The following is a 55153-nucleotide window of genomic DNA, read 5'->3' as shown; positions in this document are numbered from 1 at the left end:
GCAGAAATACGATCCGAACGCCAGCCGCGAAACCCTCGATCACTCGATCCCGTACATCTTCGCGGTCGCGCTGCAGGACCGGGCCTGGCACCACGAGAAGTCTTACGCCCGGGAACGCGCGACCCGCCCGGACACGGTGGAGCTGTGGCAGAAAGTATCCACTGTGGAGGATCAGGAGTGGACTCGGCGGTACCACGAGCCGGAACCGGCGTTCGGCGGCCGTGTCGAAGTCACTCTTGCCGACGGGACCACGGTCACCGACGAGATCGCCGTCGCCGACGCCCATCCAGCCGGGGCCAGGCCGTTCGCCCGCGAGCAGTACGTGGCGAAGTTCCGCACGCTCGCCGACGGCGTGATCGCCCCGGCCGACCAGGACCGGTTCCTCGACACCGTCAGCCGACTGTCCGAACTGGACGCCGACGAGGTTCGCGAGCTGACCCTGCCGTCGGCGATCGACGCGACCCCGAAGACGAAGGGGATCTTCTGATGCTGCACGCCGCTCCCACTGCCGCGCAGAAGCGGGCCGCGTTCCGAGCCGGGCTGAATTCCGGCAAGCTGCAGCGGTTCCCGGGCGCGTTCAACCCGCTCAGCGCCAAGCTCATCGAGCGCGAAGGGTTCGAGGGCGTCTACGTCTCCGGTGCCGTGCTGTCGGCGGACCTCGGCCTGCCTGATATCGGCCTGACCACGATCACCGAGGTCGCCGGCCGGGCGCAGCAGATCGCCCGGGTCACCGCGCTGCCCGCGCTCGTCGACGCCGACACCGGGTTCGGCGAGCCGATGAACGCCGCCCGCACCGTCCAGCTCCTGGAAGACGCCGGCGTCGCCGGGATGCACCTGGAGGACCAGGTGAACCCGAAGCGCTGCGGCCACCTCGACGGCAAGGACGTCGTCGACCGGGACGTCGCGGTCCGCCGCGTCTCGGCCGCGGCCTCCGCGCGTCGCGACCCGGACTTCGTGATCGCCGCGCGCACCGACGCCGCGGGAGTGCACGGCTTGGACGACGCGATCGAACGAGCCAAGGCCTTCGCCGACGCGGGTGCCGACCTCATCTTCCCCGAAGCGATGACCGGTCCGGAAGACTTCGAGAAGATGCGGGCCGCCGTCGACGTCCCGATTCTCGCCAACATGACCGAGTTCGGGAAAAGCAAGCTGCTCGACGCGCCGACCCTGGAATCGCTCGGGGTGAACCTGGTCATCTACCCGGTCACGCTGCTGCGGATCGCCATGCACGCCGCCGAGACGGCTCTGCGCGAGATCGCCGGCGAAGGCACGCAAGAGGGGCTGCTCGACCGCATGCAGCACCGCCGTGATCTCTACGACCTGCTCGATTACCCCGCCTACAACACGTTCGACCAGAACATTTTCACCTTCTCCGTGTGACGCTCGCCCGACTGCCAGGAGGACGCCGATGTCCGCACCAACCATCCACAAAGGACTCTCCGGGGTCGTCGTCGACACCACCGGCGTGTCGATGGTCAACCCTGACACCAACTCCCTGACCTACCGCGGCTATCCGGTCCAGGACCTCGCCGCGCACTGCGGCTTCGAAGAGGTCGCCTATCTGCTCTGGCACGGCGAACTGCCCACGCCGGCGCAACTGGCCGAGCAGAACCAGGCCGAGCGGGCACAACGCGGCCTGCCGGTCGAGCTGGTCATGACGTTGCTCAGCCTGCCGGAGACGGCGCACCCGATGGACACTCTGCGCACCGCGGTCAGCATTGTCGGCGCGAACGACCCCGCGGAAGACGACAACTCGCCGGAAGCCAATCAGGCCAAGGCATTGCGCCTGTTCGCGGTGCTGCCGTCGGTCGTCGCGCTCACACAACGCCGCCGCCACGGACTGCTTCCGCTGCCGCCCCGCGACGATCTCGGCTACGCGGAGAACTTCCTGTACCTGACCCTCGGCGCGGTACCGGAGCCGGTGATCGTCCGCGCCTTCGAGACATCTCTGATCCTCTACGCAGAGCACAGCTTCAACGCCTCCACCTTCACCTCGCGCGTCGTCACCTCGACGCTGTCGGACCTCTACAGCGCGGTGACGGCCGCTATCGGGGCGCTGAAAGGCCCGCTGCACGGCGGCGCGAACGAGGCGGTGATGGCGACCTTCGAGGAAATCGGCGTCGCGGACAAAGCCGAGGCATGGTTGACGAAAGCCCTCGCCGACAAGCGCAAGATCATGGGATTCGGGCACCGGGTGTACAAGAAAGGCGATTCCCGGGTGCCGACGATGCGCCAGGCGTTGCAGGAGGTGGCCGAGCTGCGCGACGGCCACGAACTGCTCGACCTCTACGAAGCTCTCGCGCAGGCGATGCACGCGGCGAAAGGACTCCACCCGAACCTCGACTACCCGGCGGGCCCGGCGTATCACCTGATGGGGTTCGACACCCCGGTGTTCACGCCGATCTTCGTGGCCGCGCGGATCACCGGCTGGACCGCGCACATCACCGAACAGCTCGCGGCCAACAGCCTGATCCGCCCGTCGAGCACCTACAGCGGCAAGCCGCAGCGGGCGATCACCCGCTGCTGACCCAGCGGAACCGGGGCTGAGGAAGACTCGAATCAGCCGGTGCGATACGGGGCCGCGTAGCCGGACCCTCCGATTGCCGGCACCGAAGGTTCTCCCCGGCTGACTTGTTCGTCAGATGGTCAAGCGGGCGTGCAGGGCGGTCAGTTCGGTATCGGACAGACCGTTGTCGAGAAGGTAGTCCGGCATCGTCAACGACGTGATCGTCGAGGTCAGCGATGCTTCGATGGTGGTGTTGCGGGCCGCGAGAAGTTCGGTCACTCCGGCCAGTTGGTCAGGGATGCCGAGTGCGTCGTACCGCTGCTTCATCCGGTCGTAGGTCAGCAGATAGTCGGCGATGATCTCTTCCGGTGCTGCTCTGGCCAACGTGAGCAACACCAGGGCCAGCAGCCCGGTCCGGTCCTTGCCGCCGGAGCAGTGGAACACGACGCACCCCGGCGCGGCGTTGGCGATCGTCCGCACGGCGGTGACCACCAACTCGGGGTGTTCGGCCAGCATCGCCGGAAAGTACAGCGGCGAGGCCAAGTTGTCGATCTTCTTCCACTGTTCGTAGAACGGTGTGCCGACCGGTTCCAGCGGGGCATGAACAGTCGTGATTCCCGCCGGTCTCGGTGCGTCGTCCGGTTCGTGCTCGTCGGGATCGCGCAGATCGACCACAGTGCGGACCCCGTATGCCCAAGCCGCCGCCCACCCGGCCTCGCTCAAGCGCGTCGGCGCCTCCATCCGGACCACCGCACGCGGCCTGGCCCGCCCCAGCCCGCTGAGATCCCGAACATTGACGCACCCGTCCCAGGAAAGCTCTCTGCCGCCGATCACAGTCACAAGACGCGTGACGCCCGCTCTCGGTTGGCTCCCGGCAAGCCTGCCGTGCTGCCATTTCCCCTGCGCTCAACGGGCGGCGCAGGCGAGTGCGTCGGGCCGAATCGCCCTATCCGGGGCCAACTAGCAAGCACAGGCAAAGAAACCGGCGGAGCACAAAGACCTGATGACAACTACCGCGCACAAGTGACAGACAGCGCGCACAGTCACAGCGGGGCATGTCAGGCAGACGAGCGGCGTCGTGATCGTGTGCCGTCGCGACGAAGGAATGGTGCTTGCCTGACGCTCAGAGGGAATCCCCGACTCGGATTTTCCTGGCGGCGTCGTGTGCTCGTTCGGTGGCGGTGCTGGCTCCGTACCGCCGGGCCATCTGCGCGGTAGACCAGCCGTTCAGCAGCATCAGGTCTCCTTCGCTACCGCCGGACTTGAGGAATGTGTGGGGCTGGAAGCGTCGGCCGAGGTGCGCGTGAGGATTGCGGCCGAACACACCGCAGGTGTCAGCTTCGTTGCCGCGTCGGCGGAGCATGATCTTGACGCCGTTCGGCGACAGTGGCATGTTGCGGCGGGTCGCTGAGCCACGGTCGATTGGTGGCGTCGGCGTAGGGATGTCGCGCACGGACGCGGAGATAACGACCGAGGGCTTTTGCCGGTGGCGCCGCTGAAGGGGAGCGCACGCCATTTGCCGCCTTTGCCGAGGACGTTGGCTACGCGGCGGGAGAGGTTGAGATCGCGTTCCCTGTCAATGTTGGCGATTTCGGAGAGACGGCAGCCGGTTGAACCACGCGCTCAGCGCCCGGTAATTGTTGTTCGCGTTGCCGGGGCTGGTCGTGGCGAGACGATACGCGATCCACCGCTTGACGTGATTCGGTTCGTACTCTTCGGGTTCGCTCGGTTCCGGCGGAACAGTTGCGAGCCAGGCGCCGGGGTCGTCGGCTTCCGGCGGCGCGATCGGGTCGGCGAGCCAGACGTGGAAGAAGCGCACGGCGTCGCAGTAGCAGCGGATCGTGCGGGGGCTCTTGTTCTCCGCCTCGAGTGACATAGCCCACTCGTTGATCAACGCCTGCCAGGCCGGCGGAGCGAGGGTCAGGGCTCGGGTGCGCAGGTGAAAATCCTCAAATAGGAGTGTCACTGAGCGCTGTGCTAGCTCCCGGGCCGCGTCCGGAGGCACGAAAAAGGGGCTGAACCCGCAGGTCCAGCCCCTCCAAAGCCGAGTCGGGATGACAGGATTTGAACCTGCGACCCTCCGCTCCCAAAGCGGATGCGCTACCAAGCTGCGCCACATCCCGGCACCCCCGGAGCTTCCGGAACCCGTGTACCCGGGGGGTGTACGACCCACCCTAGCGGGCACGCTAAGCTGGCTTCGCTCCCGGGTCACCGAGGGCGCTGCGGGTGTAGCTCAATGGTAGAGCCCTAGTCTTCCAAACTAGCTACGCGGGTTCGATTCCCGTCACCCGCTCCAACGGTTCCACCTCCGAAGAGGACGACGCTGCGTCCGCCTCCAGGCGGGCGGCGATCACGTCCAGCAGCAAGTCAGTGTCCACCGGCTTCGTGATGTAGTCGTCCGCTCCCGAAGCCAGGGTTCGTTCCCGGTCTTCCTCCGTCGCTTTCGCTGTGACGGCGATCACGGGCAGGTCTTCGTGGGCCGCTTCGGCTCGGATCGCTGCGATGGTCGCGTTGCCGTCCAGTTCCGGCATCATCACGTCCATCAGCACCAGTGCGGTGTCCTCATGGCGTTCCAGGGCCCGGATTCCGGCCACACCCGTGTCGGCGTAGATGACTTCCAGGCCTGCTTGCTCCAGGACCGCCGCGAGGGCGAAGACGTTGCGCAGGTCGTCGTCGACGATCAGGACCTTTTCGCTGTTGAAGCGTTTCGGGGCGCTGTTCGGTTCGGCGACGGTGATGGTGCTCGGCAGGACCGGAAGTTTCGGCGTGGGGCGCACCGGGGTCGTGGGGGCGATCAGGTTCGCGGCGCCCACCGGCAGGTACAGCGTGAAGGTGCTGCCTCGGCCGGGGACGCTGCTGACGCGCAGTTCGCCGCTCAGCAGCTCCGTCAGCTGCTGGCTGATCGACAGGCCCAGGCCGGTGCCGCCGTACTTGCGGCTCGTCGTGCCATCGGCTTGGCGGAAGGCGTCGAAGATAACTTCCAGCTTCTCCTCCGGAATGCCGATTCCGGTGTCCTCGACGCCGAACGCGATGATCCCGGCCGCCGAGCGCAGGGACTCTTGCTCGACCTCGTCGGGGTCGGCCATCCGGATGTGCAGGCGCACGCCGCCCTCGTCGGTGAACTTCGCGGCGTTCGACAGCAGGTTCCGGAGCACTTGCTGGAGGCGGTGTTCGTCGGTGTGCACGCTGCCGGGCACCGGCGGGTCGATCAGGACCGCGAACTCCAGGCCCTTGTCCGCGGTCAGCGGGCGGCACAGGGATTCGACGTAGTTCACCAGCTCCGGCAGCGTCACGTCGGACATCTGCAGGTCCAGCTTTCCGGCCTCGACCTTCGCCAGGTCCAGGATGTCGTTGATCAGCTGCTGCAGGTCGCTGCCCGCCGCCCAGATCGTCTTCGCGAACTGGATCTGCTTCTCGGTGAGGTTGCCCTCGGGATTCTCCGACAGCAGCTTCGCCAGGATCAGCGCACTGTTGAGCGGAGTTCGCAGCTCGTGCGACATGTTCGCCATGAACTCGTTCTTGTACTGCGACGCGACCGTCAGCTGCCCGGCCCGCTCCTCGAGTTCCTGCCGGGCCTGTTCGATCTCGATGTTCTTGACCTCGATGTCGCGGTTCTGCTGGGCCAGCAGCGCCGCCTTCTCGGCCAGCTCGGTGTTCGACCGGCGCAGTTCGCCCTGCTGGGCCTGCAGCTGCTCGGACCGCGCGCGCAATTCCTGGGCCAGCCGCTGCGATTCGGTCAGCAGCGCCTCGGTGCGCGAGTTCGACAGGATCGTGTTCACGTTGACGCCGATCGTGTGCCGCAGCTGCTCCAGCAGGTCCAGGTGCACCGCGGAGAACTCGTTGACCGACGCCAGTTCCAGCACGCCCAGCACCTCGCCCTGGAACAGCACCGGCAGCACGATCACGTTCACCGGCGGGGCCGAGCCGAGCCCGGACGACACCAGCGCGTACTCCGGGGGAGCGCCGTTGACCAGTATCGTCCGCCGGTCCACCGCGGCCTGGCCGATCAGCGATTCGCCGAGCCGGAACCGCAGCCCGGTGCGCGCCTGGGCGAGGCCGTAGGCGGCGATGCAGTCGAGCAGCTTGTCCGGGTCGCCGGTGTCCTCGTCGTCGTGCGCGATGAAGAACGCGCCCTGCTGCGCGCTCACCAGCGGGGCCAGTTCGGACAGGATGAGCGTCGCCACCGACGCGAGGTCGCGGTGGCCCTGCATCCGCCCGGACAGCCGCGCCAGGTTCGTCTTCAGCCAGTCCTGTTCGCGGTTCGCGGAGGTGGTCTCCTTGAGGTTCGCGATCATCTGGTTGATGTTGTCCTTGAGGTCCGCCAGCTCGCCGGACGCGTCCACGGTGATGTGCCGGGTCAGGTCGCCCGCGGTCACCGCCGTCGCGACCTGGCCGATCGCGCGGACCTGCGTGGTCAGGTTGCCCGCCAGCTGGTTCACGCTCTCGGTCAGCCGCTTCCAGGTGCCGGACACGCCCTCGACCTCGGCCTGACCGCCCAGCTTGCCCTCGGTGCCGACCTCGCGGGCGACCCGGGTGACCTCCGCGGCGAACGCGGACAGCTGGTCGACCATCGTGTTCATCGTGGTCTTCAGCTCGAGGATCTCGCCCCGGGCGTCGACGTCGATCTTGCGGGACAGGTCGCCGCGCGCGACCGCCGTCGTGACCTGCGAGATGTTCCGGACCTGGCTGGTCAGGTTGTGCGCCATGAAGTTGACGTTCTCGGTCAGGTCCTTCCAGGTCCCGGCCACGCCGGGCACCCGCGCCTGACCGCCGAGGATGCCTTCCGTGCCGACCTCGCGGGCGACCCGGGTGACCTCGTCGGCGAACGCGCGCAGCGTCTCGACCATGTCGTTCAGCGTCCCGGCCAGCGCCGCGACCTCGCCCGCCGCGTCGATGGAGATCTTCTTCGACAGGTCGCCGTTCGCCACCGCGCTCGCCATCGTGGCGATGCTCCGGACCTGCACGGTCAGGTTGTCGGCCATGACGTTCACGTTGTCGGTGAGGTCTTTCCAGATCCCCGCGACGCCGGGAACGCGCGCCTGGCCGCCCAGGCGGCCTTCGGTGCCGACCTCGCGGGCGACCCGGGTGACCTCGTCCGCGAAGGCGGAAAGCTGGTCGACCATCGTGTTCAGGATGTTCTTCAGCTCAAGAATCTCGCCGCGCGCGTCGACGGTGATCTTCTGCGTCAGGTCGCCGCGCGCCACGGCGGAGGTGACCTGGGAGATGTTCCGCACCTGGTCGGTGAGGTTGTTGGCCATGAAGTTGACGTTGTCGGTGAGGTCCTTCCAGGTCCCCGCCACGCCCGGCACGGTCGCCTGACCGCCCAGTTTTCCTTCCGTGCCAACCTCTCGCGACACTCGGGTGACCTCGTCGGCGAACGACGAGAGCTGGTCGACCATCGTGTTCAGCGTCGTCTTCAGCTCGAGGATCTCGCCGCGCGCGTCGACCGCGATCTTCTTCGTCAGGTCGCCTCGCGCCACCGCCGTCGCGACCTGCGCGATGTTGCGGACCTGCGCGGTGAGGTTGTTGGCCATGAAGTTCACCGAGCCGGTCAGGTCGCGCCAGATGCCGGCGACCCCGGGCACGGTGGCCTGGCCGCCCAACTGCCCTTCCGTACCCACTTCGCGGGCGACTCGGGTGACTTCGTCGGCGAAGGACGAGAGCTGGTCGACCATCGTGTTCATCGTGGTCTTGAGCTCGAGGATCTCGCCCCGCGCGTCCACGGTGATCTTCTGCGTCAGGTCGCCCTTCGCGACCGCGGTGGTCACGTGCGAGATGTTGCGGACCTGGTCGGTCAGGTTGTCGGCCATCTGGTTGACCGAGTCGGTCAGCCCGCGCCACGTGCCAGCGGCGCCGGGGACCTCCGCCTGACCGCCGAGGCGGCCGTCGCTGCCGACCTCGCGGGCGACTCGGGTGACTTCGTCGGCGAAGGACGAGAGCTGGTCGACCATCGTGTTCAGCGTCGTCTTGAGCTGCAGGATCTCGCCGCGGGCGTCGACGTCGATCTTCTTCGTCAGATCGCCCGCCGCGACCGCCGTGGCGACCTGCGAGATGTTGCGGACCTGGTCGGTCAGGTTGTCCGCCATCAGGTTCACCGAGTCGGTGAGGTCGCGCCAGGTGCCCGCGACGCCCGGCACGCGCGCCTGGCCGCCGAGACGTCCTTCGGAACCGACCTCTCGCGACACCCGGGTGACCTCGTCGGCGAAGGACGAGAGCTGGTCGACCATCGTGTTGATCGTGTTCTTGAGCTCGAGGATCTCGCCCCGGGCGTCGACGTTGATCTTCTGCGTCAGGTCGCCGCGGGCCACGGCGGTGGTGACCGACGCGATGTTCCGGACCTGCTCGGTGAGGTTGTCGGCGAGGAAGTTGACCGAGTCGGTGAGGTCGCGCCACGTGCCGGCCACGCCGGGGACCTCGGCCTGACCGCCGAGCCGGCCCTCGCCGGCGATCTCGCGGGACAGCCGGATCACCTCGGCGGCGAACCGCGACAGCTGCGCGTTGAGCCCGTTCACGGTCTTCGCCAGTTCGGCGTACTGCCCGCGCAGCGGCCGCCCGTCCAGCTGCAGCGCCATCGGCTGCGACAGGTCGCCCTCGGCGACCGCGCCGAGCACCCGGTCCAGCTCCACGACCGGACGGCTGACGTCCTCGATCAGCCCGTTGACCGTGTCGACCGCGGTGGCCCAGCCGCCGGGGCCGATCTCGGTGCGCACGCGCTCGGTGAGCTTGCCCTCCTGGCCCACCGCGCCGCGCACGCGCATGAGTTCCGTCACCAGCCGCTGGTTGCGTTCGGCGATGTCGTTGAACGCCGACGCCAGCCGGGCGGTGATCCCGTCGCCGTGCGCCACGAACCGCCGCCGGAAGTTGCCGTCCCCGAGGTCGTGGACAGCGCCGAGCAGCCGCTCCAGCGCCGCGACCTCGCTCGCCGGGACGAGTTCCGGTTCCTGGGCCCCGGAGTTCCGGGGGCTCCCGGAAGTCGTTGTCATCTTTGCCGACCTTCCCACCACGCGTGTGCCAGCCATGGTCGTCGACCCAGCGTGCCATGGTTCGCCCTACACTTCGACCCAGTCCGCCCGCGCACACTGTGCCAACCTGGAAGGACCAGGACCGTCAGGTCGACCCGGAGGCAGGAGGTTCGTGCATGGTGTCACGGCCCGCTCCGGCGTCGGCCCTGCCACCCGGCGCCGAGCTGCCCGGGCACGCCGGATTCTGGCGCTCGGTGCTCGACGACGTGCGGGAGCCGGTGTTCCTGCAGGACCCCGAAGGCGCGCTGCGCTGGGCGAACGCGGCCGCCGAGCGGCTCGGCCCGGCGGAGCTCGTCGGCGTGACCGAGACCACCGGCACGGTCGGCCACCGGCCGGCCAAGATCCGGGTGCTTCCCGGCGGCTGGCGCGCCTGGACCGTGGTCGACGACGGCCGCCGCCGTCCTGAAGAGTTCCTCGCCGAGGCCGGTCCGAAACTGGCGCTCGCGCGCGGACGGCACGGCACGGCCCGGGTGATCGCGGAGCTGGCGGCGTCCGCTTTGGGCGATTGCGCCTTCGTGCTGCTGCCGACGACGCGTGGCCGCTGGGAGTGGTGGAGCTGCACCGAGCACGGCGCGGCGGGCCACGGCCGGATCCGGCGGGTGCCGCCGCAGCTCGCGCCGGTGGTGTCCGACGCGGTCACCGACGTCGCCCGGCCCGAGATTCGCGCGGTGCCCGCGACCGAGGTCGCGGCGTTGCCCGCGGCGGTCGCCGAGCCGTTCGAAGGCCATCTCGAGGTTTCCGTGGTCTCGTTCGGCTCCGGCATGGCCGGAGCGGTGCTGCTCGGCAGGCGCGGCGAGCCCGCGTTCGGAGTGTCGCAGGGCCAGGCGGTCGAGGCGTTCGCGGACGCGGCCGGCACGGCGCTGGCCAACGCGCAGCGCTACGCCAGCCAAGAGGAGGCCACCCGCGGGCTTGAATCGACGTTGCTGCCGACGCCGCCCGCGCAGGTCGACGGCGCGAATTTCGAGCTGTGGTACGAGCCCGCGGGCGGAGTCCTCGGGGTCGGCGGCGATTTCTACGACGTTCTCTCCCGCGACGACGGCAGCGCGTTCGTGGTGGTCGGCGACATCTGCGGCAAGGGAGCCGAGGCGGCCGCGCTGACCGGCCGGGTGCGGCATTCGCTGGCCGCGCTGCACCTCGTCGAACGCGACGGCCGCACGATGCTGCGGCTGCTCAACGAACTCCTGATCTCCGGCGGCAGCAACCGGTTCGCGACGCTCGTGCTCGGTTCGGTCGCGGCGGCGGAATCCGGGCTCGACGTCACGCTCGCCTCCGGCGGCCATCCCGCCCCGCTCGTGTTGCGGCGCGGGGGAGGGGTCGAGGAGATCAGCGTGCCCGGCACTTTGGTCGGCGTGTCGCCGCAGGCCCGCTTCGCCGAGGCGACGACGCACCTGGCCGAGGGCGACGTCTGCCTGCTCTACACCGACGGCGTCACCGAAGCCCGCAACCGCACGGAATCCACCGAACTGTTCGGCGACGAACGGCTCTACACGGTGCTGGAGGATTGCGTCGGGCAACCGGCGCGGGAAGTCGTGCGCCGGTTGCGCGAGGCGGTGCGGGAATGGCTCGGGAATTCCGGCCACGACGACATCGCGGTGCTGGCGATCGAGGCCGCCCCGCGCGCGGAGTAAGCCAGATTTCCCTTGCCCGGCAAGGGAAACTTACTTCCCGTGCTGGACTTCCGGCTTCGGTTCGGCTTTCGCCGCCCGATCCGGCTCCGAAACGGTCTCGACGTCCTGCTTCGGCTCGGTCGCGCGAGCGGTTTCCGGGTGCTCGAAGTGTTCTCGGCACTGCCGTCCGAACCGGCGTGCGTGCGCGGTCATCGCCTCCACCTCCCCGCTCGCCACCAGGATCGCGCGCCGGGGACGACTTCGCCACCGAATTGCGCCGGGTCAGCCGACCGGGTGGTCCGGCGGCGGGGGGAACACCCCGCGTCTGTCTAATGTGGAGGCATTCCGCCCGGCGGTCCCTGGCCGGGGGCCTTGGGTTTTTTCGTCTGTCCCGGCGGGGTTTTCGGCGGGTTCCGGTCCGGCGGGTTCGCCTGCCCCGGAGGCATCGGCACGGTGCGGGTCGTCGTGCTGGGCGGAATAGTCGTGGTCTGCGCGGGCGCGTCCGCTTTGGCCGAATGGGCCGTCGGCGCGGACGGGGCCGTCGGCGCGGACGACGAGTGCCGGGGAGCCGAGTCCGGTGAATCGGACGGAGCGGAAGAGGGCGGAGAAACCGGAACCGGAGCCGGTTCGGGGCCGGGCGCGGACCCGGTGCCCGGACGGAGCGGGGTCGCCAGCAGCAACGTGCTCGCCGCGACCAGCACCACCGGCAGGCCCACCGCGAGCGCCGCGCGCCGCCGGGACACCCGGTGGCGGCGGCAGAAGACCGCCAGCCGCGTTTTGATCGGAAGCCGCAACGTTTCCGTGCCGCACAACGCACGCGCCACGGCGGTCGCGGAGGGTCTTTCTTCCGGATCGCGCATGGTCATCGCGCGCAGAGTCCTCGCGAGCGGTTCCGGCGTTCCCGACGGCACCCGCGGCGACCGATGCAGCCGCACCACCGCGGTTTCCGCCGCCGTGCCCGGGTATTCGCGGACACCGGTGAGGCATTCCAGGAGAACGAGCCCCAGCGCGTAGACGTCCGAAGCCGGGCCGGGGTGCTCGCCCAGCACCTGCTCCGGCGAGAGATAGGCCGCCGTCCCGACGACCGCGCCGGTGTCGGTCACGCGGGTCGCGTCCACGATGCGCGCGACGCCGAAGTCGGCGATCCGCGGCCCGTCGTCGGACATGAGGATGTTGGCGGGCTTGAGATCCCGGTGGGTCACCGCGTGCGCGTGCACGTGGGCGAGCGCCTCGGCCAGCTGCGCGCCCAGCTTCACGACCTGGTCGGCGGGCAGCGGTCCGGAGCGCAGCCATTCGGACAGGTTGGGCCCGTGCACGCAGTCCATGACGAGGTACGCGTGCCCCTCGTCGACCCCGGCGTCGACGAATCCGACCAGCCCCGGGTGTCGCACCGCGCGCAAGGCGGCGATTTCCTGGTCGCGGCGGTTGCGGCCCAGCTCGACCGCTCCGGCGTGGAACAGCTTCACCGCGACCGCGGTGCCGGTTTCGCGGTCTTCTGCCTGGTGGACGCAGGCCGTCGCGCCCTCGCCGATCCGCTCGCCGAGCTCGTACCGGCCGGCCAGGACCAGCGGCGCGGGCCCGTATCGGCCCAGCGCGAACCGTCTCGCGGTCGTGCCCGCGTCCGAATCGCCAGCGCCGGTCATTCGCCGATCACCTTTCCCCCGGGTAGCGGGGACAACTTACTCGCCGGAAGGCGAGGGCAAAAGCCGTGGCGCGGTTCAGGGGATGATCGACGAGGTCACGCCGCCGTCCACGCGCAGCGCGCCGCCGGTGGTCGCCGAGGACAGATCGGACGCGACGTAGGTGATCAGGTTCGCGATTTCCTCCGGCCGGATCAGCCTGCCGAGCAGCGACGTCGGCCGGTCCTCGGCCATGAACCGGCGCTCGGCCTCGGCGAACTCGACGTCCGGGTGCAGGCTCGCGACGAACTCGCGCACGCCGGGGGTGAGTGTCGGCCCCGGAAGGACGGCATTCACCGTCACGCCGGTTCCCGCCAGTTCCTGCGCCATGCCGCGCGACAGGGACAGCTGCGCGGTCTTCGTGAGTCCGTAGTGGACCATCTCGGTCGGGATCTGCACCGAAGAATCGCTGCTCACGAAGATCACCCGGCCCCAGCCGCGCTCGGCCATCCGCGGCGCGTAATGCCTGCTCAGCCGTACCCCGGACAGGACGTTGACCTCGTAGAACCGCTGCCATTCGGAGTCCGGGATCTCGAACACCGGCTGCGCGGCGAAGATCCCGGCGTTGTTGACCAGGACGTCGACGTCCGGCAGCTGGTCCACCAGCTCCGCGATGCCCTCGGCGGTGCCGACGTCCGCCGCGATCCCGCGCCCGCCGATCCGCGCGGCGGTCTCCGCGACCCGGCCCGGGTCCCGTCCGTTGACCACGACCTCGGCCCCGGCGGCGGCCAGCGCGGCGGCGGCCGCCGCGCCGATCCCGGAGGTCGACCCGGTGACGAGCGCGGTGCGGCCGGTGAGGTCGAGGTTCATCGGGGAGACCCTCCTGACAGTGCGCGAGTACAGTGGCAGCTGGGTACTACCGGCGCGCGCAATACTTGCAGTTACATTGAGATGGGCACGCGCCGATGATGCTCGGGGCCGCGGCCGCCCGCAACCGGGGCCGTCTGGAGGAGGTGCACCATGTCGGTGTCGGACGACGCCGTCGAGGCGCGCGCGCAAGGCTGGCGGACGCTGGCGGCGCTGCACGCGCGGATCGAAGACCGGCTGAACCGGGCGCTGGAGAGCGAGCACGAGCTGTCGGTGAGCGAGTACACGGTGCTCGACGTGCTCGGCCGCCAGGACGGTTTCCACCTGCGGATGAGCCAGCTCGCCAACGCGGTGGTGCTGAGCCAGTCCGCGACGACCCGCCTCGTCACGCGGCTGGAGGAGCGCGGCCTGCTGTCGCGGTACCTGTGCCAGGACGACCGGCGCGGGATCTACACCGAGGTCACGCCGTCCGGCCAGAAGCTGCTGGCCGCCGCCCGCCCGACGCACGACGCGGCCCTTTCCGCCGCGCTCGGCGAGGCGGAGGAACTGCCTGAGCTGGCCCCGCTGGTCACCGCGCTGGGCTCGCTCACTTTCGCTGCCAAGTGACCGTCCGTGAAGGGCTCCTTGAGGGAATCAGATTCCCTCAAGGAGCCCTTCACGGATGATCAGGGCCGCAGGCGGTGCAGGTCGCGGGGGAAGAGCGTCGCCCCGCGTACGTTGGGCACGCCCAGCACTCGCGCGACCCACCGTTCCAGGCCGATCGCGAACCCGCCGTGCGGCGGCATTCCGTACGCGAAGGCGTCGAGGTAGTCGGAGTACTGCTCGGCCGAGTCGCCGAGTACGGCCAGGTAGTCCGCGTACCGGTGGAGCCGCTGGCCGCCGGTGACCAGTTCCAGGCCGCGGAACAGCAGGTCGAAACTGTTCGACCTGGCCGGGTTCACTGGGTCCGGGTGGGTGTAGAACGGCCGTTTCGCCATCGGGTAGCCGGTTACGAACAAGAATTCCGAGCCGTGTTCTCTCTCAGCCCATTCGCACAGCCACCGTTCGTGCGCGGGCGCGAGGTCTGGTTCTCCGCGCGGGTCCTCGCCGGTGTGTCGGGCGAGAAGTTCTTGTGCCGCAACGAAATCGATGGACGGAATCTCTTCCGGTACCGTCGGCGCGTCCGGGCCGGCCGCGGCGGCCATCTCCGCTACGACGTCGCGCAGCACTGTCATCGCGTCGCGATGGTCGGTGATGAAGCCGAGTTCCGCGTCGAGACTCGTGTACTGGGCCAGATGCCTTGCGGTGTCGTGGGGTTCGGCCCGGAAGACCGGCCCCACCTCGTACACGCGCTCGAACACGCCGACCATGGCCTGTTTGAAGAACTGTGGCGACTGCGCGAGATAAGCCGGGCGTCCGAAGTAGTCCAGCTGGAACACGTTCGCGCCGGATTCCGTCGCGGTAGCCACGATTTTCGGCGTGTGGATCTCGGTGAACCCTTGACCGGCCAATGCCCGTCGAAACGCCGCGACACTAGCTGCGGCGACCTCAAACCGCCTGCGCAGCAACGGATGCCGCAACGCGACCGCTGCGTTGTCCAGCACTACAGGCAAACCGGCGGTCACCTCTGGCCGATAAAGGGCAAACGGCGGCTGCTTCTCCGGTGCGGACAAGACCTCCACCGTGGGCTCGCGCAGCTCAACCCCTTGCGGTGCTTGAGGATTAGCGACCACCTTGCCCGTGAGCCGCACGACGGTCTCCTCGGCGACCTCGGGCGGCTCGGCGAAAACCGCCTGCGCGGTACCGGACCGGTCGCGGATGACGAGAAATGCCACGGATTTCAGCACGCGCCGGCGGTGCACCCAACCGGCGATCGTTGCGGTGGAGCCCACGCGGTCACGCAGGCAGGCCACCGGGGTGCGGGTACTCATTCCTTCTCCTGAGCGCACTCGGCGACCCCTTGGGGGTGCGGGCGAGAAGGGACACTCGCGGTGCCACCGCACCTTCGCCGCCAGACGGCGGCCTCGTTCTGACCGGATGACGGCGGCCGGGCCGGCGGGGCATTTCCTCCCCGCACTCAGGAGTGTCTTCGCGCTGGGCCGCGACGCTGCCTTCTCACCGGCGGCAGCTCTCTGTCCCTCGCCGTGCCCTGCGCTACTCGTCTCCGTCAACGTGTTGCCCGCAACGGTAAAACACCGCCGCCACCCGCGTCGCCTGATTTATCGCACCCCGAGCAGGTGCTCCAGTGCGAGCTGGTTGAGCCGGGTGAAGTGGTAGCCGCGTCGACCGGCCGCCTCGACGTCGAATTCGTCGGCAGCCAGGTCGTCGAGGGTCTCGCCGGGCGAGAGCGTCGGCGTGGCCAGCTCCGGCACCCGCGACGCCGCAAGAGCTTCGGCGACTTCCGGATCGGCTCGGAACGCGCGGGCTTTCTCGCGCAGGATCAGATACGTGCGCATGTTCGCCGCCGCGGAAACCCAGACGTCGTCGGGATCCTCGGTGCGCAGCGGTTTGTAGTCGAAGTGTCGCGGGCCCTCGTAGCCGCCGTGTTCCAGGAGGTCGACGAGGAAGAACGCGCTGGTGAGGTCGCCGTGGCCGAAGATCAGGTCCTGGTCGTACTTCGGGCCGTGCTGGCCGTTGAGGTCGATGTGGAACAGCTTGCCCTGCCACAGCGCCTGCGCGATTCCGTGCACGAAGTTCAGCCCGGCCATCTGCTCGTGGCCGACCTCCGGATTCAGCCCGAACAGCTCGGGCCGGTCCAGTTGCGAGATGAAGCCGAGCGCGTGGCCGATGGTCGGCAGGAGGATGTCGCCGCGCGGCTCGTTCGGCTTCGGCTCCAGTGCGAAGCGAAGGTCGTAGCCCTGCGAGACGGCGTAGTCGGCGAGGACGTCGAGGCCTTCCTTGTACCGGGCGAGCGCGGCGCGGACGTCTTTCGCCGCGTCGGATTCCGCGCCCTCGCGGCCGCCCCACAGGACGTACGTTCGCGCGCCGAGTTCCGCGGCGAGGTCGAGATTGCGCCGGACCTTGGTGAGCGCGTACCGCCGGATGTCGCGGTCGTTGCTGGTCAGGCCGCCGTCCTTGAAGACCGGGTGGCTGAACAGGTTCGTCGTCGCCATCGGCACGCGCAGGCCGGTGTCCGCCAGCGCCTTCTTGAACCTGCCGATCGCGACGTCGCGGTCCGGCTCGGTGGCGAGCAGGTCGTCGTCGTGGAAAGTGACGCCGTACGCGCCCAGATCGGCCAGCCGGTGCACGCTCTCGACCGGGTCGAGCGGCGGCCGGGTGGCGACGCCGAACGGGTCGGCCGCGGGCCAGCCGACGGTCCACAACCCGAACGAAAACTTGTCCTCCGGCGCGGGGGCGTAGTCGGCCATGCCCGTCCCTTCATTTAGTTCACGATGTAGACTAAATACTGCGCCGCGGCCGCCCCGGCCGTCAAGAGCGGAGGTTCGGATGGAGCCGGTTCGGCATGACGCGATGCGTGCGCGGAACCTCGAGCTGGTGCTCGGCGAGATCGGCCGCGGCGGCCCGCTGACCCGCGCCGCGCTGGCGGAGCTGACTGGGCTGACAAAGTCGACAGTGTCCACTTTGGTCGGCTCGCTGCTGGACGCGGGTTTTCTGGCCGAGACCGCCGCGGTGCGGGCGGGAGAACGCGGCCGACCCGGCGTCGAGGTGTCGCTGAGCGGCGGGCGGATCGCGGCGCTGGGGCTTGAGGCCAATGTGGACTATCTCGCCGCGTGCGTCCTGGACTTGACTGGCACGGTCCGCAGATCAGTTCGGGTCGAGCGCGATAATCGCGGTGTGCCAGCGGAAACTGTGCTGGAGGCGGTGCGGGAACTGGCTTCCTCGGAGCTGGCGGAGGCGCGCGAACTGGGCTTGACCGTCACCGGGGCAGTGCTCGCGGTGTCCGGCCCGGTGCGGGACGGCGTGGTGCTGAGCGCGCCGAACCTCGGGTGGCGGAACGTTCCGGTCGAGCTGGACCTGCCGGTCCCGGTTTCGGTGGACAACGAGGCCAGCCTCGGTGCGCTGGGCGAGCTGTGGTTCGGTGCCGGGGCGGCGGATTTCCTTTATGTATCCGGCGAAATCGGCATCGGCGCGGGGCTGGTGGTGGACTCGCGGTTGTTTCGCGGCACCGGCGGAGAGCTGGGGCACGTACTGGTTTCCCCGTCCGGCCCGCCGTGCCGCTGCGGCGCGGTCGGCTGCCTGGAGACCTACGCCGGACAGGAAGCGATGCTCACCGCGGCCGGAGTATCCACAGTGGACGCTCTCTCCGCCGCGCTGAGCACAGGCGACGATGCGCCGCTGTCAGCGGTCAAAGCGGCGGGGGAGGCTTTGGGGCTGGCGCTGGCGTCAGCGGTCAATCTGGTCGATGTGGACCGCGTGGTGCTCGGCGGAGTGTTCGGGCCGCTGTTTCCTTGGCTGGCCCCCGCCGCGGAGGCGGTACTGCGGGCACGTTTGACCGGCCTGCGCGGATCGGTGCCGGTGCTGAACCCGTCCGCCCTCGGCGATTCCGCCGCGACGCTGGGTGCGGCAGGCCGGACGATCCATCAGGTCTTGGCCGATCCGGGGCCGTTCCTCGTCCGTTAGCCCAGGTTCTCGGCAAGCAGAGTCACGACGTCGCGCCAGGCCCGCTCGGCGTGCCGCGCGTGATAGCCGACGCCGGGGACGAGCCGCTGCTTCGGGCCGACCGGCGGGTGGTGGAAGGCGTGCAGGGCACCGCCGTAGACCGTCAGCTGCCAATCGACGCCCGCGGCCTGCATCTCGGCGGCGAACGCGTCCCGTTGCGCGGGCGCCATGATCGGGTCCTCCGAGCCGACGCCCGCCCACACCGGGCAGCGAATGTTCGCGGCCTCGCCCGGCCGTCCGGTGACCAGCCCGTTGACCGTGCCGATCGCGCGCAGGTCGACGCCCGCGCGGCCGAGTTCCAGCACGATCGCGCCGCCGGTGCCGTAGCCGATCCCGGCGATCCGGCCGGGGTCGGTGCGAGGTTCGGCGAGCAGCACATCGAGCGCCGCGTGGCCGATGTCGCGCATCCGGCCGGGGTCGTCGAGCAGCGGCAGGCAGCGGGCCAGCATCTCGTCGGGATCGGTGAACCAGCGGCCGCCGTGGATGTCGAAGGCCAGCGCCACGTAGCCCAGTTCGGCCAGCGCGTCGGCCCGGGCGCGCTGAAAGTCGTTGAGGCCAGTGCCTTCGGGGCCGATCAGGACCGCGGGCCGACGGCCGGCGCCCGCGGGGAGCGCGAGGCGGCCGACCATGGTGAGGCCGTCGGCCTGGTACTCGACGGTGCGCGTCGTGACGGTCTCCATGAGAACCCACCGTAATGAGCGCCGGATCCCGGCGGGGTGCTGTTCACCGTCGGCGGACACGTCCATTCAGGTGACCCCCTCGCGGTGCTCTCCGAAACATGTTAGGAAAGCTTCCTAACTAAAGGAGGATCCGGATGCGCAAGACGATGGTGCTCACCGCGGCCGTGCTCGCGGTGGCCGGAGCGGTGCCCGCGGTCGCGATGGCCGGGGACGGTCCCGCCGCGGACTCCAGCGGCTGGCATCCGAAGGCGCGCAACATCGTCTACATCCAGGGCGACGGCATGGGCGCGGCGCAGCGGGAGTTCGTCCGGCTCGCGACGACCGGCCGGGCGGGCGACCTGGCGATGAACCGGCTCCCGGTCACCGGCCTGGTGCACACCGACCCCGCCGACCCGGAAGAACTCGTCACCGACTCGGCCGCCGCGGCGACCGCGCTGGCCACCGGGCACAAGACCCGCAACGGCGCGGTCGGCCAGGACGCGCAGGGCCGTCGGCTGCTGACCGTCCTCGAGCAGGCGAAACGCGCCGGCAAGTCGACCGGCCTGGTCACGACCGCGCAGGTCACCGGTGCGTCGCCGGCCGCGTTCGCGTCGCACGTGCCTTCCCGCGACCTGCAGAGCGACATCGCCAAGCAGTACCTCACCGAAAGCCGCCCGGAAGTCCTCCTCGGCGGCGGCGAGGACTGGTGGCTGCCGAAGGGCGACCCCGGCGCGTGGCCGGACAAGCCGGGCGAGGAAAGCCGCGGCACGCACGGCAATCTCATCGAACAGGCGAAGCGCTCCGGCTACACCTACGTCCGGAATGCCAGCGAACTCGCCGCGACCCGCGCGCCGCGGCTGCTCGGACTGTTCGCGAACGAGGACATGGTCGACTACGGCCCGGACGGCAAGGGCGCGTACCAGCCGAAGGTCGCGCTGCCGGTGATGGCGCGGAAGGCGCTGGACACGCTTTCCGCCAACCCGCGCGGCTTCTTCCTGTTCCTGGAAGAAGAAGGCATCGACGGAATGTCCCACGAGAACAACGCACACGGCGTTCTCGACGCGGGCCGAGCACTCGACGCGGCCGTCTCCGAGGTGCTTCGCTTCACCCGCTCGCACCCGGACACCCTGGTGATCATCGGCGGCGACCACGAGACCGGCGGACTGGCCATTGAGGACACTGACGGTGCCCCTGAAGGCAACGAAGACGGTCCGTTCCCCGTTCCTGGCACCAAACTTTCGCTGACCGTCGACTGGACGACCGGCGACCACAGCGGTGTGCCGACCCCCGTCACCGCGACCGGCCCCGGCTCGGACCGGCTCGATGGAACGCTGGACAACACCGACGTCTACCGCGCGATGGTTTCCGCCGCACACCTTTCATGAGGCCAAATTCGTGACCCCGTCGTAGTCGCCGACCGCCGCTTCTCCGGTGACGTCGTACTCCAGCAGCACCAACCCGCTGGGCGTGGCTTCGTGATGGGTGAGCCGTAACCCGGTCGCCGACCCCGGATGCGGAAACTGCGGACGTCCCGCACCAAGCACCGTCGGCGTCACGACCAACCGGACTTTGTCCACGACTCCGGCGGACAGCAAAGTGTTGCCGAGCCGGGCGCTGCCGTGAATCTGCAGCTCCCGGCCCGGCTGCTCCTTGAGTTTTTCTACGGCGGCCACCGGATCACCGCGCAGCACAGTGGTCGGTGCCCAGTCGCCCGTTTCGATCGAGTTCGACACGACGTACTTCGGCAGCGAATTCATCCGCTCGGCGAACGGATCGCCCGGATCGTCGACGGCAGGCCAGTCCCGGGCGAACGAGGTGTAGGTACGGCGGCCGAACAACAGACCGTCGGCGCGGTCCAGCCACTCGGAGGCGCGCTGGACAAAGCGCTGGTCGAGATGCGGGACGAACCAGCCGCCGCGGCCGAACCCGTCGCTGGTGTCCTCTGTGGACGATCCAGGCCCCTGGCTGACGCCGTCGAGGGTGACGAACGCAGTGATCGTTACCCGCATCAGGAACCGCTTTCCGCGATCTGGGCGAGCTGAGCGGTGACCGTGCCCCATCCGTCCGCGAAGCCGAGATCAGCGTGCCGTTCCCTCGACGCTGGATCCCCGTGCCGAACGATGATGCGATAATCCGTGCCATCGGGATGATCGCGAAGGACGACCTCCGCCGTCATCGAGACCGGCTGCGGTTTCGCTGGCCGCCAGCCGCTGTCGAGCGCGTTCGTGAAAACGATCCGCTCGTAGTCCTCGACGACAAGGAAACACGCGTCGAGATGCGGCAGGAAGGTGTCGCCGTCCTCGCTCATCTGCGTGACGAACGCACCCCCAGCGCGCACGTCCAGTTCGTCGACGCGACACCGCAGCGGCGCGGGAATCCACCATTGTGCGAGGCTGGCCGGGTCGGTCCAGGCGTCCCAGACGCGCTTGCGGGGCGCGCGGATGACGCGGTCGAGGGAGAGATCGAGGTCGGGATTCACGGCTGGTCCTCCTGGCTGGTGACGAACTGCTCGAGCCGGTCGGTGCGCCCGGCCCAGACGCGCCGCTGCTCGGCGAGCCAGTCCTCGACGAGCGCGAACCGCTCGCGATTGAGCTCGCACGTCCGCACCCGCCCGGACTTCACGGTGCGGATCAACCCGTGCGACTCGAGCATCCGCACGTGCTTCATGAAGGAGGGCAACGTCATCGGCGCCTCGCCCGCGAGGTCGCCCACGCTTGCCGGACCCCGCCCGAGCCGCCGCACGACCGCCCGCCGGGTCGGATCGGCGAGGGCGGAGAAGACCCCGTCGAGGGTGGTCGAATACTGAGCCATAGGGCTAAGTATTGCGGGTGGAGATAGTTAGCGCAAGGGCTAAGTGTTGGGCGGGATAATGCGGGGGATCGCGCTCGGGTTCGGCGAGCATGGCCTTCGCTTGTTCTGCGCGGGCTGGCCGGGTCACGGATGAGGGCCGGACATCTGCCCGGAGGAAGCGCTGAGAGAGCTGGATATCTGGACTGGCGGCGGGCGGGTGCGAAGATCGGTTGGGACTGCCTGCAGTCGAAGGCCCCGGTGATCTGCCGCCTCAGCCCGTCGAACGCTGGCAGCCCGGCAGTCCGCGCAAACAAACTGCGGTTCAGCGGTGAAAGAAGTGGCAACCGAGGGAGTCGAACCCTGCGCGGCTTGTGAAGGCGGCGCTCCTGACCGGCCCTGACCCTTCGGCGGGCGACGGCTGCCTGGCTTGTGGATACCCATTCCAACGTCGGCCCCCGCACCGGAATTCCCGCTTCACCCGAACGGGGGCGGCCTGGCAGGCTGGGCGCATGGACGATCTTCTCCTCCGCCGGGTCCGGGTCGGGTTGCAGGGGCCGCTCGCTGACGTCCGCGTGCGCGACGGCGTCGTGTCGGCCGTCGAGGAACCGGGCGCTGGGGCGGGGTTCGCCGCGCGCGTGCTCGACGGGCATGGCGGCACGCTCCTGCCCGGGCTGGTCGACGCGCACGCGCATCTGGTCCAGTGGGCGGGTTTCCGCAGGCGCATCCCGCTGGACACTGCGCAGTCCGCAGTGGGTGCGGTCGAGTTGCTGATGGAGAAGCTGCTCGACGCTCCGGCGCGGGAACTCGTCGTCGGGGTCGGGTTCCGGGACGGGCTTTGGCCGGACAAGCCGCACAAGGATCTGCTGCAGCGGGCGCTCCCCGGCCGTGCGGTCGCGTTGTTCAGCGCGGATCTGCATACGCTCTGGCTCAGTCCGGCGGCGTTGAAGCTGATCGGGCGAGAGCATCCGACCGGCGTCCTGCTGGAGAACGACTGCATGAGCGCCACGGCCGCGCTGCCGTCCGCGCCCGTCGAGGTTCAGGACGGCTGGGTCGCGGACGCGCTGACGGCGGCGGCCAAGCGGGGCGTGACGTCGGTGGTCGACTACGAATACGCGGACACGGTCGCGGATTGGACTCGTCGGGCAGCCACCGCGAAACCAGCGACAAGGGTTTCCTGTGTCATCGCGCGGTATCTGCTGGACGAGACCATCCAAAGAGGACACCGAACCGGCGACATTCTCGAAGCAGGCGAGGGATTGCTCACGGTCGGCCCGTTCAAACTGTTCGTCGACGGCTCGCTCAACACCCGCACGGCTTACTGCCACGACGCGTACCCGGGATCCGGCGAGAAGGGGTTGCTGGAGCTGCCGCCGGAGGAGCTGGTGCCGTTGCTGCGCCGCGCGCACGAGCACGGCCTGACTCCGGCGGTGCACGCGATCGGCGACCACGCCAACACCATCGCGCTGGACGCGTTCGCTGAGGTCGGCTGTCCGGGCCGGATCGAGCACGCGCAGTTGCTGCGGCCCGAGGACGTGCCGAGGTTCGCCGCGCTCGGGCTGGTCGCGAGTGTGCAGCCCGCGCACCAGCCCGACGACCGCGACGTCGCCGACCGGCATTGGCACGGCCGCACCGATCGCGCGTACGCCTATCGCGCCCTGCTGGAGTCCGGTGCCCGGCTGGAACTCGGCTCCGACGCGCCGGTCGCGCCGCTCGATCCGTGGGACGGGATCGCCGCCGCGGTCGGGCGGACCGACGACGAGCGGGAACCGTGGCATCCGGAGCAGGCCATTCCGCTGGCGGACGCGCTGGCGGCGTCCTCGGGCGGCCGCCGTGGCGTCCAGGTCGGCGATGTGGCTGACCTGGTGCTGACGGCGGCTGACCCGAGTGGACTGTCCACAAAGGAGCTGAGGGGCATGCCGGTGTCGGCGACGATCGTGGCGGGAAGGCCGACGTACCTGGCGTAGCTCACTTCCCGTGCGGGTCCGCGGCGTTGAGCGTCGCCACCACTCGGTGGTAGTCGCCGCGGGCCTCGCCGTACCGGAGGAACTTGACGTTCTCGACCTGGATCTCGGTGGCGTCCGGCTGCGTTTCGAGCAACTCCAGGACCTCGGCGACGAACGCGTCCAGCGGCATCGCGAACTCGCTTTCCTCCTGGCCGGGCAGGAGCGCGGTGCGCACGGACGGCGGCTCCAGTTCGATGACCTGCACCGACGTGTCGGCCAGCTGCAGCCGCAACGATTCGCTGAGCATGTGGATCGCGGCCTTGGACGCGTTGTAGCTCGGCGTGGCTTTCAGCGGCGCGAAGGCGAGGCCGGACGAAACGGTGAGAATGGTGGCGTCCGGCCGCGTCCGCAGGTGCTCGACGAACGCGGCGATGAGCCGGATCGGGCCGAGGACGTTGGTGGTCACGGTCGCTTCCGCGCTGTCCAAAAAGGACTCTGGACGGCGCCAGTCCTCGACGCGCATGATGCCCGCCATCGGTACGAGCACGTTGAGGTCCGGATGCTTCGCGAGCACTTCCTTGGCCGCGGCTTCGATGCTCGCCGGGTCGGTGGTGTCGATCTGCACGGTGTCGAGACCGGGGTTGTCGGCGGCGATCCGCGCGAGCAGTTCGGCACGCCGGCCGCCGACGATGACTGTGTTCCCCTTCGCCCGCAGTTCGCGAGCGAGGGCGAGGCCGATGCCGCTGGTCGAGCCGGGGATGAAGACGGTGTTTCCGGTGATGTTCATGCCACCGAGTTTCGGCGGCCCGGAGCGACGGCGGCAGAGACCGCATATCGGGGGATCGGCGATCCCTGGCTGGCGCGCCCGGCCGAGCCGATACTGGACACATGGATCGAGCTGAGCTGGCTGTCTTCCTCCGCAGCCGTCGCGAGGGGCTGCGGCCCGCGGACGTCGGGCTGCCCGCGGGGGCGCGGCGGCGGGCGGCCGGACTGCGGCGGGAGGAGGTCGCGGCGCTGGCGGCGATGTCCACCGACTATTACACGCGGCTGGAGCAGCAACGCGGACCGCAGCCGAGCGAGCAGATGCTGGCCGCGCTGGCCAGGGCCCTGCGGCTGACCGACGACGAGCGCGACTATCTGTTCCACCTCGCGGGCCGCAACGCGCCGTCACCGATCGTGGCGGCGACGCACGTCGCGCCAGCGCTGATGCGGGTGCTCGACCGGCTGTCGGACACTCCCGCGCTCATCCTGTCGAACCTCGGCGAGGTGCTGGTGCAAAACCGGTTCGCGGACGCCCTGTACGGCGACCGATCGCAGTACACCGGGCTGGCGCGCAGCGAGATCTACCGGTGGTTCACCAACCCGGACGAGCGGCTGGTCTATCCCGAGCACGACCGGGACCGGCAGAGCCGCGCGCTGGTGGCGAACCTGCGGGTGGTGCACGGGTCGATGGGCCCGCGATCGCGCGCGGGCGAGCTGGTGCGGGCGTTGACCCGGGAGAGCCGCGAGTTCGCGCGGTTGTGGGACGAACACCAAGTGGCCAAACGGTTTGAGGACCACAAGGTGCTCGTGCATCCGCAGCTGGGGGAGATCGAGGTGGACTGCCAGGTGCTGTTCACCGAGGACCAGTCGCAGGCGCTGCTGGTGCTGACCGCGCCGCCGCGCAGCGAGGCGTTCGAGAAGATCCAGCTGCTGGGCGTGCTGGGGAATGAGCAGTTCGCGGGCTAGCGATGGTGTCAGCGCGGAAGCGGACCGGTGTAGGAGTCGCGCGCCTGCTCGACAGCTGGCAGATGTTCGTCAGTCCACTCGGCGAGCGCGGCGAACACCGGCGACAAGCTCCGGCCGAGTTCGGTGATCTCGTACTCGGCCCGCGGCGGCACCTCGGCGTAGTAGTGCCGCTGCACCAAACCGTCGCGCTCGAGCTGGCGGAGCCGTTGCGTGAGGACCTTCCCGGTGGCGCCGAGCCGCCGCTCCAACTCGACGAAACGCACCGGGCCGGACTGGCTGAGCGTCCACAGGATCGGGGTCGTCCAGCGGCTGAACAGCAGGTCGACGGCCGGGCTGATCCGGCACGCGGCGAGCGGATCGGCCCCGGTGCGCTCGGTGGCGGTCATGCGGCTCCAATACTTTCCCTGGGGAACCTACTGTACGGCGGGTTTTAGCCTCGCTGTGTCGCTTTCGACCCCTAGCTGAGGAGCAAGTCTTGATCGTCGTCACTGGTGCCACGGGCAACGTCGGCCGCCTGCTTGTCGAATCCTTGACCGAATCCGGCCACGCCGTGACCGCCGTCTCCCGAGGGGTGACCTCCCCGCCGCCCTCGCTGCCCGGCGTCACCCCGATGGTCGCGGATCTGGCCGACGCGGACAGCCTGGCCCCGGCGCTGAAGGGCGCGGACGCACTGTTTCTGCTGGTCTCCGGCGCGGGAGCGCACGTCGACGGGGAAGCTGTCCTGCAGACCGCCGTCGATGCCGGGATCAAGCGGGTCGTCCTGCAGTCGTCACAGGCCGCCGGTACGCGGCCCAGCGCGGTTTCGCACGCGCCGCTGGCCGCGTTGGAGGAGACGGTCCGGTCGTCCGGTCTGGAATGGACAGTCCTTCGTCCGGGCGGGTTCACGACCAACACCTTCGCGTGGATCCCGTCGATTCGGGCGCAGCGCAAGGTTTTCTCGCCGTTCGGCGACGTCGCGCTCCCTGCCGTGGACCCGCTCGACATCGCTGAAGTCGCCGCGGCGGCGCTGACCGAGCACAGCCACGCGGGCCGGACTTATGTCCTCACCGGACCTGAGGCGACGAGCCCGCGGCAGCGCGCGGAATTCCTCGCGGCCGCGCTCGGCGAGCCGCTGGAGTTCGTCGAGCTGGGCCGTGAGCAGGCACGGCAGCAGATGCTGCAGCTGATGCCGGAGCCGGTCGCCGACGGCACCCTTGCCATCCTCGGCGAACCCTTGCCGGAGGAGGTTCGCATCAGCCCCGACGTCGAGAAGGTGCTGGACCGTCCGGCGACCTCGTTCGCTTCGTGGGCCAGCCGTAACGCCGACGCGTTCCGGTGATCAGAAGTCGCGGGAGTGGAGGAGGGATCGCACGCCGAGCTGTCGGCGGGGTTCGTGGCGGCGGAGCCCGTCGACAACCACGGCGACTCCGATCCACGTCGCCCCGGCGTCGGCGACCAGGGCCTGCGCGGCGAAGGCTTGGCCGCCGGTGTCGATCCAGTCGTCCACCAGCAGCGCGCGGTCGCCCGCCCGCAGCAGACGGCGGCTGAAGCCGAGCCTCAGGTGGCGATCCTGGTAATCCGGCGGCGAGGTGCGCTGGAGCCACCGGTCGGAATCGCAGGCCGGGTACCGGTTTTTGCGCACCTCGACGAAGCCCGCGCCGAGTTCCACCGCGACCAGCGGTCCGAGCAGCGACCCGCGGGATTCGGGGCCCAGCACGACATTCGGCCGCTCGTCGGCGAACAACCCGGCGAGCGCCGGGCCCAGTTCCCGCAGCAGTTCGGGCGCACGCCACCAGCCCGTCGGGTCGGGGAAACGGTGGCGGTCCGTCCGGTCCCCGAGCACGACGGTGGCTTCGCGGATCCGATCCGCCACAGTGCTCGTACGCATGCGTCGATGGTCGCAGCGGCGGCTGCCCGATGCGAGCGATTTACGGCTTCCGCGCCGCTCCGGCGAGGATCACCGAATGCGCCGGCGTCCGGAACTCCACCTGCGGCGCGCCTTCGCCGGACTCCTCCGGATGCCACGACGGCGTCCAGGTGAGTCCCGGTTCCAGCATCTCGAACGGGCCGAACAGCGCCTGGATCTCCTCGCGCGACCGCCAGATCACCGGGCTGCTCGACCGGTCGTAGAGCTGCTTCAGCTCGACCAGCCCGTCGTCCACATCGGACGGAACGCCCTGGTCGGTGATGTGCGAGATGGCGAGAAACGAGCCAGGGGCAAGGAGATCGCGGTACTGCGCGACGAGCGACGGGCCCAGGTCGTCGGTGCTGCCGCTGTCCTCGGCGGGCGGCTGCTGGACGTGCAGCACCGCGATCAGCAGCAGCGCGAGCGGCTTGTCGACGTCGATCACGCCGGTGGCGGCGATCTGTTCCCACAGCCGCTTCGGATCGCGCATGTCAGCGTGGATCACCGCGTGCCGGCCGAGGTCGCCCGCTTCGCGCAGCAGGGTTTCCGAATGCGCGACGGCGACCGGCTCGTAATCGACGTAGCAGACGCGGCTCTCGCCCGGCGCGAGTTCGTCGGCGACCTGGTGCGCGTGGCCCATGGTCGGCACTCCGGAGCCGATGTCGACGAACTGGCGGACGCCCTTTTTCACCAGATGCCGCACGAGCCGGTGCAGGAACAGCCGGTTGGCCTTCGCGATCGGGCGGATCAGCGGGAACTCGCGGATCACCTCGTCGGCGAAGTCCCGGTCGATCGTCCAGTTGGTGGTGCCGCCGAGGTAGTAGTCGTACACCCGCGCGACGCTCGGGTGGTCGAGATCGACCCCGGGAGGCGGGAAGGGTTCGTCGGCCACCGGTGGCTGTTCCTTTCGTCCGGGACTGCGGTCAGCGGGCGGGCGGCGCGCAGCGGCTCGCCCATTCCTTGAGGTATTGCAGGGATTCCTCGCGCGACAGGGTGGCGGCGAGCTGGGCTTCCCACGACTCCTCGTAGGAGGCGAACTCGTCCTGGCCCTGCGGCACGGTGATCAGCTTGACTTTGCTTTCCTGGTAAGCGAAATCGGGAAGGTCGGGATGGCCGAAGCGGAGGATGGTGAAGTCCTCGTCCGGGTAGGCGGCCGCGTCGCGCGGGAGGATCCGGACCTCGGCGAAGGGATGCGTTTCGACGATCCGGATCATGTGCTCGAGCTGATCGGTGGCGATGCTGGCCTTGGTGCCGTAGACGAGCTTCTCGATGCAGCTGTACTCCATCATGAAGACCGCCTGCGGACCGGGGCGGGCGTCGAAAAGCCGTTGCCGCGCCTTGCGTTCGGCGACCCGGTCGGTGACCCGCTCCTGGCGGCTGGCCTGGAACTGCGCGAGCATGTAATACTCCGATTGGAGCAGCCCCGGGATGCGGTTCCCGGTCCAGCTGAGGATTTCCGCCGCGGCCTGCTCCCGTTCGAGGATCTCGCGGAACCACTGCGGCGTGATCATCCGGCGCTCGGCCCGGCGTGCGGAAGGATCGTTGGCCTGGTTGAGTTCCCGCAGCTGGTCGGCCTCGGCGGGCGGGATGCCGAGTACCTCGATGATCCGCTCGAGGTCGTCGGGCCGGGTGCCCGCCTTGCCGCATTCGATCTTCTGGATCTTGGGCTGTTTGCAGCCGATCCCGTCGGCGAGGTCGACCTGGGTCAGCCCGCGTTCGGTGCGCCACTTGAGGATCCGGGAGCCCAGCCGGGAACGCTGGGTCCGCAGGGAGGGCGGCGGTTGCCGGATCGGCGAGGTCACCAGGGGCTCCGTCATTTCGTCCAGCGGCCGATGTGCGAACCTCTGATGATAATGCGCCGACCCGGCGGGCAAAACTCCGGGTCGGCGCCTTTTTCGCAAGGTGCACTGCGGCCGGACGGCGGTTTCGGCGGGGTGGGATTGTTGTCGTGCCTGGTCAGCCGTCGAATTCCCCGCGCCGCACGGCGGAGACGAACTCGTCCCACTCGCCCCGGTCGAAGACCAGCACGGGGGAGCTGTCGATCTTGCTGTCCCGCACCCCGACGAGCCCCTGGGCGGCCAGGTTGACCTCGACGCAATTGCCGGAATTAGGCCCGCAAGCAGCGGGTTTCCGCCAGGCGTGGTCGGGGAACCTCGCCGCCGGACCGGCCGCCGGGACGCGATACGCCCGGGCCGGGTTCGCGTGCGGGTGCTCGTGCGGATCGTGCGGGTCGAAGGTGTCCACTGCAACCCCTCGTTTTCTTGTTTTCGGTTCGGGTAATGGAATATTCCGCGATACACGGAATGTGTTCGGAATATTCCTGAGGGTAGTGGGCCGGTGGATCAATCGCGCTGTGCTTCGGGGAATTCACCTGAATGGACACTTCTCGTGCATTGGGGGGTGCTTTCGCACGTGCAATGCGGAATTGATGTTGCGGATTTCGTTGTTGAATTGGGTGGGGGTTACTTTTTTCGTGGCGTTGTGGGGGTGGAGGGCGGTGTGGGGTGTCTGCAGTTGATAACACCTGTTGAGCGGTTGATTAGCCGAGCTGCTTGGTGCTGTTTCGGTTGTGTCGCTTGCGATGCGGACTTCTGGCGCGGCGGCCGCGGGACGGCCGCGTCGCGGCTCGGTCGTGCGGGCCGGTCCGGATCGGCGGGCCAGGATGAGCAGGCGGGCCGAGCGGCGAGCGTGGCCGAGTCGGGCTGAGCTGAATCTCGCCGGGCGGCTCGGCGGTGCTGGGCCGCGCCTGGCCGGGAACTGCGAGCGGACGAGCCGGGCTGAATCTTGTCGATCGGCTCGGCAGCGCTAGTCCGCGCCTAGTCGGGGCCCGCGAGCGGACGAGCCGAGCAGGGTAGATCGGGTTGAACCGAACGGCCGAGCCGTGCGTCGAGCGTGGCCGAGCCGAGCGGCCGGGCTGAGCTGAATCTTGCCGAGCGGCTCAGGGGCACTAGGCCGCGCTTAGCCGGGAACCACGAGCGGACGAGCGGAGCAGGGTAGATCGGGTTGAGCCGAGCCGAGTTAGTGCGCAGACGCCGCGCCATGCCGATTCGGCAGCGACCCCCGGCATCGCCCTTGCCTCCGGCCACCGTCGTCCCGCCGCTGAGCAGCACTCGCCCCAACTCCGGAAACAGTCTCGGAACGGCAACCCTCGTCTCCCGGTGCCCGGCCCTGCCTGGCCGGGCACCGGGAGCGCAGAACGCGGGCGGCCGTGAACAGCCGCCGGCGTCCGCTTCGAGGGTGGTCAGGCGTCCCGGTCCGCGGTGTGCCGCTTGCGGAGCACCGCGCCGGTGACGTGGACGAGCGCTACTCCGCCCGCGGTGGCGAGTCCGGCCAGGACTCCGGCGGTCGCGAAGACGATCGCGGTCGCCCCGACGAGCAGCGTCAGCAGGAGCGCGATCAGCTGCCACGGCTGAGTGCCGCCGTCCGGCTGCCGTGCGGCCAGTTCGACCGACGTCCGCGCGGTCTTCCACGACGGATACGCCGGGCGCGTGCTCGGCCGCGGCGACGGTACGGCCGGCGCTGGTTGCGGCATGCCTGGTTCGTGAAACGTCACGGTCACCCGGCCGGGGCGTTGACTTACGGCGACCGCATACGGTCTGTTGTCGCCGGTGTCCGATTTTCCTGTCCGACGGTATGCCTGGCCTGCATTTTCCGCGCCAGGACCGGTCATTGTGGATCCTTTCTTGTCCGCCGGAAAAGTGCCGGAACACAGTTCCCAGCCCGCCCCCGAGGGGAACTGGTTCCGGCGACCGCGGCGGGCGTCCGGGGAATGGAATATTCCACCCTCTTAACCACTCCTGCCTGCGGCAACGCTATCTTTGCATGCCCGCTGCCGATCGCGCTAACCCGGGGCGCGAAATTCTTCGCCGAAGCCGCGCGGCCTGGTGTTTCGATGCCCGGTATTCGCGATCTTCCGGACTATTCCGCGCGTTATCAATGCGCGCATATTCGACCCGATCGGATGAATGTGCGCAGAGGCGCACTTTGGGGTTCGCTGTCCTGTTCAACCCGGCGAACGCGAGGGGGTCGCTGCTACGGTGAGTGTCCGGCGCGGACAGGGGAGAGCATGGACGTACGGACGCTGGCTCGCGACGAGCGCGCCGACTTCGCGGACTTCCTCGAGACGCTCACGCCCGAGCAGTGGGACGAGCCGACGCTGTGTGCCGGCTGGAACGTGCGCTCGGTCGTCGCTCACGTCGTGAGCTACGACGAACTCGGCGGACGGCAGCTGGCGCGGCGGTTCGTCCGCGCAGGGCTGTCGCTGAAACGGTCGAACGAGATCGGCCTCGCCGAGTACCGGGTGCGCGCGCCGGAGGCACTGATCGACGTCATGCGGCGGCACCCGCAGCCGGGCCGGGTCCTGGGCAAGTTCGGCGGGATGGTCGGCTTCCTCGACGGCCTGATCCACCAGCAGGACATCCGCCGCCCGCTCGGGCAGCCGCGGACGATCCCGGCCGCGCGGTTGCGCCGGGCGCTGGAACTGTCGCTGCGCGCGCCGCCGATCGGAGTGTCGCGCCGGCTGACCGGGCTGCGCGCGGTGGCGACCGACCTGGACTGGGCGTCCGGGAGGGGCATCGAGGTCCGCGGCCCGGCGGAGGCGCTGCTGCTCGCACTGGCAGGCCGTCGCGCGGCGGCGGACGACTTGACTGGCCCGGGACTCGACGTGCTGATCAGCCGCACCGTCGTGGCTTGACCCGGTCTGGTGCTGGGCAAAGCCCTCTGTGCGCTGCCCTCCAGTCTGGCTCGGAGTGTCCACGCTGCATGACTCGGATGCTGCTTCCGGCGTGTGGCGTGATCCGGCTTGATGCTGGCCAACGCCCGTGACGTGCTGTCAGCTGCTGCGACCCTGCCCGGCCGTGGATGTCCACGCTGCATTGCCCAGACGCCGCCTCGGGCGACCTGATCGGTCGCGTCATCGTGGCGTGATCGGGCCCGGTTTGCTGACTATCTGCACCACTGTCGTGTGACAACCCTCGCGCGGGGGTTGCGTATGCGCTTGGCGACAGCGGTCATGGCGGCGACCGCACTCCCGAAAGCGAGGTGATGCCCGCACGGACGCCCGCCGCTCTTCCCCCTCGCGGCACCCGTGACTGCCGCCGCGCCTCGCATCGCTCAGGCAGCACGGGTGCCGGCAACCGCGGCGGCGTCCGCCCTCCGGGGTGTCACCAGATGGTGACGACTAACCCGGCGGTAACCCGCGCTCAGCCCCCTATCGCACGCCGAAAGTGCTTGCGGCTGAGGGAAAATCCCGACTTCGATGATCACCCGGACCGGGGGCTTGCGTTACGCGCGGGCGACATCCCAAATGGGACTCCAAGCATCACAAGGGGAGGAGTCCGGTGTTCAGGTGGCAGCAGGCGGAAGGAAAACGGCACGCACTGGACGGGCCGTTCGCACCGCGACCCGGGGAAACGTTCACCGCACTGTGCGGGGCCGAAGTCACGGTCGCCCGCCGAGACGTGCCGCAACTCGGCGGCCATTGGTTCGATCCGACGTGTGCCGAATGCGCGGAGGAATGGCTCTGCAGGGAAGGGCGGGTCCGCTCGGACGGGGCCCGGTGCCCGGCGTGAGCGGTGTGGAGGTCCGACGCCCGGCGCTCACCGGGAACGGCGCATGACCGGACGCTGGAGCAGGCTCCCGGAGCAGCGCAGTTCGGCGGTGGGGCTCACCGGCCCCGAACTGGTGACCTGGATTCGCGACCTGCAAGCCACCCTGGCACTCGACCTCGCCTTTCTGACCCGGGCGCTCGACGAACGATCCCCGCGCCCGGACGCGGTGCGGGACCTCGGCGAGCGGCTCCTCGACCTCGGCCGGGCGTTGATCCGGCGGGCCGATCACCTGAACGAGGCCGTCCTGGCGAGCCTGCCCGCGCACGGCTGGCTGCCCCAGGCTGGTGCGCCGGAGAACGCGGCACGGCTGGCGCATCAGGTCGGACGCCGTCCGCTTCGCTGCGGGCCGGTGTATCTCGGACTGTGCGGGGCGGCGTGTTTTCCGGTGTTCGGGCAGGATCCGCACGATCACACGAAAAGGTACGAGCGCTGCCCGGAATGCCTGAGTAAGGGCGGTGCCGCGATGCGCATCGAGTGAGGGAAAGCCAGAGCACGGGAACAGGCCGGACGGTGGAGTTGTGAGCCGTGGGCCGGAACGAGTTCGGCCGAGGACGGGTTGAGCCGCGGGAGCGTAGCGGCACAGTCGGTGGGCGAACGCGGGTTCGCGAGCTGTCGGGCAGGCTGCTGGGTGCCAGCCTGGGCCAGCGCGCCTAGACCCCGGGTGGTGGGGTGTGCATGACCGGGGCGCTGGGCGGAGACCCGAGCGGCAGGGTGGGCAAGACCGGAACACCGGGCCAAGACCCGAGCGGCGGGGCGCAGAACCGATCACTGGCCCGAGACCCGAGCCGTCGGTGCCACATCATGGGCCAGAGCACTGTGCCGGAGCACTGAGCCGAAACCCCGAACCACAGGTCACGCAAACCGGATCACCCGCCCGAAACCCGGCCGTCAACCCAGCACCCCGCGGGATTTTCCGGTTTCCTGTACCGATGAGCGAGGAGACCTCCACCCGTTCCACCGAGCGGCTGTTCCGGATCGCGATCACGCTGAAGGGCCTCGACGGAGCCCTTCAGCTGATCGGGGCGCTGATCCTGGCGTTCATCCCCGCGACGGCCGTCACCGGGTTCGTGAACGCGGTCATCACCCGCGACCTGCTCGGCGATCCCTCCGGCACGCTCGCGCGGCATCTCGAAACCGCCGCCGAGCATTTCGTCGGCGGGGGGACCAAGACGTTCGCCGTCGCGTATCTGCTGGCGCACGGGTTGCTCAAGCTCGGCCTCGTGTGGGCGCTCGCGCGCAAGTGGGTACGCGCCTATCCGGTCGCGATGGTCGTGCTCGCCGCGTTCGTCGTGTACGAGATTTACCGCGCCTTCGAAACCCACTCCATCGCGCTGCCGTTCTTCGCCGCGCTCGACGCGGTGATCATCGTGCTTGTCTTTCGCGAGTACCGGAACCTCAAACGCGATCACGCCTGACCTCGCTCAGGCGGCAGCGGGAAACCTTTCCGTCACCAACGTCGCCACGTCCGCCGGTTCCACGAACAGGGCCGTCGCGTTGTCGCGGCCGCCCAGGGCGATGGCGGTCGCGACCAGCGCGGACGCGCCGCGGGCCGGGTCGGCCAGGATTTCGTCGATCGTGGCGGGCGTCAGGACCTTGTGGACGCCGTCGCTGGTGAGCAGGAGACCTCCGCTCGACGTCTCCGTCGTGCCGATCTCCTCCGGTTTCGTCGTGCGGACGCTCGTGGTCACCAGGTGCTCCATCCGCGGCGAGTACGGCTGGTGCCGCGAGCGGAAGTACTCCGCCATCGTGTGGTCCTGCGTGAGTTTGTGGATCATCGACCCGTCCCAGGCGTACGCCCGCGCATCGCCGACCCACGCGATCCGGTACCCGCCGGCGAAGGGCATCGCCACCACCAGCACCGCGTCTCCGGTGCCGCCCAGCCGGTGAACTGCATGCTGTGCGGCCAAAATCGCCTTGGCCGGGCCGAATTCGACGGGGGTGCGCGCGGCGGCCGCGGCGGCGACCTGCGCGGCCCGCCCGGCGCCGGGGTCGTCCCCGACGCCGTCGGCGAGCGCGAAGGTGATTCCGCGCGCCCCGGCGGCCGCGTAGGCGCTCACCGCGTCGGCATTGCGCTCGCGCGGCCCCTGCTCGCTCGCGGTGTGCCAGCGTGGATATCCGGCCATCGTGACCTCCCGGGCATTCGCTGCGGATGACTCTCCGTGCTTTCCAGAATGCGCCTCGTTCCTGGGAAGAGGCTGAGGATCCGCCGTCTCACCGGGTGAGCTGGTAGACAGTTTCGCCACCGACAGTGGTCGCGGTGAAGTTCGCGGCCACCCACTCGGAGATGTCGTTCGACCCGCCGCCGGGACCGCCGCCCCGCCCGCCGTCCACGTAGTACGCCACTTCGCCCGCCGCGACGTACTGCTTGAACTGCTCCAACGTGGGAGCCGGGTCGCTGCCGTCCCATCCGCCGATGCCGATCACCGACTTGCCGCTCGCCAGCTCAAGGCTCGCTGCCGACTGCGACCCGGTCGTCGCGGCGGCCCACTTCGTCGTCGTGCCGCCGAGCAGTTGACCGACGGAGCCGTTGGTCTCTTCCATGCCGCCCCCGAAACCGCCCATGCCACCAGTACGCGGACCCGAAGTCGGGATAGAACCGCTGTGCGGCAAGGAAACCGTCTCCACGGCGTACCCGGCGGTACCGACCCCGAGCGTCAGGACGATCGCCGCTGCGAGACCGATCAAAACGGTCCGCGCTCGCGGCACTCCGACCACCACAACGGTGCTCACGAGCAACCCCAGCACCACGATCGCCCAGCGCAGCAACGGGAACCAGTCCGGCGTGCGGTCGAGCAGGATGAAGTCCCACACCGCGGTCGCCGCGATCATCCCGCCCAGCACCATCCTCGGCGCGGGGTGCGCCCGGCCGCGCCACAGCGCGTGCCCGGAAATCGCAACCAGCGCGGCGATCGCGGGGGCGAGCTGCACCGCGTAGTACGGGTGCACGGTGCCGCTCATGAAGCTGAACACCAGCCCGGTCACGAGCAGCCAGCCGCCCCAGACGACGAGCGACGCCCGGGTCCGGTCGGTGCGCGCGGCCCGCCGGGTGAACCACAGCCCGGCCACCAAGCCGATCAGCGCGGCGGGCAGCAGCCACGAGACCTCGGTGCCGAAGCTCGCGCCGAACATCCGCCCGAGACCGGAACTGCCGCCGAAAGCGCTGTTACCGCCGCCGCCGAAACCGCCGCCCATCCCGCCGCCGTTGCCCTGCCCGCCGAAGATCCGCCCGAGCCCGTTGTACCCGAGCGCGAGCTCCAGCAGACTGTCCCCGGTCGACCCGCCGATGTACGGCCGCGACCCCGACGGCCACAGCTCCACCAGCGCCACGAACCACCCAGCCGACACGACCACCGCGACCCCGGCGTAAACCAAGTGCAGCAACCGTTTCCCCAGCCCGGTCGGCGCGGCGATCAGGTACGCCAGCGCGAACGCGGGCAGCACGAGGAACGCCTGCATCATCTTCGTCAAGAACCCGAATCCGATTGCCACGCCAGCGAAAACGAGCCACCGAGGACTGGCCTTCTCGATCGCTCGCACCGTGCAGTACGCGCCGGCGATCAGCAGCAGCGTGAGCAACGCGTCCGGGTTGTTGAAGCGGAACATCAGCGCGGCGACCGGCGTCAGCGCGAGCATCGCACCGGCCAGCAATCCCGGCAGCGGCCCGGAAACGCGGCGCACGGTCAGGTAAAGCAACCCGACCGAGCCGACTCCCATCAGTGCCTGCGGGGCGAGCACAGTAAAGCTGGAGAACCCGAAGACTCGCGCGAAAGCCGTCCCCACCCACAACGCGGCAGGCGGTTTGTCGACAGTGATCACGTTCCCGGCGTCCAGCGAACCGAACAGCCAAGCCTTCATGCTCTGCGTGCCCGATTGCACGGCCGCGGCGTAGAACGAGTTGCCGAACCCGGAAGCGGTCAGGTCCCAGAAGTACAGGACAGCGGTGAGCGCCAAGAGCCCGAGCACCGACGGACGGATCCAGCGAGGTGTCGCGCGATCCGGCGCGTCCGGGGCGGCAGGCCGGGCGGACAGGACAGTGGTCAAGACGACTCCTCGGTAGCGGTACGGCGCGGATTGAAGACCCAGCCCCGCAGCAGCAGGAAGCGGAGCACCGTGGCGGCGAGGTTCGCCAGCACGAGCACGGTCGTCTCCAGGACGAGCCCGGCATGGGTGGTGTGGTTGAGCAAGGCGAGCGAACCGCTGGTCAGCGCCAGCCCGAGGCCGAACACGATCAGCCCTTCGAACTGATGCCGTCCGGCGCCGGTGCGGCCGCGGACGCCGAAGGTCACCCGCCGGTTCACCGCGGTGTTCGCGATGGCGGTGACGAGCAGTGCGGTGAAGTTGGCCGCCTGCGCGCCGACCATCGTCCGCAGCAGCAGGAAAAGCAGCAGGTACGCGACAGTGCTGGCGACGCCGACCGCGGCGAAGCGCACGAGTTGTTTCACCAGGCTCGGGGACACTCCGGGGGCCTCCACGCCGATCGGTTCGCGGCCGAGCTGTTCGCGCAGCCGGTGCACGGGAATCTCTCCGGTGAAGGTCGCGCGGGTGACCCTGGCGATGCCTTTGAGGTCGGCGGTGGCGGTCGCGACGAGGTCGACCGAGGAATCCGGATCGTCGACCCAGTCGACCGGCACCTCGTGGATCCGCAGCCCGGCGCGCTGGGCGAGCACGAGCAGTTCGGTGTCGAAAAACCAGCCGGTGTCGCGCACGTGGGGGAGCAGCGCGCGGGCGACGTCGGCGCGGATCGCCTTGAACCCGCATTGCGCGTCGGAGAACCTCGCCGCCAGCGTGCCGCGGAGGATCAGGTTGTAGCAGCGGGAGATGAACTCGCGCTTCGGCCCGCGCACCACCCGGGCGCCGCGGGCCAGCCGGCTGCCGATCGCGACGTCCGAATGTCCGGACAGCAGCGGCGCGACGAGCGGGTCCAGCGCGGCGAGGTCGGTGGAGAGGTCCACGTCCATGTAGGCCAGCACCGCCGCGTCCGAAGCGGACCAGACCGCCTGCAGCGCGCGGCCGCGGCCCTTCTCGTCCAGGTGGCGCACCTCGACCTCGGGGAACTCGCGGGCCAGCCGTTCGGCGACGGCAAGGGTTTTGTCGGTGCTCGCGTTGTCCGCGACAGTGATCCGGTACGGGTAGCCGACGCGTTCGGCGAGGTGCGCCTGTAGCCGGCGGATGCACGGCTCCAGGTCGGTTTCCTCGTTGTAGACCGGGATGACGACGTCCAGTACGGGCTGGGGGCCGCCGAGGCCGACCGGAGTCGTCCCGGGCCGCGGAGCGCTGCTGCGGGAGGGGGCGGTGGCGTTCATGAGACCACCGTCGTCCGCCGGGCTTTGGCCACGTTGTGGTGTTCCTGTGCCTGCGCTGTGCGACCGTGAATCAGGCAGTCAGGTCGTACACGGACACACCGTCCACTGTGGTCATTCGGTAGTTCTCGGCCACCCACTGCGCGATCTGTTCGGCGGCGTCGCTTCCGCTGCTGGAGCCGCGCATCGTCATGCCGTCGCCGAGGAAGTAGCGAATCTGTCCTTGCCGGACGTACTGCTCGAACTGTGCAAGGGTCGGATACGCGTCGGTGCCGTTGAACCCGCCCACCGCGAGCACGGGTTTGCCGCTGCCGAGCTGGTACCCGGCGGCGTTGTTGGACCCGACCGTCGCCGCGGCCCATCGGTGATCGCCGGAGTTCCGCAGCAACGCCGTCAGGTTCTCACCGGGCATGGTGGTGCCGAGCAGTCCGCCCGCGCCGCCTCCGCCGAACATCTGCCTGGTGTTCGGTCCGGCGGACGGAATCGCGCCGCTGTGGGGAGTCGTCGCGGTGGCGAGGCTGTACGCGCCGGTTCCGGTGAGCAGTACGACCAGACCCAGTACGGCGGCGATCCGGCCGAAGTGCTGGACGAAAAACAGTGCGATAGCGGCTAAAAGCCCGAGAATGAGCACTGTCGGGGCGAGCCACGGTTGCCACAAATTATCCAGCAACAGGTAGGCCGTGACTGTGGTCAGTGCGACGCCGCCGCTCAAAAGCCCTACGGCGGCTGGATTGCCGCGGATCCGCCACAATTGGACGGCCGCGATCCCGACGAGCGCGGCGATCGCCGGGGCGAGCGCGACGGTGTAGTAGGGATGGATGATCCCGCCCATGAAGCTGAACACGACGGCGGTCACGATCAGCCAGCCGCCCCAGAGCAGCAGCGACGCGCGGCTGTGGTCAGTGCGGGGCGCGTAGCGGGTGAACCACAGGCCAGCGCCGAGTCCGAGTACCGCCGCGGGCAGCAGCCAGGCGATGCCGCCCGCCATTTCGCTGCCGAACAACCGGAACAGTCCGGTGCTGCCCCAGCCGCCGCCCGGGCTTCCGCCGACGCTGCCGGTCTCGTCGCCGGTGATCCGGCCGAAACCGTTGTACCCCAGGGTGAGTTCGAGCAGACTGTTGTTTTGCGACCCGCCGATGTACGGCCGGTCGGCGGCTGGCCACAACGCCACGACGGCGAGGTACCAGCCTGCCGAAACCACGACGGCGGCGAGTCCGGCGAGCAGGTGCAGGAAACGTTTGCCGAGAGTGATCGGCGCGGCCACGAGGTACGCGAGTGCGAAGGCGGGCAGGACGAGGAACGCTTGCAGCATCTTGGCGAGAAAGCCGAATCCGACTGCGACGCCCGCGAAAACGAGCCATCGAGGGCTGGCCTTCTCGATCGCCCGCACGGTGCAATAGGCGGCCGCGATCAGCAACAGCACAAGCAGCGCGTCCGGGTTGTTGAAGCGGAAGATCAGTGCCGCAGCCGGGGTGAGCGTAAGCGCCGCGCCCGCGAGCAATCCCGCTGCCGCACCGGAAGTGCGTCGCACGGTCGCATACAGCAGCCACGTGGAGCCGACACCCATCAATGCCTGCGGCACCAGGATGCTCCACGCGTTCACTCCGAACAGCCGTGCGGACAGGCTCATCACCCAGAGCGCGGCGGGCGTTTTGTCGACGGTGATGCCGTTGGCCGCGTCGGTGGAGCCGAAGAACAGTGCCTTCCAGCTTTGCGATCCGGCTTGTGCGGCGGCGGAGTAGAACGCGTTGGCCCAGCCGGATGCGCTCAGATCCCACAGATACAGCGCGGCGGTCGCGACCAGGAGCAGTGCGAGGCTCGGGCGCACCCACCTCGGTTCGGCGCGCTGTACCGGCGCGGCGGGGACGGCTGGATGGGGCGCGACTGCGGTCATGCGGTCAGCCTCGTGGCGCGACCTGGGGCCGGGATGTGCCTACCCTGTGTGCCCGCTGTGGGACCTGGGGTCATGGGCGAGCGGCGTGCGCTGCGCCGGGACCGCGATCGGCAGACGGACGGCGAAGGACGTTTGGCCGGGGCGGCTGTGCATCGTGATGGCGCCGTGGTGTGCGGTCAGCACTGCCGACACGATCGCCAGGCCCAGGCCGGTTGACCCGGCTGCCCGCGATCGCGACGAATCTCCGCGGGCGAAGCGTTCGAACACCGCGGGCCGCAGTTCGGGCGGGATGCCGGGGCCGTTGTCGGTCACGGTCACGACAGCGCTGCCGTCTGCGGATCGGGTCAGGGCGGTGATGACGGTGCTGCCCGGTGGCGTGTGGACGCGGGCGTTCGCTAGCAGGTTCGCCAGAACTTGGTGCAGGCGCTGGACATCGCCTAGTACGAGGATCGGTTCGTCGGGCAGGGCGAGTTGCCAGACGTGGTGCGGACCGGCTACGTGGGCGTCGCTGACCGCGTCCGCGACCAGGCGGGTCAGGTCTACTTCGGCGACGTCTAGCGGGCGGCCCGCGTCCAGGCGGGCCAGCAGGAGGAGGTCTTCGACCAGGGCCGTCATCCGGTCCGCCTCGGATTCGATTCGGGTCATCGAATGGGCGACGTCCGGTGGGGCGTGGCTGTCGGATCGTCCGGCCAGTTCGGCGTAGCCGCGGATGGCGGCTAGCGGGGTGCGCAGTTCGTGGCTGGCGTCGGCGACGAATCGGCGGACGCGCAGTTCGCTGGCGTGGCGGGCTTCCAACGCGGAGGAGATGTGGCCGAGCATGTGGTTCAGTGCCGCGCCGACTTGGCCGACTTCGGTGCGGGGGTCGGTGTCTTGGGCGGGGACTCGGACGGACAGGTCTACGTCGCCTCGGTCTAGGGGAAGTTCGGAGACTCGTGATGCGGTTTCCGCTACGCGTTCGAGCGGGCGCAGGGTTCGGCGGACTGCGAAGGCGCCTAGGAAGGCCGCGCCGGTTACTCCGGCTGCGGCTACGCCGAAGAGGATCAGGCCGACAGTCAACAGCGTCTGGTGCACCGAGGCCAGCGGTACGCCGGTGACGACCGTGCCGTCGCCGGTCGGAGCGGCGGTCAGCCGGTAGTCGCCGAGATCGCCGACGGCGCGGGTATAGGGGTGGCCGTCGACCGGAAGGCCTTGCAGCACCGCGAGTTCGTCGGAGGTGAGCGAGATGCGCTGACCGTGCTGCGAGAGCCAAGCACCGGTGGCCGGGTCGCCGTCGGAAGAAAAGCGCGCGGTGACGGTTCCCGCTCCCTGCCCGGGTGCGTCGAGGGGGTTGTGCTCACCGTCGCCGGGCGGGCCGCCGCGAGTGGCGAAATCCAGCGCGCGGGAGGCGGCGGCGGAGAGCTGGTTGTCGGTCTGCGAGATCAGGAACGCGCGCAGGGCGAACTCGCTGATCACACCGATCACCAGACAGACCAGGGACAGCAGGATGACGACGGACACCGTGAGTTTCGCGCGCAGGGACCGGCACCCGAACCGGGCAGCGGCGAACCTCGTGCGTGCACTCATGCCCCGAGCGTGCGTTCCGACGGTGTGGGGGCGATGTGTGCTTCCTGTGAGTGCGCTGTGCGGTCGCGCCCGGTTCCGGTGATGTGCGGGGCCACAGGCGGGACTTGCCGTCCGCACAGGACCGGCACAGCCGCCGTGCGGACGGTGGGATCAGCAACCCTCGAACGAAGGAGAACGCCGTGACCGCACCGCATCCCGCGCCGAAACGGCCCGTCGCCCCCGAACCGGCCTGGGGCGCCGCGCCCGAACCCGGCCCGGCTCGCAAGAACCGGTCCGCCTGGATCGCGGGAGGGACCGCCGCGGTGCTCATCGCGGGCGGTGGCGCCGCGGTCTGGGCGGCCACGTCGTCTTCGTCGTCCGCCGCCGAGCCCTCGGCTTCGTCGCCGGGCGGACAGAACAGTCCGGGCGGTCCCGCCGGTCCGGACGGCGGGCTGGGCTCCGTCCTCCACGGCGAGTTCGTGACCAGCGCCGACGGCACCTCGAAGTTCACGCAGACCGGCGAGGTCACTGCGCTGAGCGCCACCTCGCTGACCGCGAAAAGCACCGACGGGTTCACGAAGGTCTATGTCATCGACTCCGCGACGGCCACCGGGATCAAGACCGGCGAGGACGTCACGATCGTCGCGACGGTGAACGGCGCCACCGCGACCGCGACCTCGGTCAGGGAGGCCGGAGCCCAGCCCGGCGGCGCCGGACCCGGCGCGGGCTGACTCAGCCCAGCGAGCGTGCGGCGGCGGTCGCTTGTCCGGCGTAGGAACGTCCGAACAGGACCGTGTGCACCAGGAGCGGGAAAAGCTGATGCAGCGCGATCCGCTCCCGGTAGCCGTCCGCCAGTGGTGCGACTTCGTCGTAGGCGGCCACGATTCGCTCCAGTTGCGGGCAACCGAACAGGTGCAGCATCGCCAGATCCGTCTCCCGGTGTCCGCCGTGCGCGGCCGGGTCGATCAGCACCGCTCCGTGCGCGTCCCACAGGACATTCCCGCTCCAGAGATCTCCGTGCAGCCGTGCGGGCGGTTCCGTGGGGCCAGCTATCGACGGGATTCGTGTGCAGGCTCGTTCGAAGACCGCCGTGTCGAGAATCCCGGACGCCATCCGGACGTAGGGGAGGATTCGGTATTCGGCGTACCACTCGGGCCATGACTTGCCAGGCGAGTTCTGCATCGGCGCGGTCCCGATCCACGCGTCCGCCAAGCCGTCCGGGGGAGGGGTGCCGAATGCAGGGGCTCCGGCTGAGTGCAGGCGGGCGAGGTTGCGGCCGAACTCCTCGGCGTGCGACGGGCTGGTCTCGGTCACCCGGTCCAGCACCAGCCAGGTGTCGTCGGCACCGTGTAACTGGGGGATCCGCACTGCGTCCGCCGCTGCCAGCCAGCGCAGTCCGGCCGCCTCGGCCCGGGTCGCGCCCGGAGCGTGGCCGCGTTTCACCACCGCGTCGAAATGCTGGTGGCCGTCGGTCAACACGACCTCACTGAGGGCGCCTGAAAACCCTCGTGAGACTGTCTCGAACCCGGTGAGCCGCGCCGCCGCCGCGGCCGGACCTTCGCTCTGTCGCCCGGAAACCACGTCCCCGACGCTACGGGCGCGCACCGGCGCGTGCTGATCGCCTCTGCCTCGGCAGGTGCCCCGCAGCCGGTCTTGTCAACCCTCTGGCCTAGACTCGGATATCCCGGTCAGCAGGTGACCGGGGCGGTCCCGAGGGACTGTCCGCCCCCATCGTTTACCGCTCGAGGAGAAGACCTTGAAGAGCACCGTCGAGCAGCTCAGCCCGACGCGAGTGAAGATCAATGTCGAGGTGCCGTTCGACGAGCTCAAGCCGAACTTCGACGCCGCGTACCGGAAGATCGCCCAGCAGGTGCGGGTCCCCGGTTTCCGTCCCGGCAAGGTCCCCGCTCGCGTCCTGGAAAGCCGGATCGGCCGCGCGCCGGTGCTCGACGAGGTCGTCAACGAGGCCATCCCGGCCAAGTACATCGAGGCCGTCCGCGCGGGCGAGGTCCGGACGCTCGGCCAGCCCGAGTTCGAGGTGACCAAGCTCGAGGACCGCGAGGTGCTGGAGTTCAGCGCCGAGGTCGACGTGCGGCCGGAGATCGAGCTGCCCGACCTCGCCGGCCTCGAGATCAGCGTCGACGACGTCGAGACCACCGACGAAGAGGTCGCCGAGCAGCTCGACGAGCTGCGCGCCCGCTTCGGCACCCTGACCGGCGTCGAGCGCCCGGCCCAGACCGGCGACTTCGTGTCGATCGACCTCTCGGCCAGCGTCGACGGCAAGGCCGTCGAGGAGGCCTCCACCACCGGCCTGTCCTACGAGATCGGCTCCGGCCAGCTCGTGGACGGCATCGACGAGGCCATCGTCGGCGCCAGCGCCGAAGAGACCAAGGTGTTCACCACCAAGCTGGTCGCGGGCGAGTTCGCCGGCCAGGACGCCGAGGTCACCGTCACCGTGCAGTCGGTCAAGGAGCGCGAGCTTCCCGAGGCCGACGACGAGTTCGCCCAGCTGGCGAGCGAGTTCGACACGATCGACGAGCTGCGCGAGGACCTGCGCACCCGGCTCGGCCGCGTCAAGACGATGCAGCAGGGCGTCCAGGCGCGCGACAAGGTCCTCGAGATCCTCCTGGAGCGCACCGAGGTGCCGCTGCCGGAGAAGGTCCTCGAGGCCGAGATCGAGAACCGCAAGCACGACGCGATTCACCCGTTCGACCACGACGAGGAGCAGTTCGCCAAGGCCCTCGAGGCCGAGGGCCGCACCCTCGACGAGTTCAACGCCGAGGTCAAGGAGGAGTCGGAGAAGGCCGTCCGCACGCAGCTGCTGCTGGACACCATCGCCGACAAGGAGAAGACGTCGGTCAACGACGGCGAGCTCACCGAGCGGATCATCTACCAGGCGCAGCGCTTCGGCGTCAGCCCGGACGAGTACGTGCAGCGGGCCCAGCAGTCCGGCCAGCTGACCGCGATCTACGCCGACGTGCGCCGCGGCAAGGCGCTCGCCTCGGTCGTGCGCGGCACCACGGTGAAGAACGAGTCCGGGTCGGAGGTCGACCTGACCGAGCTGTTCGGCGCGGACGAAGACGCTCCCGCCGAGGAGACGCAGGTCACCGAAGAAGCGGCGGCGACCCCCGCGGAGTAAAGCTGTGAGCGAACTTGGGCGGTGTCAGGCATTCTGCACCGCCCAAGTTCGTTAGGGTCGGTTGCAAGATCTCAAGCATCTGAACACGACAGCGGCGGCGCGGCTCTCACAGGCGGCCCGCCGCCGGTGAAAAGGCAGGCAGACGTGAAGCAGCACATGCCCGAGGGGCGGACCGGCACCGCGGGGCTCAACCTCACCGACTCGGTGTTCGAGCGGTTGCTCCAGGAGCGCATCGTCGTTCTCGGCTCCGAGGTCAACGACGAGGTCGCCAACCGGCTCACCGCGCAGCTCCTGCTGCTCGACGCGGACGACTCCGAGTCCGACATCCGGTTCTACATCAACTCGCCGGGCGGCTCGGTGACGGCCGGGTTCGCGATCTACGACACCATGCAGCTGATCAAGCCGGACGTGGCGACCTACGCGATGGGCATGGCGGCCTCGATGGGGCAGTTCCTGCTCTCCTCGGGCACCCCCGGCAAGCGCTACGCGCTCCCGCACGCGCGCATCCTGATGCACCAGCCGTCCGCGGGCGTCGGCGGCACCGCCTCCGACATCGCGATCCAGGCGGACCTGTTCAACAAGTGGAAGCAGGAGCTCGCGAAGATCACCGCCGAGCAGACCGGGCAGACCACCGAGCAGATCATCAAGGACGGCGACCGCGACCGCTGGTTCACCGCGCAGGAGGCGAAGGACTACGGCTTCGTCGACCACGTGCTGACCCGCGACAGCGGCCTGACCTCGAGCAACTGAGCCCGCAAGCACACAGGAGAGCGTCATGAGCAACTTCCGGCTCCCGGGTGACTTCCGGGCCCCGCAGACTCCCCAGTCGCGGTACATCCTCCCGTCCTACGTCGAGCGCACCAGCTACGGCGTGAAGGAGTCCAACCCGTACAACAAGCTGTACGAGGAGCGGACGATCTTCCTCGGCGTGCAGGTGGACGACGCGTCGGCCAACGACGTGATGGCCCAGCTGCTGCACCTCGAGCACGAGGACCCGGACCGCGACATCAGCATCTACATCAACTCCCCGGGCGGGTCGTTCACGTCGCTGATGGCGATCTACGACACCATGCAGTACATCCGCCCGGACATCTCGACCGTGTGCCTCGGCCAGGCCGCCTCGGCCGCCGCGGTGCTGCTGGCGGCGGGCACGCCGGGCAAGCGCATGGCGCTGCCGAACGCGCGCGTGCTGATCCACCAGCCGGCCACCGAGGGCACCTACGGGCAGGTCTCGGACCTGGAGATCCAGGCCAACGAGATCCAGCGCGTGCGCCGCCAGATGGAGGTCATCCTGGCGAAGCACACGAACAAGGAACCGGACGAGATCAAGGCCGACATCGAGCGGGACAAGATCCTCACCGCCGAGGAAGCCAAGGCCTACGGCCTGATCGACGAGGTGCTTCCGTACCGGAAGGCCTCGGCGAACTGACCGCGACGGGCCGGTGCGCGGCGAATCCGCGACGCGCACCGGCCCGCTGGTCTACTGTCGGTCGTCGACGTGCCCTATGGGGGTCGGGTGTTCCCGCCCGCGCCTTCGGGCGGGTACCGTCGGTGGCAATGCGTGTTGGTCCCGGGAACGCCTGGCAGTCCCGGGGCCGCCATCCAGTAGTGCAGGTGCGCCCCGCGCACCGGAGGGGACGAGGTCAACGGCCATGGCACGGATCGGTGACGGCGGCGACCTGCTGAAGTGTTCTTTCTGCGGCAAGAGCCAGAAGCAGGTGAAGAAGCTCATTGCCGGGCCGGGGGTCTACATCTGCGATGAGTGCATCGACCTCTGCAACGAGATCATCGAAGAGGAACTGGCCGAAGCCGGCGACGTGAAGCTCGACGAGCTCCCGAAGCCCGCCGACATCCACGAGTTCCTCGAGCAGTACATCATCGGCCAGGACGACGCGAAGAAGACGCTCGCGGTCGCGGTGTACAACCACTACAAGCGGATCCAGGCCGACGACAAGTCCGGCCCGAAGGACTCCAAGGACGAGCCGGTCGAGCTGGCCAAGTCCAACATCCTGATGCTCGGCCCCACCGGCTGCGGCAAGACCTACCTCGCGCAGACGCTGGCGAAGCTGCTGAACGTCCCGTTCGCCATCGCCGACGCCACCGCGCTCACCGAGGCGGGCTACGTCGGCGAGGACGTCGAGAACATCCTGCTGAAGCTGATCCAGGCGGCGGACTACGACGTCAAGCGCGCCGAGACCGGCATCATCTACATCGACGAGGTCGACAAGATCGCCCGCAAGAGCGAGAACCCGTCGATCACCCGCGACGTGTCCGGCGAGGGCGTGCAGCAGGCGCTGCTGAAGATCCTCGAGGGCACCACCGCGTCGGTGCCGCCCCAGGGCGGGCGCAAGCACCCGCACCAGGAATTCATCCAGATCGACACCACGAACGTGCTGTTCATCGTCGCGGGCGCGTTCGCCGGGCTGGAAAAGATCATCAACGAGCGGGTCGGCAAGCGCGGCCTCGGCTTCGGCGCGGAGATCCGCACCAAGGCCGAGATCGAGGGCAGCGACGTGTTCTCCGAGACCATGCCGGAGGACCTGATCAAGTTCGGGCTGATCCCGGAGTTCATCGGCCGGCTCCCGGTCGTGGCGACGGTGAACCACCTGGACAAGGAATCGCTCGTCTCGATCTTGACGCAGCCGCGCAACGCGCTGGTGAAGCAGTACAAGAAGCTCTTCGAGATGGACAACGTCGAGCTGGAGTTCACCAAGACCGCGCTCGAGGCCATCGCCGACCAGGCCGTGCTCCGCGGCACCGGCGCCCGCGGCCTGCGCGCGATCATGGAGGAAGTCCTCCAGCCGGTCATGTACGACATCCCGAGCCGCGAGGACGTGGCGAAGGTCGTGATCACCGAGCAGACCGTGCGGGAGAACGTCAACCCCACGATCGTGGCCCGCCAGCCGTCGCGCCGCACCCGCAGCGAGCGCGGCGAAAAGTCGGCCTGACCCGGCGTCCGCCGGGCGTTAGCAGGAGTCGGCTGTCCGGGTGTCGGCGGCAGGCGCGATAATGGACAGGATGACAACCGTGCCGCTGACCGCACCCCGGGGGGACGAGACTGCCGACCCCGGCGAAGCGGTCCCCGCCGAGACCGAGCCCGCAGCCGCGCCGGTCGTCGGCATCCTGGAGTTGAGCGAGCGGGTAGCCGCGTCCGTGTTCACGCGCTTCCCGTGGCTGCCCCGCGCCGCCGAGATCATGCTGGCGCTGTGCACGCTGGTCTGCCTGGTCGCGGTCGGCACCCGGCTGTCGGCGCTGCCGCTGCTGCCGATCCCGCTGTTCGTGGTGGCGTGGCTGTTCCTGCGCCAGTGGCGTGCTTCGGAGACCCGGGCGCTTCAGCTGCGCTGGTCGCTGCTGACGGCGCTGGCGGCGATGGTCGGGTTCTGGGTGATGTCCGTCGTGGCCCGCTGGGTCTCGTAACTCGCTCGCGACGAGCGTCCTTCGCGGTGAAGGATGCCGCTATGGATGCGGTAGTGCAGTGGGTGTGCACCTCGTGGACGAAGAAATCTCGCGGTGGTGCGGAGGCGGCTCGCCGCAACGCGGCCCCGATTGCGTTCCCGCTTCCGGCGTTGACCGCGCCCTTCACCCACGTGGTGCGGATGGGCGAAGAGACGGGTTTCGAACCGCGATGTGAGGCCTGGGAAGGCGAGCGGGAAAAAGCGCCGTCGCCGCTGGATTCGACGGTCCGCCTCGACGTGGCCGAAGACCGGCTGCGGGTGAAACTGGAAACCACCCAGTTCGGGAGGCGCTCCGGCCGCCCGCGCCGCCCTCCGGCGTACCGCCTGGCACGCGGGGAATGGCTGCGGTGGCAGGTGAATTACCGCTTCACCGGTTTTCGCAGCGGCAATTGGCATTACCGGCTGGACACGCTGAATGTCGCGTACGGGCCGGTGACGCCGGAACTGTTCCTTGGCACGCCGACGCATGCGATCGACGAACTGGGCTTTCTCCGCTGATCTCGGCGAAGCAGGCTCAGACCTTCTGCCGCAAATGCTTCCCCAAGAACCCCACCATGCTGGGCACCGTTGTCCGGAAGAACGTGTCGCTGTGCTTCCCGTGCGCCGTATACCCAATGGTCGGGTGCGTTTCCGCGATATACCGCCGCACGCCGGTGATGAACGGATCTTCCGTACCGCAGTAAACCGCTGTCGGAATGCCCTGCAAGGACGCCTGATGGCGCAGCGGGTCGAGCGAAGTCCAGTCCGTCATACCGGTGAAAATGCGGCGTTTCGCCATTTCCGGCCACGACGTGAGCAGTGCGGGCGCGATCGCGGCGACCGCGGCTGGCGGCTGGCGGCGTTCGGCGCGGCGGCGGGCGTACAGCAGTGCTCCGAAGCCGCCCATCGAGACTCCGGCGCACGCGAACGGCAGGCCGTCCGTGCCGCCGAAACCGCGGGCGCGCAGCCACTGCGGGACTTCTTCCAGGAGCATCGCCATCGGGTCGTCGCCCGGGTGGACCTGGTGCCAGTAGTTGTCGCCGCCGTCGACCGCGACGAAGCCGTACGCCGGCACGGCTTTGCGCGCGACGTCGCTGCCCAGCTGCTTCAGCAGGCCGCTCGGCGCGGCGGAGCGCGCGGATCCGTGCAGGCCGTGCAGCATCAGCGACATCGGCAGACCGGCCGGCGGCTTCTTGCTCGGCAGCTGGAAAACGAGGTCCACTTCCCGGCCGCGGGCGTGCGAGTAGACGCGTTCCACCCGCATGCTGCCGAGCTGGGTGACCGGCGTCGACGACGTCACGCCCAGTGCCCGCTGCATCGCTTGGTTGAACGGCACCACGCCGGTCGCGCTCCCCACCGCGAGCCCGGCGATGCCGAGGCCCGAGGCACCCGCGATCAGCATGGACCGGCGGCTCACCCGCCTTCGGCCCTCAGTCTCCTCGTTCACCCAATCCCCCTCACCCATATAGCGTAAGACGTGGCGAAGGGACAAAACGTTGCCTTCAGAAGATCTTCACACGGTTGTTGTGACCAGACCCACGGACGCCCGAGCGGCGGCAGGACTGTCTCCGAGCCCGACGACGAGCGTCACGCAGAGTGGCGAGAGCACCTCGGCCACCCCTCGGTCGCCCCGGCCGAAGTGGCCCAGCAGTTCGAGGGTGACATAGCCGTGGATCGCACTCCAGATCTGTGAGGCGACCGACAGCGGGTCGCCCTTGAGCCGTCCGGCCTCGATCGTGCGCGTGACGGCCGCGACCATGCCCCGGAACGACGCCGCGGCCTCGCTGCTCGGGCTCTCCTTCATCAGGTCGCCCACTGCTTGCCCGCGCGCGCCCGCCTCGCGGAACATCAGCGTGAACAGTTCCGGGTGTTCCACCGCCGTGCGGCGATAGGCCAGCGCCAGGCCGTACAGATCGGCCACCGGGTCGTCGCTCTGCCCGACCGTCGCCATATTCGCGATCAGCCGCCGAAACCCTTCTCGCGCAACGGCATCCATGAGCGCGGCCATCCCGCCGAAGTGGGTGTAGACGGCCATCGTGGACGCGCCGATCTCGGTCGCGAGCTTGCGGGCCTGCAGCGCTTCCGCGCCGCCGTCGGCCAGCAGCCGGATCGCTGCCTCGACCAGTTGGGTCCGCGCGTGTTCGCCCCGAGTCCGCTCGCTCATGCTTGCCAGTATCCCATAACCCTGTTATACCGGTGTCCATAACCACGTTATGGACGGAGCGTGTCATGGGCAATCTCTTCCTCGAAGGCAACTTCGCGCCGGTCGAGCGCGAGTACACGAGCACCCGGCTGACGGTGACCGGGCAGTTGCCCGACTACCTCGACGGCCGCTACCTGCGCAACGGGCCGAACCCGACCGACCCGGATCCGGAAACGCACCACTGGTTCCTCGGCCGCGGCATGGTGCACGGCGTGCGGCTGCGCGACGGCCGGGCCGAGTGGTACCGCAGCCGCCGGGTCGGCACCGACGAGGGCGGGGCCAACACCAACGTCATCGGGCACGCCGGGCGCACGATCGCGCTAGTCGAGGGCGGGATGCCGCAGTGGGAGCTCAGCGAGGAGCTGGACACCCTGGGCATCTGCGACTTCGACGGCACCCTCGCCGGGTACACCGCGCACCCGAAGCGCGACCCGAGGACCGGCGAGCTGCACGCCGTCTCGTACCAATTCGGGCTAGGGAACAAGGTCCAGTATTCGGTCGTCGGCACCGACGGCCGGGCGCGGCGCACGGTCGACGTCGAGGTCACCGGTGCGCCGATGATGCACGACTTCTCGCTCACCGAACGGTATGTCGTGTTCTACGACCTGCCGGTCACCTTCGATCCGGACCAGGCCCCGGTGCGCCTCGACGTGCCCGACCCGCTGACTGCGCGCACCGGCCGCGGCGTGAGTTCCTTGCCGTACCGGTGGAATCCGGACTACCCGGCGCGCATCGGCGTGATGCCGCGCGAGGGGGACAACGGCGACGTCCGCTGGTTCGACGTCGGCCAGTGCTACGTCTTCCACCCGCTCAACGCCTACGACGAGGACGACCGGATCGTGCTCGACGTGGTCCGGCACCCGAAGATGTTCGACCGCGCGCTGCACGGCCCGGCCGAGGGCGAGCCGACGCTCGACCGCTGGACCGTCGACCTCGCGCTCGGGAAGGTCGTCGAGGAACGGATCGACGAGCACGGCCAGGAGTTCCCGCGAGTGGACGAACGTCTCGTCGGCTTGCCGCACCGGTACGGCTACGCGACGGCGCTCGACGACCGGTCGCGCAGCGTCGGCGCGGTGTACAAACACGACCTGCGCAAGGGTTCCGTGGCGGCGCACCGCTTCGGTCCCGGGCGTGAGCCGGGAGAGTTCGTGTTCGTTCCGTCCCGCGCGGACGCGGGCGAGGACGAGGGCGTGCTGATGGGTTACGTCTACGACGCGGCCGAGGCGCGCAGCGATCTCGTCCTGCTCGACGCGGGCACCCTCGAAACCGTTGCCGCCGTGCACCTTCCGGACCGGGTCCCGCACGGCTTTCACGGCAACTGGGTGCCCGCCGAGGCGTGATCAGGTGAGCAGCCGCCGGTCTCCGGTGTAGAGGTTCATGCTGTCGCCGCGCAGGAAGCCGATGAGCGTCATGCCGTTCTCCTCGGCCAGTTCCGCCGCGAGCGACGACGGCGCGGACACCGCGGCGAGCAGCCCGATACCGGCCATCGCGGCCTTCTGCACCAGCTCGAACGAGGCGCGGCCGGAGACCAGCAGCCCCAGGTCCGGGGCGGGGATCCGGCCCGCCTGCAGGGCCCAGCCGAGCACCTTGTCCACCGCGTTGTGCCGTCCGACGTCCTCGCGCACCACGACCAGCTGACCGTCTGAGGTGAACAGTCCGGCGGCGTGCAGGCCGCCGGTGGACGAGAACACTTTTTGCTGTTCCCGCAACCGATCCGGCATCTGGGTGAGGACGTCGGACTTCACGGTGAACTCGGACTCGCCGGGGGAGAACCGGCTGCGCAGCTTCACCGCGTCGAGCGCGGCCTTGCCGCAGACACCGCACGACGAGGTGGTGTAGAAGTTCCGCTCGACGCCGGTGTCCGGCGGGGCGACTCCCTCGGCGAGTGCGACGTCGAGCACGTTGTAGGTGTTGCGGCCTTGATCGTCGACCCCGTCGCAGTAACGCGCGACGGCCACGTCCTCACGGGACCCCAGCACGCCTTCGGACAACAGGAAGCCGTGCGCCAATTCGACGTCGTGGCCGGGAGTGCGCATTGTCACTGCCAGCGCCTTGCCGCCGACCCGCAGCTCCAACGGCTCCTCGGCGGCCAGCGAGTCCGGCCGGCGCCGCTCGCCGGTCGCGGAGATCCGCCGTACCGGCCGCCGTACCGTCACTCTGCCCATCGCCTGCTCCGCTCGTCCCTGTTGTCCACTTCGGCGTCGATTTTTGGTGTCATCGACAAGACATTCTCACGTCATTCGACAGTCATCCGGCGGAGCGCCGAGGATCTGGTAAACCATTCCCAGCACCTCGTCACTGTTGGGAGGAGACCGCCGATGGCTGTCCCCGGCTTCCTTGCCCGTTCCCGCATCGTCGCACCGCCTGGCTGGACCCGCTGGCTCGTGCCGCCCGCTGCGCTGTCCATCCACCTGTCGATCGGCCAAGCCTACGCGTGGAGCGTCTTCAAGACGCCGCTGGAGAAGACCCTGGGACTGTCCGGCACGCAATCCGGGCTGCCGTTCCAGCTCGGCATCGTGATGCTGGGCCTGTCCGCCGCGTTCGGCGGCACGTTCGTGGAGAAGAACGGCCCGCGCTGGGCCATGGCCGTCGCCACGGTCTGTTTCTCCGCCGGGTTCCTGCTCGCCGCGCTCGGCGTCGCGACCGGACAGTTCTGGCTCGTCGTGGCCGGGTACGGCGGCGTCGGCGGGATCGGGCTCGGCATCGGCTACATCTCGCCGGTGTCGACGCTGATCAAATGGTTCCCGGACCGGCCGGGCATGGCCACCGGGATCGCGATCATGGGCTTCGGCGGCGGCGCGCTGATCGCGTCGCCGTGGTCGTCGGCGATGCTCGGCACCTCGCCCACGACCGGCGACATCGCGACGGCGTTCCTGATTCACGGGATCGTGTACGCGGTGTTCATGACGCTGGGCGTGCTGATCGTCCGCGTCCCGGCCGACGACTGGCGTCCGGCGCGCGCGGCGGCCCAGACCGCGGCCAAGCCGATGATCTCCACGGCGAACGTCTCGGCCGCGAACGCGCTGAAGACGCCGCAGTTCTGGTGTCTCTGGATTGTCCTGTGCCTCAACGTGACCGCGGGCATCGGCATTCTGGAGAAGGCCGCGCCGATGATCAGCGACTTCTTCAAGCACACCTCGGCCCCGGTGAGCACCGCGTCCGCCGCCGGGTTCGTCGCGCTGCTCTCGCTCACCAACATGCTGGGCCGGTTCGTCTGGTCCTCCACGTCGGATCTGGTGGGGCGCAAGAACATCTACCGGTTCTACCTCGGCGTCGGCGCGCTGCTGTACCTGGTGATCGCGTTGACCACCAACGGGTCCAAGCTCGTGTTCGTGCTGTGCGCGATGCTGATCCTGTCCTTCTACGGCGGCGGGTTCGCCACGCTCCCGGCGTACCTCAAGGACCTGTTCGGCACCTATCAGGTCGGCGCGATCCACGGCAGGCTGCTGACCGCGTGGTCGGCGGCGGGCGTGCTCGGGCCGCTGATCGTGGACGGGATCGCGGACAGCCAGAAGGCCGCGGGCAAGACCGGGCCGGACCTGTACCAGCTGTCGTTCTGGATCATGATCGGCCTGCTGGTGGTCGGGTTCGTCGCGAACGAATGCGTGCGGCCGGTGAAGGAGAAGTTCCACGAGCCGACTGGGCAGGCCGCAGTGGGGAGTGAGGCGTGATGACGAGTGCCGAGGGCCGCTCCGGCGGCCGGACCGCCCTGCTGGTGATCGCCTGGCTGTGGGTGCTCGCCCCGTTCGCCTACGGCGTGGTCGAGCTGATCCGGAAGGTGGTCGGGCTGTTCGGCGGCTGAGCCGCTGGCAAACGCTGCTCCGAAAATAAGCACTGGACAAATGGTCAAGAGTCGTTGACCATTGTCCCCGTGACTGGGGACGACCAGGCGGGCTATGTCCCGCCCCAAGAATCTGTCCAGGTGGAGACGACCGATCAGCTGCGCGCGGTCAGCAACGTCGTGCGGCACCGCGTGCTCGCGGTGCTGCGCGACGGACCCGCGACGATCACGCAGGTCGCCGAGCAGCTGGACATCGCGAAAGGCAGTTCCAGCTACCACATGCGGGTGCTGGAGCGGGCCGGGCTCGTGCACGTCGTGCGCACGCGGAAGGTGCGCGGCGTGCTGGAGCGCTACTACGCGCACGTCGGCAAGAGCATCGAGCTGCCCGAACCCGCCGCGGGACAGCGGGATGTGCTGATGCAGCACGCGATCAACGACCTCTCTACCGCGCCCGAGGGCTCGCACCGGTTCGTCCGGATGCAGCACACGCGGATCAGCGAGACGCAGTTCGCGGAGTTCGAGCGTCGGCTGGCCGGACTGCTCGACGAGCTTCGGGACGCGCGCGACGCCGACGAGGCGGCCGCCACGGTCGCGGTCGCGTTCTTCCGTCCGGGGCCGGGTGCGGCCAGATGACCAATCCGAAGATGCCGCCCGCGTTCAGTCGCTTGTGGACAGCCGCGACGGTCAGTTCTCTTGGCGACGGCGCGTATGTCGCGGCCTTGCCGTTGCTGGCGCTGCTGCTGGACAGCGATCCGCTGGTGGTCAGCCTGGTGACGGTGGCGGTGCTCGCGCCGTATCCGGTGGCCGGGTTGTTCGCCGGAGCGCTGGTCGACCGCTGGGATCGGCGGCGGACGATGTGGATCGCCGACCTGGCGCGGGCGGTGTTGCTGGTGCTGACGGTCGCTGCTGGCGCGTTCGGCTGGCTCAGCATTCCGGTCCTGCTCGTGGTGGCGTTCCTGCTCGGCACTGGCACGCTGTTCTTCGACACCGCTGCGCAGGCGTACCTGCCGGATTTGCTCGCGCGGG

The 55153-nt window shown here is 69.3% G+C and carries 54 protein-coding genes and 2 tRNA genes (2 of these 56 running past the window's edge); 27 read left to right on the top strand and 29 right to left on the bottom strand.

All coding sequences use genetic code 11. The annotated features are described in order from the left end of the window. The 3 genes in view from ABZX37_RS14725 to ABZX37_RS14715 are tightly spaced (at most 28 nt apart) and all read left to right on the top strand, a layout consistent with a single transcriptional unit that may run on beyond the window. Nucleotides 1-487 carry the final stretch of an MmgE/PrpD family protein gene (locus ABZX37_RS14725; RefSeq protein WP_354739593.1) on the top strand. It extends 995 nt beyond the left edge of the window, so only the last 487 of its 1482 coding nucleotides appear in the window; the start codon falls outside the window, past its left edge; its stop codon occupies nt 485-487. Then, nucleotides 487-1380: a methylisocitrate lyase gene (prpB, locus tag ABZX37_RS14720; RefSeq protein WP_354739591.1), complete on the top strand. Its 894-nt coding sequence runs from the start codon at nt 487-489 to the stop codon at nt 1378-1380. The genes ABZX37_RS14725 and prpB overlap by 1 nt, the downstream gene beginning before the upstream one ends. A 28-nt stretch (nt 1381-1408) precedes the next feature. Then, a complete protein-coding gene (locus ABZX37_RS14715) occupies nt 1409-2527 on the top strand; it encodes a bifunctional 2-methylcitrate synthase/citrate synthase (RefSeq protein WP_354739589.1) in 1119 nt (372 codons plus the stop codon). Nucleotides 2528-2638: 111 nt separating this feature from the next. On the opposite strand, the gene ABZX37_RS14710 is transcribed toward ABZX37_RS14715, so the two are convergent. The 3 genes from ABZX37_RS14710 to ABZX37_RS14700 all read right to left on the bottom strand — a co-directional run bounded on the left by ABZX37_RS14710 (nt 2639) and on the right by ABZX37_RS14700 (nt 4629). Beyond that, nucleotides 2639-3340, bottom strand: coding sequence for a tyrosine-protein phosphatase (locus tag ABZX37_RS14710; protein WP_354739587.1), 702 nt, complete (start codon nt 3338-3340; stop codon nt 2639-2641). Nucleotides 3341-4082: 742 nt separating this feature from the next. Then, nucleotides 4083-4472, bottom strand: coding sequence for a phage integrase N-terminal SAM-like domain-containing protein (locus ABZX37_RS14705; protein WP_354739585.1), 390 nt, complete (start codon nt 4470-4472; stop codon nt 4083-4085). An 83-nt stretch (nt 4473-4555) separates the two neighbouring features. Then, nucleotides 4556-4629 (bottom strand) — tRNA-Pro (locus ABZX37_RS14700). Between the two features lie 99 nt (nt 4630-4728). Here ABZX37_RS14700 and ABZX37_RS14695 point away from each other — a divergent pair. Then, nucleotides 4729-4802, top strand: a tRNA-Gly gene (locus ABZX37_RS14695). Here ABZX37_RS14695 and ABZX37_RS14690 read toward each other — a convergent pair. Beyond that, a complete protein-coding gene (locus tag ABZX37_RS14690; protein ID WP_354739583.1) occupies nt 4771-9489 on the bottom strand; it encodes a HAMP domain-containing protein in 4719 nt (1572 codons plus the stop codon). The genes ABZX37_RS14695 and ABZX37_RS14690 overlap by 32 nt on opposite strands. 155 nt (nt 9490-9644) lie before the next feature. On the opposite strand from ABZX37_RS14690, the gene ABZX37_RS14685 reads away from it, so the two are divergent. Beyond that, nucleotides 9645-11156, top strand: coding sequence for a SpoIIE family protein phosphatase (locus ABZX37_RS14685; RefSeq protein ID WP_354739581.1), 1512 nt, complete (start codon nt 9645-9647; stop codon nt 11154-11156). Nucleotides 11157-11186: 30 nt separating this feature from the next. On the opposite strand, the gene ABZX37_RS14680 is transcribed toward ABZX37_RS14685, so the two are convergent. The 3 genes from ABZX37_RS14680 to ABZX37_RS14670 form a co-directional block, all read right to left on the bottom strand. Then, nucleotides 11187-11348, bottom strand: coding sequence for a hypothetical protein (locus ABZX37_RS14680; protein WP_354739579.1), 162 nt, complete (start codon nt 11346-11348; stop codon nt 11187-11189). A gap of 116 nt (nt 11349-11464) precedes the next feature. Beyond that, nucleotides 11465-12778 (bottom strand): serine/threonine-protein kinase, encoded by a 1314-nt coding sequence (locus ABZX37_RS14675; protein WP_354739577.1) that lies wholly within the window; start codon nt 12776-12778, stop codon nt 11465-11467. A gap of 75 nt (nt 12779-12853) precedes the next feature. Further along, a complete protein-coding gene (locus tag ABZX37_RS14670; protein WP_354739575.1) occupies nt 12854-13624 on the bottom strand; it encodes an SDR family oxidoreductase in 771 nt (256 codons plus the stop codon). Nucleotides 13625-13774: 150 nt separating this feature from the next. Here ABZX37_RS14670 and ABZX37_RS14665 point away from each other — a divergent pair, with 150 nt between their 5' ends. Then, nucleotides 13775-14227 (top strand): MarR family transcriptional regulator, encoded by a 453-nt coding sequence (locus ABZX37_RS14665; RefSeq protein ID WP_344283554.1) that lies wholly within the window; start codon nt 13775-13777, stop codon nt 14225-14227. Between the two features lie 59 nt (nt 14228-14286). Here the strand turns inward: ABZX37_RS14665 and aspS are convergent, their stop codons facing one another. Continuing rightward, the gene (gene aspS / locus ABZX37_RS14660; protein ID WP_354739573.1) at nt 14287-15531 is read right to left on the bottom strand and encodes an aspartate--tRNA(Asn) ligase; all 1245 of its coding nucleotides are present in this window, start codon (nt 15529-15531) and stop codon (nt 14287-14289) included. Between the two features lie 288 nt (nt 15532-15819). Further along, nucleotides 15820-16968, bottom strand: a complete 1149-nt coding sequence (xylA, locus tag ABZX37_RS14655; protein WP_354739570.1) for a xylose isomerase — start codon at nt 16966-16968, stop codon at nt 15820-15822. A 79-nt stretch (nt 16969-17047) separates the two neighbouring features. Between xylA and ABZX37_RS14650 the strand changes: the two genes are divergently transcribed. Further along, nucleotides 17048-18181, top strand: a complete 1134-nt coding sequence (locus ABZX37_RS14650) for an ROK family transcriptional regulator (protein WP_354739569.1) — start codon at nt 17048-17050, stop codon at nt 18179-18181. Here the strand turns inward: ABZX37_RS14650 and ABZX37_RS14645 are convergent. Continuing rightward, nucleotides 18178-18900: a dienelactone hydrolase family protein gene (locus ABZX37_RS14645; protein ID WP_354739567.1), complete on the bottom strand. Its 723-nt coding sequence runs from the start codon at nt 18898-18900 to the stop codon at nt 18178-18180. The two genes, ABZX37_RS14650 and ABZX37_RS14645, sit on opposite strands and share 4 nt — an antisense overlap. 134 nt (nt 18901-19034) lie before the next feature. On the opposite strand from ABZX37_RS14645, the gene ABZX37_RS14640 reads away from it, so the two are divergent. After that, the gene (locus ABZX37_RS14640) at nt 19035-20264 is read left to right on the top strand and encodes an alkaline phosphatase (RefSeq protein ID WP_354739565.1); all 1230 of its coding nucleotides are present in this window, start codon (nt 19035-19037) and stop codon (nt 20262-20264) included. Here the strand turns inward: ABZX37_RS14640 and ABZX37_RS14635 are convergent. The 3 genes from ABZX37_RS14635 to ABZX37_RS14625 are packed head-to-tail and all read right to left on the bottom strand — an operon-like array spanning nt 20259 to nt 21690. Beyond that, nucleotides 20259-20888: a dihydrofolate reductase family protein gene (locus ABZX37_RS14635; protein ID WP_354739563.1), complete on the bottom strand. Its 630-nt coding sequence runs from the start codon at nt 20886-20888 to the stop codon at nt 20259-20261. The genes ABZX37_RS14640 and ABZX37_RS14635 overlap by 6 nt on opposite strands. Continuing rightward, nucleotides 20888-21358 (bottom strand): SRPBCC domain-containing protein, encoded by a 471-nt coding sequence (locus tag ABZX37_RS14630; RefSeq protein WP_354739561.1) that lies wholly within the window; start codon nt 21356-21358, stop codon nt 20888-20890. Before ABZX37_RS14630 ends, ABZX37_RS14635 begins: the two co-directional genes overlap by 1 nt. Continuing rightward, nucleotides 21355-21690 (bottom strand): metalloregulator ArsR/SmtB family transcription factor, encoded by a 336-nt coding sequence (locus ABZX37_RS14625; RefSeq protein ID WP_354739559.1) that lies wholly within the window; start codon nt 21688-21690, stop codon nt 21355-21357. The genes ABZX37_RS14630 and ABZX37_RS14625 overlap by 4 nt, the downstream gene beginning before the upstream one ends. Before the next feature lie 488 nt (nt 21691-22178). Between ABZX37_RS14625 and ABZX37_RS14620 the strand changes: the two genes are divergently transcribed. Then, the gene (locus ABZX37_RS14620) at nt 22179-23633 is read left to right on the top strand and encodes an amidohydrolase (protein WP_354739557.1); all 1455 of its coding nucleotides are present in this window, start codon (nt 22179-22181) and stop codon (nt 23631-23633) included. 1 nt (nt 23634) lies between these two features. On the opposite strand, the gene ABZX37_RS14615 is transcribed toward ABZX37_RS14620, so the two are convergent. Beyond that, nucleotides 23635-24399 (bottom strand): SDR family NAD(P)-dependent oxidoreductase, encoded by a 765-nt coding sequence (locus ABZX37_RS14615; RefSeq protein ID WP_354739555.1) that lies wholly within the window; start codon nt 24397-24399, stop codon nt 23635-23637. Nucleotides 24400-24500: 101 nt separating this feature from the next. Between ABZX37_RS14615 and ABZX37_RS14610 the strand changes: the two genes are divergently transcribed. After that, complete coding sequence (locus ABZX37_RS14610; protein ID WP_354739553.1) at nt 24501-25340, top strand: helix-turn-helix domain-containing protein; 840 nt, start codon at nt 24501-24503, stop codon at nt 25338-25340. Nucleotides 25341-25348: 8 nt separating this feature from the next. On the opposite strand, the gene ABZX37_RS14605 is transcribed toward ABZX37_RS14610, so the two are convergent. After that, nucleotides 25349-25726 carry a helix-turn-helix domain-containing protein gene (locus ABZX37_RS14605; protein WP_354739551.1) on the bottom strand — a complete coding sequence of 126 codons (378 nt, stop codon included), beginning with the start codon at nt 25724-25726 and terminating at the stop codon, nt 25349-25351. Between the two features lie 89 nt (nt 25727-25815). On the opposite strand from ABZX37_RS14605, the gene ABZX37_RS14600 reads away from it, so the two are divergent. Then, the gene (locus ABZX37_RS14600; RefSeq protein WP_354739549.1) at nt 25816-26658 is read left to right on the top strand and encodes an NAD(P)H-binding protein; all 843 of its coding nucleotides are present in this window, start codon (nt 25816-25818) and stop codon (nt 26656-26658) included. On the opposite strand, the gene ABZX37_RS14595 is transcribed toward ABZX37_RS14600, so the two are convergent. The 5 genes from ABZX37_RS14595 to ABZX37_RS14575 form a co-directional block, all read right to left on the bottom strand. Beyond that, on the bottom strand, nt 26659-27207 hold the full coding sequence (locus tag ABZX37_RS14595; protein WP_354739547.1) for a phosphoribosyltransferase family protein: 549 nt from the start codon (nt 27205-27207) through the stop codon (nt 26659-26661). A 40-nt stretch (nt 27208-27247) separates the two neighbouring features. Continuing rightward, on the bottom strand, nt 27248-28117 hold the full coding sequence (locus tag ABZX37_RS14590) for an SAM-dependent methyltransferase (protein WP_354739545.1): 870 nt from the start codon (nt 28115-28117) through the stop codon (nt 27248-27250). 31 nt (nt 28118-28148) lie between these two features. Beyond that, complete coding sequence (locus tag ABZX37_RS14585; RefSeq protein WP_354739543.1) at nt 28149-29042, bottom strand: helix-turn-helix transcriptional regulator; 894 nt, start codon at nt 29040-29042, stop codon at nt 28149-28151. Nucleotides 29043-29181: 139 nt separating this feature from the next. Then, the gene (locus ABZX37_RS14580; protein WP_354739541.1) at nt 29182-29469 is read right to left on the bottom strand and encodes a DUF397 domain-containing protein; all 288 of its coding nucleotides are present in this window, start codon (nt 29467-29469) and stop codon (nt 29182-29184) included. Between the two features lie 997 nt (nt 29470-30466). Next, entirely contained in the window at nt 30467-30757 is a 291-nt protein-coding gene (locus ABZX37_RS14575; protein ID WP_354739539.1) for a hypothetical protein, read from the bottom strand. Between the two features lie 534 nt (nt 30758-31291). Between ABZX37_RS14575 and ABZX37_RS14570 the strand changes: the two genes are divergently transcribed. From ABZX37_RS14570 to ABZX37_RS14555, 4 genes are all read left to right on the top strand, one after another. Further along, nucleotides 31292-31918 (top strand): maleylpyruvate isomerase family mycothiol-dependent enzyme, encoded by a 627-nt coding sequence (locus ABZX37_RS14570; protein ID WP_354739537.1) that lies wholly within the window; start codon nt 31292-31294, stop codon nt 31916-31918. A 646-nt stretch (nt 31919-32564) separates the two neighbouring features. After that, nucleotides 32565-32795 (top strand): zinc finger protein, encoded by a 231-nt coding sequence (locus ABZX37_RS14565; protein WP_354739535.1) that lies wholly within the window; start codon nt 32565-32567, stop codon nt 32793-32795. Nucleotides 32796-32838: 43 nt separating this feature from the next. Next, a complete protein-coding gene (locus ABZX37_RS14560; protein ID WP_354739534.1) occupies nt 32839-33312 on the top strand; it encodes a hypothetical protein in 474 nt (157 codons plus the stop codon). 451 nt (nt 33313-33763) lie between these two features. Then, nucleotides 33764-34249 carry a DUF2127 domain-containing protein gene (locus ABZX37_RS14555; protein WP_354739532.1) on the top strand — a complete coding sequence of 162 codons (486 nt, stop codon included), beginning with the start codon at nt 33764-33766 and terminating at the stop codon, nt 34247-34249. Between the two features lie 6 nt (nt 34250-34255). Here the strand turns inward: ABZX37_RS14555 and ABZX37_RS14550 are convergent, their stop codons facing one another. The 5 genes from ABZX37_RS14550 to ABZX37_RS14530 all read right to left on the bottom strand — a co-directional run bounded on the left by ABZX37_RS14550 (nt 34256) and on the right by ABZX37_RS14530 (nt 41591). Continuing rightward, complete coding sequence (locus ABZX37_RS14550; protein WP_354739530.1) at nt 34256-34957, bottom strand: serine/threonine protein phosphatase; 702 nt, start codon at nt 34955-34957, stop codon at nt 34256-34258. Nucleotides 34958-35045: 88 nt separating this feature from the next. Continuing rightward, entirely contained in the window at nt 35046-36875 is a 1830-nt protein-coding gene (locus tag ABZX37_RS14545) for a glycosyltransferase family 39 protein (protein WP_354739528.1), read from the bottom strand. Beyond that, nucleotides 36872-38137, bottom strand: a complete 1266-nt coding sequence (locus tag ABZX37_RS14540; protein ID WP_354739526.1) for a bifunctional glycosyltransferase family 2/GtrA family protein — start codon at nt 38135-38137, stop codon at nt 36872-36874. Before ABZX37_RS14540 ends, ABZX37_RS14545 begins: the two co-directional genes overlap by 4 nt. 70 nt (nt 38138-38207) lie before the next feature. Further along, nucleotides 38208-40028: a glycosyltransferase family 39 protein gene (locus ABZX37_RS14535; protein WP_354739524.1), complete on the bottom strand. Its 1821-nt coding sequence runs from the start codon at nt 40026-40028 to the stop codon at nt 38208-38210. Between the two features lie 39 nt (nt 40029-40067). Next, complete coding sequence (locus tag ABZX37_RS14530; protein WP_354739522.1) at nt 40068-41591, bottom strand: HAMP domain-containing sensor histidine kinase; 1524 nt, start codon at nt 41589-41591, stop codon at nt 40068-40070. Between the two features lie 179 nt (nt 41592-41770). Between ABZX37_RS14530 and ABZX37_RS14525 the strand changes: the two genes are divergently transcribed. Then, nucleotides 41771-42301, top strand: coding sequence for a hypothetical protein (locus ABZX37_RS14525; protein WP_354739521.1), 531 nt, complete (start codon nt 41771-41773; stop codon nt 42299-42301). A 1-nt stretch (nt 42302) separates the two neighbouring features. Here ABZX37_RS14525 and ABZX37_RS14520 read toward each other — a convergent pair whose 3' ends face one another. After that, on the bottom strand, nt 42303-43049 hold the full coding sequence (locus ABZX37_RS14520; RefSeq protein WP_354739740.1) for a fructosamine kinase family protein: 747 nt from the start codon (nt 43047-43049) through the stop codon (nt 42303-42305). Between the two features lie 277 nt (nt 43050-43326). Between ABZX37_RS14520 and tig the strand changes: the two genes are divergently transcribed. The 6 genes from tig (at nt 43327) to ABZX37_RS14490 (ending at nt 48662) form a co-directional block, all read left to right on the top strand. After that, nucleotides 43327-44709 carry a trigger factor gene (gene tig, locus ABZX37_RS14515; RefSeq protein ID WP_354739520.1) on the top strand — a complete coding sequence of 461 codons (1383 nt, stop codon included), beginning with the start codon at nt 43327-43329 and terminating at the stop codon, nt 44707-44709. Nucleotides 44710-44853: 144 nt separating this feature from the next. Beyond that, nucleotides 44854-45459, top strand: coding sequence for an ATP-dependent Clp protease proteolytic subunit (locus ABZX37_RS14510; RefSeq protein ID WP_067595252.1), 606 nt, complete (start codon nt 44854-44856; stop codon nt 45457-45459). Nucleotides 45460-45484: 25 nt separating this feature from the next. Beyond that, entirely contained in the window at nt 45485-46138 is a 654-nt protein-coding gene (locus ABZX37_RS14505) for an ATP-dependent Clp protease proteolytic subunit (RefSeq protein WP_009081146.1), read from the top strand. 223 nt (nt 46139-46361) lie between these two features. Then, nucleotides 46362-47657, top strand: a complete 1296-nt coding sequence (gene clpX, locus ABZX37_RS14500) for an ATP-dependent Clp protease ATP-binding subunit ClpX (protein WP_009081145.1) — start codon at nt 46362-46364, stop codon at nt 47655-47657. Nucleotides 47658-47727: 70 nt separating this feature from the next. Then, nucleotides 47728-48126, top strand: coding sequence for a hypothetical protein (locus ABZX37_RS14495; RefSeq protein WP_354739519.1), 399 nt, complete (start codon nt 47728-47730; stop codon nt 48124-48126). 41 nt (nt 48127-48167) lie between these two features. Further along, nucleotides 48168-48662, top strand: a complete 495-nt coding sequence (locus ABZX37_RS14490) for a hypothetical protein (RefSeq protein WP_354739518.1) — start codon at nt 48168-48170, stop codon at nt 48660-48662. Nucleotides 48663-48678: 16 nt separating this feature from the next. Here ABZX37_RS14490 and ABZX37_RS14485 read toward each other — a convergent pair whose 3' ends face one another. Next, nucleotides 48679-49545 (bottom strand): alpha/beta hydrolase-fold protein, encoded by an 867-nt coding sequence (locus ABZX37_RS14485; protein WP_354739738.1) that lies wholly within the window; start codon nt 49543-49545, stop codon nt 48679-48681. A 111-nt stretch (nt 49546-49656) separates the two neighbouring features. Then, nucleotides 49657-50307, bottom strand: coding sequence for a TetR/AcrR family transcriptional regulator (locus tag ABZX37_RS14480; RefSeq protein WP_354739516.1), 651 nt, complete (start codon nt 50305-50307; stop codon nt 49657-49659). A gap of 65 nt (nt 50308-50372) precedes the next feature. Here ABZX37_RS14480 and ABZX37_RS14475 point away from each other — a divergent pair, with 65 nt between their 5' ends. Beyond that, entirely contained in the window at nt 50373-51686 is a 1314-nt protein-coding gene (locus ABZX37_RS14475) for a carotenoid oxygenase family protein (protein ID WP_354739514.1), read from the top strand. On the opposite strand, the gene fdhD is transcribed toward ABZX37_RS14475, so the two are convergent. Beyond that, a complete protein-coding gene (fdhD, locus tag ABZX37_RS14470) occupies nt 51687-52511 on the bottom strand; it encodes a formate dehydrogenase accessory sulfurtransferase FdhD (RefSeq protein WP_354739512.1) in 825 nt (274 codons plus the stop codon). A gap of 153 nt (nt 52512-52664) precedes the next feature. Here fdhD and ABZX37_RS14465 point away from each other — a divergent pair, with 153 nt between their 5' ends. The 4 genes from ABZX37_RS14465 to ABZX37_RS14450 form a co-directional block, all read left to right on the top strand. Beyond that, nucleotides 52665-54017 carry an OFA family MFS transporter gene (locus tag ABZX37_RS14465; protein ID WP_354739510.1) on the top strand — a complete coding sequence of 451 codons (1353 nt, stop codon included), beginning with the start codon at nt 52665-52667 and terminating at the stop codon, nt 54015-54017. Continuing rightward, nucleotides 54017-54148: a hypothetical protein gene (locus ABZX37_RS14460; protein ID WP_354739509.1), complete on the top strand. Its 132-nt coding sequence runs from the start codon at nt 54017-54019 to the stop codon at nt 54146-54148. The genes ABZX37_RS14465 and ABZX37_RS14460 overlap by 1 nt, the downstream gene beginning before the upstream one ends. A 69-nt stretch (nt 54149-54217) precedes the next feature. Then, complete coding sequence (locus ABZX37_RS14455) at nt 54218-54760, top strand: helix-turn-helix domain-containing protein (protein WP_354739507.1); 543 nt, start codon at nt 54218-54220, stop codon at nt 54758-54760. Next, nucleotides 54757-55153: the 5' portion of an MFS transporter gene (locus tag ABZX37_RS14450; RefSeq protein WP_354739505.1), read on the top strand. The gene runs 848 nt beyond the window's last position; the window shows 397 of its 1245 coding nt (coding positions 1-397); it begins with the start codon at nt 54757-54759; its stop codon lies beyond the right edge, outside the window. The genes ABZX37_RS14455 and ABZX37_RS14450 overlap by 4 nt, the downstream gene beginning before the upstream one ends.

The sequence above is a fragment of the Amycolatopsis sp. NPDC004079 genome (assembly GCF_040610415.1).
Taxonomy (GTDB): Bacteria; Actinomycetota; Actinomycetes; order Mycobacteriales; family Pseudonocardiaceae; genus Amycolatopsis; species Amycolatopsis halotolerans.
The sequence above is the reverse complement of the archived record's forward strand: the minus strand, read 5'-3'. Positions and strand labels throughout refer to the sequence as shown.

Bases quoted from the DNA above. Each gene is read 5' to 3' on its own strand.
- clpX (WP_009081145.1), top strand. From the start codon at position 46,362: ATGGCACGGATCGGTGACGGCGGCGACCTGCTGAAGTGTTCTTTCTGC.
- ABZX37_RS14485 (WP_354739738.1), bottom strand. From the start codon at position 49,545: ATGCTGATCGCGGGTGCCTCGGGCCTCGGCATCGCCGGGCTCGCGGTG.
- ABZX37_RS14625 (WP_354739559.1), bottom strand. From the start codon at position 21,690: ATGGCTCAGTATTCGACCACCCTCGACGGGGTCTTCTCCGCCCTCGCC.
- ABZX37_RS14490 (WP_354739518.1), top strand. From the start codon at position 48,168: ATGGATGCGGTAGTGCAGTGGGTGTGCACCTCGTGGACGAAGAAATCT.
- ABZX37_RS14620 (WP_354739557.1), top strand. From the start codon at position 22,179: ATGGACGATCTTCTCCTCCGCCGGGTCCGGGTCGGGTTGCAGGGGCCG.
- fdhD (WP_354739512.1), bottom strand. From the start codon at position 52,511: ATGGGCAGAGTGACGGTACGGCGGCCGGTACGGCGGATCTCCGCGACC.
- ABZX37_RS14670 (WP_354739575.1), bottom strand. From the start codon at position 13,624: ATGAACCTCGACCTCACCGGCCGCACCGCGCTCGTCACCGGGTCGACC.
- ABZX37_RS14615 (WP_354739555.1), bottom strand. From the start codon at position 24,399: ATGAACATCACCGGAAACACCGTCTTCATCCCCGGCTCGACCAGCGGC.
- ABZX37_RS14480 (WP_354739516.1), bottom strand. From the start codon at position 50,307: ATGAGCGAGCGGACTCGGGGCGAACACGCGCGGACCCAACTGGTCGAG.
- ABZX37_RS14550 (WP_354739530.1), bottom strand. From the start codon at position 34,957: ATGGCCGGATATCCACGCTGGCACACCGCGAGCGAGCAGGGGCCGCGC.
- ABZX37_RS14530 (WP_354739522.1), bottom strand. From the start codon at position 41,591: ATGAGTGCACGCACGAGGTTCGCCGCTGCCCGGTTCGGGTGCCGGTCC.
- ABZX37_RS14605 (WP_354739551.1), bottom strand. From the start codon at position 25,726: ATGACCGCCACCGAGCGCACCGGGGCCGATCCGCTCGCCGCGTGCCGG.
- ABZX37_RS14535 (WP_354739524.1), bottom strand. From the start codon at position 40,028: ATGACCGCAGTCGCGCCCCATCCAGCCGTCCCCGCCGCGCCGGTACAG.
- ABZX37_RS14595 (WP_354739547.1), bottom strand. From the start codon at position 27,207: ATGCGTACGAGCACTGTGGCGGATCGGATCCGCGAAGCCACCGTCGTG.
- ABZX37_RS14475 (WP_354739514.1), top strand. From the start codon at position 50,373: ATGGGCAATCTCTTCCTCGAAGGCAACTTCGCGCCGGTCGAGCGCGAG.
- ABZX37_RS14635 (WP_354739563.1), bottom strand. From the start codon at position 20,888: ATGCGGGTAACGATCACTGCGTTCGTCACCCTCGACGGCGTCAGCCAG.
- ABZX37_RS14650 (WP_354739569.1), top strand. From the start codon at position 17,048: ATGGAGCCGGTTCGGCATGACGCGATGCGTGCGCGGAACCTCGAGCTG.
- ABZX37_RS14505 (WP_009081146.1), top strand. From the start codon at position 45,485: ATGAGCAACTTCCGGCTCCCGGGTGACTTCCGGGCCCCGCAGACTCCC.
- ABZX37_RS14585 (WP_354739543.1), bottom strand. From the start codon at position 29,042: ATGACGGAGCCCCTGGTGACCTCGCCGATCCGGCAACCGCCGCCCTCC.
- ABZX37_RS14570 (WP_354739537.1), top strand. From the start codon at position 31,292: ATGGACGTACGGACGCTGGCTCGCGACGAGCGCGCCGACTTCGCGGAC.
- ABZX37_RS14560 (WP_354739534.1), top strand. From the start codon at position 32,839: ATGACCGGACGCTGGAGCAGGCTCCCGGAGCAGCGCAGTTCGGCGGTG.
- ABZX37_RS14645 (WP_354739567.1), bottom strand. From the start codon at position 18,900: ATGGAGACCGTCACGACGCGCACCGTCGAGTACCAGGCCGACGGCCTC.
- ABZX37_RS14465 (WP_354739510.1), top strand. From the start codon at position 52,665: ATGGCTGTCCCCGGCTTCCTTGCCCGTTCCCGCATCGTCGCACCGCCT.
- ABZX37_RS14690 (WP_354739583.1), bottom strand. From the start codon at position 9,489: ATGACAACGACTTCCGGGAGCCCCCGGAACTCCGGGGCCCAGGAACCG.
- ABZX37_RS14685 (WP_354739581.1), top strand. From the start codon at position 9,645: ATGGTGTCACGGCCCGCTCCGGCGTCGGCCCTGCCACCCGGCGCCGAG.
- prpB (WP_354739591.1), top strand. From the start codon at position 487: ATGCTGCACGCCGCTCCCACTGCCGCGCAGAAGCGGGCCGCGTTCCGA.
- ABZX37_RS14680 (WP_354739579.1), bottom strand. From the start codon at position 11,348: ATGACCGCGCACGCACGCCGGTTCGGACGGCAGTGCCGAGAACACTTC.
- ABZX37_RS14495 (WP_354739519.1), top strand. From the start codon at position 47,728: ATGACAACCGTGCCGCTGACCGCACCCCGGGGGGACGAGACTGCCGAC.
- ABZX37_RS14575 (WP_354739539.1), bottom strand. From the start codon at position 30,757: ATGCCGCAACCAGCGCCGGCCGTACCGTCGCCGCGGCCGAGCACGCGC.
- ABZX37_RS14610 (WP_354739553.1), top strand. From the start codon at position 24,501: ATGGATCGAGCTGAGCTGGCTGTCTTCCTCCGCAGCCGTCGCGAGGGG.
- ABZX37_RS14460 (WP_354739509.1), top strand. From the start codon at position 54,017: ATGACGAGTGCCGAGGGCCGCTCCGGCGGCCGGACCGCCCTGCTGGTG.
- aspS (WP_354739573.1), bottom strand. From the start codon at position 15,531: ATGAGTACCCGCACCCCGGTGGCCTGCCTGCGTGACCGCGTGGGCTCC.
- ABZX37_RS14540 (WP_354739526.1), bottom strand. From the start codon at position 38,137: ATGAACGCCACCGCCCCCTCCCGCAGCAGCGCTCCGCGGCCCGGGACG.
- ABZX37_RS14555 (WP_354739532.1), top strand. From the start codon at position 33,764: ATGAGCGAGGAGACCTCCACCCGTTCCACCGAGCGGCTGTTCCGGATC.
- ABZX37_RS14640 (WP_354739565.1), top strand. From the start codon at position 19,035: ATGCGCAAGACGATGGTGCTCACCGCGGCCGTGCTCGCGGTGGCCGGA.
- ABZX37_RS14665 (WP_344283554.1), top strand. From the start codon at position 13,775: ATGTCGGTGTCGGACGACGCCGTCGAGGCGCGCGCGCAAGGCTGGCGG.
- ABZX37_RS14675 (WP_354739577.1), bottom strand. From the start codon at position 12,778: ATGACCGGCGCTGGCGATTCGGACGCGGGCACGACCGCGAGACGGTTC.
- ABZX37_RS14715 (WP_354739589.1), top strand. From the start codon at position 1,409: ATGTCCGCACCAACCATCCACAAAGGACTCTCCGGGGTCGTCGTCGAC.
- xylA (WP_354739570.1), bottom strand. From the start codon at position 16,968: ATGGCCGACTACGCCCCCGCGCCGGAGGACAAGTTTTCGTTCGGGTTG.